The sequence below is a fragment of the Pseudomonas sp. MIL19 genome, from assembly GCF_028680365.1.
Taxonomy (GTDB): domain Bacteria; phylum Pseudomonadota; class Gammaproteobacteria; order Pseudomonadales; family Pseudomonadaceae; genus Aquipseudomonas; species Aquipseudomonas spirodelae.
In genome coordinates this window covers 1-55,370 of record NZ_JAPPVG010000013.1, presented here as the reverse complement: position 1 = coordinate 55,370, position 55,370 = coordinate 1, and the positions used below count along the sequence as shown (strand labels likewise).

58 protein-coding genes, 1 other RNA gene and 1 pseudogene (1 of these 60 running past the window's edge) are annotated in these 55,370 nt (G+C 60.7%); 26 read left to right on the top strand and 34 right to left on the bottom strand.

Annotated elements, in window-relative coordinates; genetic code table 11:
- Together pepP and N1078_RS11155 are read right to left on the bottom strand one after the other, a co-directional pair.
- A protein-coding gene (pepP, locus tag N1078_RS11160) for a Xaa-Pro aminopeptidase (protein WP_274088246.1) crosses the window boundary here: on the bottom strand, window positions 1–1,069 show its 5' portion. It extends 266 nt beyond the left edge of the window; 1,069 of the gene's 1,335 nt are visible here — the first part of the coding sequence; it begins with the start codon at window positions 1,067–1,069; its stop codon lies off the left edge, out of view.
- Between the two features lie 33 nt (window positions 1,070–1,102).
- Entirely contained in the window at window positions 1,103–1,657 is a 555-nt protein-coding gene (locus N1078_RS11155; protein WP_274088245.1) for a YecA/YgfB family protein, read from the bottom strand.
- 294 nt (window positions 1,658–1,951) lie between these two features.
- Between N1078_RS11155 and N1078_RS11150 the strand changes: the two genes are divergently transcribed.
- The 4 genes from N1078_RS11150 (at window position 1,952) to N1078_RS11135 (ending at window position 3,330) form a co-directional block, all read left to right on the top strand.
- Entirely contained in the window at window positions 1,952–2,158 is a 207-nt protein-coding gene (locus tag N1078_RS11150) for a TIGR02449 family protein (protein ID WP_274088244.1), read from the top strand.
- Window positions 2,158–2,472, top strand: a complete 315-nt coding sequence (locus N1078_RS11145) for a cell division protein ZapA (protein ID WP_274088243.1) — start codon at window positions 2,158–2,160, stop codon at window positions 2,470–2,472. The genes N1078_RS11150 and N1078_RS11145 overlap by 1 nt, the downstream gene beginning before the upstream one ends.
- Window positions 2,473–2,505: 33 nt before the next feature.
- A non-coding RNA gene (gene ssrS / locus N1078_RS11140) (6S RNA) lies at window positions 2,506–2,684 on the top strand.
- Between the two features lie 49 nt (window positions 2,685–2,733).
- On the top strand, window positions 2,734–3,330 hold the full coding sequence (locus N1078_RS11135; RefSeq protein ID WP_274088242.1) for a 5-formyltetrahydrofolate cyclo-ligase: 597 nt from the start codon (window positions 2,734–2,736) through the stop codon (window positions 3,328–3,330).
- 41 nt (window positions 3,331–3,371) lie between these two features.
- On the opposite strand, the gene N1078_RS11130 is transcribed toward N1078_RS11135, so the two are convergent.
- The gene (locus tag N1078_RS11130) at window positions 3,372–3,503 is read right to left on the bottom strand and encodes a hypothetical protein (protein ID WP_274088241.1); all 132 of its coding nucleotides are present in this window, start codon (window positions 3,501–3,503) and stop codon (window positions 3,372–3,374) included.
- Window positions 3,504–3,670: 167 nt separating this feature from the next.
- Between N1078_RS11130 and N1078_RS11125 the strand changes: the two genes are divergently transcribed.
- Complete coding sequence (locus N1078_RS11125) at window positions 3,671–4,120, top strand: EVE domain-containing protein (RefSeq protein ID WP_274088240.1); 450 nt, start codon at window positions 3,671–3,673, stop codon at window positions 4,118–4,120.
- A gap of 24 nt (window positions 4,121–4,144) precedes the next feature.
- On the opposite strand, the gene N1078_RS11120 is transcribed toward N1078_RS11125, so the two are convergent.
- The gene (locus tag N1078_RS11120) at window positions 4,145–4,564 is read right to left on the bottom strand and encodes a flagellar basal body-associated FliL family protein (protein WP_274088239.1); all 420 of its coding nucleotides are present in this window, start codon (window positions 4,562–4,564) and stop codon (window positions 4,145–4,147) included.
- Between the two features lie 157 nt (window positions 4,565–4,721).
- Between N1078_RS11120 and N1078_RS11115 the strand changes: the two genes are divergently transcribed.
- Window positions 4,722–5,699: an NADPH:quinone oxidoreductase family protein gene (locus N1078_RS11115; RefSeq protein WP_274088238.1), complete on the top strand. Its 978-nt coding sequence runs from the start codon at window positions 4,722–4,724 to the stop codon at window positions 5,697–5,699.
- A 53-nt stretch (window positions 5,700–5,752) separates the two neighbouring features.
- Here N1078_RS11115 and N1078_RS11110 read toward each other — a convergent pair whose 3' ends face one another.
- The 4 genes from N1078_RS11110 to trxA form a co-directional block, all read right to left on the bottom strand.
- Window positions 5,753–6,721: a CDP-6-deoxy-delta-3,4-glucoseen reductase gene (locus N1078_RS11110; RefSeq protein WP_274088237.1), complete on the bottom strand. Its 969-nt coding sequence runs from the start codon at window positions 6,719–6,721 to the stop codon at window positions 5,753–5,755.
- Window positions 6,721–8,187: a 4-hydroxy-3-polyprenylbenzoate decarboxylase gene (gene ubiD, locus N1078_RS11105; protein ID WP_274088236.1), complete on the bottom strand. Its 1,467-nt coding sequence runs from the start codon at window positions 8,185–8,187 to the stop codon at window positions 6,721–6,723. The genes N1078_RS11110 and ubiD overlap by 1 nt, the downstream gene beginning before the upstream one ends.
- A gap of 135 nt (window positions 8,188–8,322) precedes the next feature.
- The gene (rho, locus tag N1078_RS11100) at window positions 8,323–9,582 is read right to left on the bottom strand and encodes a transcription termination factor Rho (RefSeq protein ID WP_274088235.1); all 1,260 of its coding nucleotides are present in this window, start codon (window positions 9,580–9,582) and stop codon (window positions 8,323–8,325) included.
- Between the two features lie 259 nt (window positions 9,583–9,841).
- Complete coding sequence (gene trxA / locus N1078_RS11095; protein ID WP_090241426.1) at window positions 9,842–10,168, bottom strand: thioredoxin TrxA; 327 nt, start codon at window positions 10,166–10,168, stop codon at window positions 9,842–9,844.
- A 279-nt stretch (window positions 10,169–10,447) separates the two neighbouring features.
- Here trxA and ppx point away from each other — a divergent pair, with 279 nt between their 5' ends.
- Window positions 10,448–11,950, top strand: a complete 1,503-nt coding sequence (ppx, locus tag N1078_RS11090; RefSeq protein WP_274088234.1) for an exopolyphosphatase — start codon at window positions 10,448–10,450, stop codon at window positions 11,948–11,950.
- A gap of 34 nt (window positions 11,951–11,984) precedes the next feature.
- Here ppx and ppk1 read toward each other — a convergent pair whose 3' ends face one another.
- The 3 genes from ppk1 to N1078_RS11075 all read right to left on the bottom strand — a co-directional run bounded on the left by ppk1 (window position 11,985) and on the right by N1078_RS11075 (window position 16,708).
- Window positions 11,985–14,189, bottom strand: coding sequence for a polyphosphate kinase 1 (gene ppk1, locus N1078_RS11085; protein WP_274088233.1), 2,205 nt, complete (start codon window positions 14,187–14,189; stop codon window positions 11,985–11,987).
- A gap of 18 nt (window positions 14,190–14,207) precedes the next feature.
- Complete coding sequence (hemB, locus tag N1078_RS11080) at window positions 14,208–15,221, bottom strand: porphobilinogen synthase (protein WP_274088232.1); 1,014 nt, start codon at window positions 15,219–15,221, stop codon at window positions 14,208–14,210.
- 251 nt (window positions 15,222–15,472) lie between these two features.
- Window positions 15,473–16,708, bottom strand: a complete 1,236-nt coding sequence (locus tag N1078_RS11075) for a sterol desaturase family protein (RefSeq protein WP_274088231.1) — start codon at window positions 16,706–16,708, stop codon at window positions 15,473–15,475.
- A 195-nt stretch (window positions 16,709–16,903) separates the two neighbouring features.
- Here N1078_RS11075 and elbB point away from each other — a divergent pair, with 195 nt between their 5' ends.
- Window positions 16,904–17,566 carry an isoprenoid biosynthesis glyoxalase ElbB gene (gene elbB, locus N1078_RS11070; protein WP_274088230.1) on the top strand — a complete coding sequence of 221 codons (663 nt, stop codon included), beginning with the start codon at window positions 16,904–16,906 and terminating at the stop codon, window positions 17,564–17,566.
- A 108-nt stretch (window positions 17,567–17,674) separates the two neighbouring features.
- Window positions 17,675–18,145: a thioesterase family protein gene (locus N1078_RS11065; protein WP_274088229.1), complete on the top strand. Its 471-nt coding sequence runs from the start codon at window positions 17,675–17,677 to the stop codon at window positions 18,143–18,145.
- A gap of 102 nt (window positions 18,146–18,247) precedes the next feature.
- Here N1078_RS11065 and N1078_RS11060 read toward each other — a convergent pair whose 3' ends face one another.
- Together N1078_RS11060 and N1078_RS11055 are read right to left on the bottom strand one after the other, a co-directional pair.
- Entirely contained in the window at window positions 18,248–18,697 is a 450-nt protein-coding gene (locus N1078_RS11060; protein ID WP_274088228.1) for a YaiI/YqxD family protein, read from the bottom strand.
- 60 nt (window positions 18,698–18,757) lie between these two features.
- Window positions 18,758–20,647 (bottom strand): cytochrome c/FTR1 family iron permease, encoded by a 1,890-nt coding sequence (locus N1078_RS11055; RefSeq protein WP_274088227.1) that lies wholly within the window; start codon window positions 20,645–20,647, stop codon window positions 18,758–18,760.
- Window positions 20,648–20,768: 121 nt separating this feature from the next.
- Between N1078_RS11055 and N1078_RS11050 the strand changes: the two genes are divergently transcribed.
- On the top strand, window positions 20,769–21,542 hold the full coding sequence (locus tag N1078_RS11050) for an SDR family NAD(P)-dependent oxidoreductase (RefSeq protein WP_274088226.1): 774 nt from the start codon (window positions 20,769–20,771) through the stop codon (window positions 21,540–21,542).
- A 15-nt stretch (window positions 21,543–21,557) separates the two neighbouring features.
- On the opposite strand, the gene rhtB is transcribed toward N1078_RS11050, so the two are convergent.
- The 4 genes from rhtB to N1078_RS11030 form a co-directional block, all read right to left on the bottom strand.
- Window positions 21,558–22,187: a homoserine/homoserine lactone efflux protein gene (rhtB, locus tag N1078_RS11045; protein WP_274088279.1), complete on the bottom strand. Its 630-nt coding sequence runs from the start codon at window positions 22,185–22,187 to the stop codon at window positions 21,558–21,560.
- Between the two features lie 82 nt (window positions 22,188–22,269).
- Window positions 22,270–23,037: a TerC family protein gene (locus N1078_RS11040; RefSeq protein ID WP_274088225.1), complete on the bottom strand. Its 768-nt coding sequence runs from the start codon at window positions 23,035–23,037 to the stop codon at window positions 22,270–22,272.
- A gap of 5 nt (window positions 23,038–23,042) precedes the next feature.
- Entirely contained in the window at window positions 23,043–23,597 is a 555-nt protein-coding gene (locus N1078_RS11035; RefSeq protein ID WP_411912016.1) for a mechanosensitive ion channel domain-containing protein, read from the bottom strand.
- A 29-nt stretch (window positions 23,598–23,626) separates the two neighbouring features.
- A complete protein-coding gene (locus N1078_RS11030; RefSeq protein WP_274088224.1) occupies window positions 23,627–25,537 on the bottom strand; it encodes an ATP-binding cassette domain-containing protein in 1,911 nt (636 codons plus the stop codon).
- Window positions 25,538–25,587: 50 nt separating this feature from the next.
- Between N1078_RS11030 and N1078_RS11025 the strand changes: the two genes are divergently transcribed.
- Entirely contained in the window at window positions 25,588–26,052 is a 465-nt protein-coding gene (locus tag N1078_RS11025; protein ID WP_274088223.1) for a TIGR02444 family protein, read from the top strand.
- A 2-nt stretch (window positions 26,053–26,054) separates the two neighbouring features.
- Here the strand turns inward: N1078_RS11025 and N1078_RS11020 are convergent.
- Window positions 26,055–26,942, bottom strand: a pseudogene (locus tag N1078_RS11020) (AlgP family protein); the annotation flags it as partial.
- 124 nt (window positions 26,943–27,066) lie between these two features.
- Between N1078_RS11020 and N1078_RS11015 the strand changes: the two are divergent.
- Window positions 27,067–27,711, top strand: coding sequence for an FKBP-type peptidyl-prolyl cis-trans isomerase (locus N1078_RS11015; protein WP_274088221.1), 645 nt, complete (start codon window positions 27,067–27,069; stop codon window positions 27,709–27,711).
- A gap of 4 nt (window positions 27,712–27,715) precedes the next feature.
- On the opposite strand, the gene rsd is transcribed toward N1078_RS11015, so the two are convergent.
- The 8 genes from rsd to N1078_RS10975 form a co-directional block, all read right to left on the bottom strand.
- Window positions 27,716–28,183, bottom strand: coding sequence for a sigma D regulator (rsd, locus tag N1078_RS11010; RefSeq protein ID WP_274088220.1), 468 nt, complete (start codon window positions 28,181–28,183; stop codon window positions 27,716–27,718).
- Between the two features lie 194 nt (window positions 28,184–28,377).
- Entirely contained in the window at window positions 28,378–28,920 is a 543-nt protein-coding gene (locus N1078_RS11005; protein WP_274088219.1) for a DUF3833 domain-containing protein, read from the bottom strand.
- 23 nt (window positions 28,921–28,943) lie between these two features.
- The gene (locus tag N1078_RS11000) at window positions 28,944–30,194 is read right to left on the bottom strand and encodes a heme biosynthesis HemY N-terminal domain-containing protein (RefSeq protein WP_274088218.1); all 1,251 of its coding nucleotides are present in this window, start codon (window positions 30,192–30,194) and stop codon (window positions 28,944–28,946) included.
- A complete protein-coding gene (locus N1078_RS10995) occupies window positions 30,191–31,396 on the bottom strand; it encodes a uroporphyrinogen-III C-methyltransferase (protein ID WP_443218109.1) in 1,206 nt (401 codons plus the stop codon). Before N1078_RS10995 ends, N1078_RS11000 begins: the two co-directional genes overlap by 4 nt.
- Before the next feature lie 16 nt (window positions 31,397–31,412).
- Window positions 31,413–32,186 (bottom strand): uroporphyrinogen-III synthase, encoded by a 774-nt coding sequence (locus N1078_RS10990; protein ID WP_274088217.1) that lies wholly within the window; start codon window positions 32,184–32,186, stop codon window positions 31,413–31,415.
- Entirely contained in the window at window positions 32,183–33,121 is a 939-nt protein-coding gene (hemC, locus tag N1078_RS10985) for a hydroxymethylbilane synthase (RefSeq protein ID WP_274088216.1), read from the bottom strand. Before hemC ends, N1078_RS10990 begins: the two co-directional genes overlap by 4 nt.
- A gap of 128 nt (window positions 33,122–33,249) precedes the next feature.
- Complete coding sequence (locus tag N1078_RS10980; protein ID WP_274088215.1) at window positions 33,250–33,996, bottom strand: LytR/AlgR family response regulator transcription factor; 747 nt, start codon at window positions 33,994–33,996, stop codon at window positions 33,250–33,252.
- A complete protein-coding gene (locus N1078_RS10975; protein WP_274088214.1) occupies window positions 33,993–35,075 on the bottom strand; it encodes a sensor histidine kinase in 1,083 nt (360 codons plus the stop codon). Before N1078_RS10975 ends, N1078_RS10980 begins: the two co-directional genes overlap by 4 nt.
- 252 nt (window positions 35,076–35,327) lie before the next feature.
- On the opposite strand from N1078_RS10975, the gene argH reads away from it, so the two are divergent.
- The 6 genes from argH (at window position 35,328) to N1078_RS10945 (ending at window position 41,964) form a co-directional block, all read left to right on the top strand.
- Complete coding sequence (argH, locus tag N1078_RS10970) at window positions 35,328–36,722, top strand: argininosuccinate lyase (RefSeq protein ID WP_274088213.1); 1,395 nt, start codon at window positions 35,328–35,330, stop codon at window positions 36,720–36,722.
- Between the two features lie 163 nt (window positions 36,723–36,885).
- A complete protein-coding gene (locus tag N1078_RS10965) occupies window positions 36,886–37,365 on the top strand; it encodes a GNAT family N-acetyltransferase (protein WP_274088276.1) in 480 nt (159 codons plus the stop codon).
- A gap of 22 nt (window positions 37,366–37,387) precedes the next feature.
- Complete coding sequence (locus N1078_RS10960) at window positions 37,388–37,654, top strand: hypothetical protein (RefSeq protein ID WP_274088212.1); 267 nt, start codon at window positions 37,388–37,390, stop codon at window positions 37,652–37,654.
- An 83-nt stretch (window positions 37,655–37,737) separates the two neighbouring features.
- On the top strand, window positions 37,738–38,556 hold the full coding sequence (locus tag N1078_RS10955; protein WP_274088211.1) for a substrate-binding periplasmic protein: 819 nt from the start codon (window positions 37,738–37,740) through the stop codon (window positions 38,554–38,556).
- Window positions 38,553–38,807, top strand: a complete 255-nt coding sequence (locus tag N1078_RS10950) for a TIGR02647 family protein (protein ID WP_274088210.1) — start codon at window positions 38,553–38,555, stop codon at window positions 38,805–38,807. Before N1078_RS10955 ends, N1078_RS10950 begins: the two co-directional genes overlap by 4 nt.
- 226 nt (window positions 38,808–39,033) lie before the next feature.
- A complete protein-coding gene (locus N1078_RS10945) occupies window positions 39,034–41,964 on the top strand; it encodes a class I adenylate cyclase (protein ID WP_274088209.1) in 2,931 nt (976 codons plus the stop codon).
- Between the two features lie 9 nt (window positions 41,965–41,973).
- Here the strand turns inward: N1078_RS10945 and rnk are convergent, their stop codons facing one another.
- The 3 genes from rnk to cyaY all read right to left on the bottom strand — a co-directional run bounded on the left by rnk (window position 41,974) and on the right by cyaY (window position 43,021).
- Window positions 41,974–42,384, bottom strand: coding sequence for a nucleoside diphosphate kinase regulator (rnk, locus tag N1078_RS10940; protein WP_274088208.1), 411 nt, complete (start codon window positions 42,382–42,384; stop codon window positions 41,974–41,976).
- A gap of 117 nt (window positions 42,385–42,501) precedes the next feature.
- Window positions 42,502–42,684 (bottom strand): DUF1289 domain-containing protein, encoded by a 183-nt coding sequence (locus tag N1078_RS10935; RefSeq protein ID WP_274088275.1) that lies wholly within the window; start codon window positions 42,682–42,684, stop codon window positions 42,502–42,504.
- A 4-nt stretch (window positions 42,685–42,688) separates the two neighbouring features.
- Window positions 42,689–43,021 (bottom strand): iron donor protein CyaY, encoded by a 333-nt coding sequence (gene cyaY / locus N1078_RS10930; RefSeq protein WP_274088207.1) that lies wholly within the window; start codon window positions 43,019–43,021, stop codon window positions 42,689–42,691.
- A gap of 421 nt (window positions 43,022–43,442) precedes the next feature.
- Here cyaY and lptM point away from each other — a divergent pair, with 421 nt between their 5' ends.
- From lptM to N1078_RS10900, 6 genes are read left to right on the top strand one after another with little or no spacing between them, the layout of a single operon-like run.
- On the top strand, window positions 43,443–43,595 hold the full coding sequence (lptM, locus tag N1078_RS10925; RefSeq protein WP_274088206.1) for an LPS translocon maturation chaperone LptM: 153 nt from the start codon (window positions 43,443–43,445) through the stop codon (window positions 43,593–43,595).
- Between the two features lie 9 nt (window positions 43,596–43,604).
- The gene (lysA, locus tag N1078_RS10920) at window positions 43,605–44,858 is read left to right on the top strand and encodes a diaminopimelate decarboxylase (protein WP_274088205.1); all 1,254 of its coding nucleotides are present in this window, start codon (window positions 43,605–43,607) and stop codon (window positions 44,856–44,858) included.
- A 12-nt stretch (window positions 44,859–44,870) separates the two neighbouring features.
- On the top strand, window positions 44,871–45,701 hold the full coding sequence (gene dapF, locus N1078_RS10915) for a diaminopimelate epimerase (RefSeq protein ID WP_274088204.1): 831 nt from the start codon (window positions 44,871–44,873) through the stop codon (window positions 45,699–45,701).
- Window positions 45,698–46,396 (top strand): DUF484 family protein, encoded by a 699-nt coding sequence (locus tag N1078_RS10910; RefSeq protein ID WP_274088203.1) that lies wholly within the window; start codon window positions 45,698–45,700, stop codon window positions 46,394–46,396. Before dapF ends, N1078_RS10910 begins: the two co-directional genes overlap by 4 nt.
- A 32-nt stretch (window positions 46,397–46,428) precedes the next feature.
- Window positions 46,429–47,325, top strand: a complete 897-nt coding sequence (xerC, locus tag N1078_RS10905) for a tyrosine recombinase XerC (RefSeq protein ID WP_274088202.1) — start codon at window positions 46,429–46,431, stop codon at window positions 47,323–47,325.
- Window positions 47,322–48,017 carry an HAD family hydrolase gene (locus N1078_RS10900; protein ID WP_274088201.1) on the top strand — a complete coding sequence of 232 codons (696 nt, stop codon included), beginning with the start codon at window positions 47,322–47,324 and terminating at the stop codon, window positions 48,015–48,017. Before xerC ends, N1078_RS10900 begins: the two co-directional genes overlap by 4 nt.
- A 279-nt stretch (window positions 48,018–48,296) precedes the next feature.
- Here the strand turns inward: N1078_RS10900 and N1078_RS10895 are convergent, their stop codons facing one another.
- The 5 genes from N1078_RS10895 to glnK all read right to left on the bottom strand — a co-directional run bounded on the left by N1078_RS10895 (window position 48,297) and on the right by glnK (window position 53,050).
- On the bottom strand, window positions 48,297–49,322 hold the full coding sequence (locus N1078_RS10895) for an IS110 family transposase (protein WP_274088200.1): 1,026 nt from the start codon (window positions 49,320–49,322) through the stop codon (window positions 48,297–48,299).
- Window positions 49,323–49,444: 122 nt separating this feature from the next.
- Window positions 49,445–49,774 (bottom strand): transcriptional regulator SutA, encoded by a 330-nt coding sequence (gene sutA / locus N1078_RS10890; RefSeq protein WP_274088199.1) that lies wholly within the window; start codon window positions 49,772–49,774, stop codon window positions 49,445–49,447.
- 257 nt (window positions 49,775–50,031) lie between these two features.
- Complete coding sequence (locus tag N1078_RS10885) at window positions 50,032–51,282, bottom strand: ammonium transporter (RefSeq protein WP_274088198.1); 1,251 nt, start codon at window positions 51,280–51,282, stop codon at window positions 50,032–50,034.
- A 78-nt stretch (window positions 51,283–51,360) separates the two neighbouring features.
- On the bottom strand, window positions 51,361–52,674 hold the full coding sequence (locus tag N1078_RS10880) for an ammonium transporter (RefSeq protein ID WP_274088197.1): 1,314 nt from the start codon (window positions 52,672–52,674) through the stop codon (window positions 51,361–51,363).
- 37 nt (window positions 52,675–52,711) lie between these two features.
- The gene (gene glnK / locus N1078_RS10875) at window positions 52,712–53,050 is read right to left on the bottom strand and encodes a P-II family nitrogen regulator (protein WP_021700071.1); all 339 of its coding nucleotides are present in this window, start codon (window positions 53,048–53,050) and stop codon (window positions 52,712–52,714) included.
- Between the two features lie 427 nt (window positions 53,051–53,477).
- On the opposite strand from glnK, the gene N1078_RS10870 reads away from it, so the two are divergent.
- Both N1078_RS10870 and N1078_RS10865 read left to right on the top strand, forming a co-directional pair.
- A complete protein-coding gene (locus N1078_RS10870) occupies window positions 53,478–53,747 on the top strand; it encodes an accessory factor UbiK family protein (RefSeq protein ID WP_274088196.1) in 270 nt (89 codons plus the stop codon).
- Window positions 53,748–53,785: 38 nt separating this feature from the next.
- On the top strand, window positions 53,786–55,285 hold the full coding sequence (locus N1078_RS10865; protein WP_274088195.1) for a YifB family Mg chelatase-like AAA ATPase: 1,500 nt from the start codon (window positions 53,786–53,788) through the stop codon (window positions 55,283–55,285).
- The last annotated feature ends 85 nt before the right edge of the window (window positions 55,286–55,370 follow it).

The following is a 55,370-nucleotide window of genomic DNA, read 5'->3' as shown; positions in this document are numbered from 1 at the left end:
CCAGCCAATGGCCGGCGCGGTGCATATAGAAGGGTTTGTAGGCCTCGGCGGCAATCAGCGCATCAACCTCACCCTGCAGCAGGCCCAACTCGACCAACCCAGCGGTGATTACCTGCACCGTGGCCTCGTGGGCCTGGTTCCAGTGCTTGCCGGGGCCGATTTCCTTGAACGCGGCTTCCTGAGAGGCCAGCACCAGCTCATAAATGGCCTTTTGCTCAGGAGAAAACGTGCCGCTGACCGGGAAGGTCCGGGTGATATCGCTGGCGTAGCAGTCGATCTCGCAGCCGGCGTCGATCAGTACCAGATCGCCATCTTTCAGCGGTGCGTCGTTTTCACGGTAATGCAGGATGCAGGCGTTCTTGCCCGCCGCGACGATGGAGCCATAGGCCGGCATCTTCGCCCCGCCTTTGCGGAATTCGTAATCCAGTTCGGCTTCCAGGTGGTACTCGAACAAGCCAGCACGGCTGGCCTGCATCGCGCGCACATGGGCGCGGCAGGAGATGTCAGCCGCTTCTTTCATGACCTTGATTTCCGCCGCCGACTTGTACAAACGCAGGTCGTGCAGCAGGTGCTCAAGGGTGACGAACTCATTGGGCGGCGTCGCACCCTGGCGCGCCTTGGAGCGGATCATGTTGATCCACTCCATCAACTGGCGGTCGAACTCATGATGGGTGCCCATGGAGGAGTAAACCCGGTCACGCCCCTCAATCAGCCCCGGCAGGATGTCGTCGATATCACCAATCGGGAACGCATCATCGGCGCCGTACTGGCTAATCGCACCGTCCTGGCCGGCACGCAGACCGTCCCACATCTCCCGCAGCGGATCGCGCTCGCGACAGAACAAAACGTACTCGCCATGTTCACGACCCGGAATCAGCGCAATCACCGCCTCCGGCTCGGGAAAGCCGGAGAGGTACTGGAAGTCGCTGTCCTGGCGGAAGATGTGCTCAACATCGCGGTTGCGGATATACACCGGTGCGGCCGGCAGAATCGCGATGCTGTTGGGTTCCATCTGCGCCATCAGCGCCTTGCGCCGACGGGCGTATTCCGACTTGGGGATGCTGATCATGGGCAGATTGAGTCCACTTCTATTGCATGAAAATCAATGCAGCGACGGTTTCGCCGCGGCGACTACAGGTTTGGCGCATTCGCTGAACAGCAGCAGTGGCGCAACACGCAGGTACTCCATCACTTCCATGTAATCCGTTTCACCGTCCTCGGATTCTTCCAGGGCATTCTGCACCTGGGAAATCGCCGCGAGGTCTTGCAGCACTTCCATGGCTTCAGCGCTCAGGGCGCTGTCACGGGCGGTCAAACCAAAGCCGCCGAGGAAGCCTTGGCACCATTGTCCCAGAGCTACCGCGCGCTCGCTAAGCGGCGCATCGTCGCTGGGCAACAGCAGTACCACGGTAACGTCGTCACTGGTCAGTTCGCCCTTGACCATTTCCTGTAGGCCAATCAGCGCCTGGCGCACGGTATCTTCCGGCGCGCCGCCCAGCAGCTCGGCGGCATCCACCAGCCAGGAGTCGATCTCGAACCCTGCACCAGCACAGCTGCGACCCAGCAACAGGCCATGCAATTCAGCAGGGGAAACGGTGTGGCCGCTGCTGGCAAGCAGCGCGGCAAAAGCGGAATACGGCGAATTTGAAGTTGGCATAGATAACTAGGCGCAAAGCTGCGCAATCACTAGAATGGAGGCCCTGTATCCTAGCACCGGCAAGCCTGCCAAGACTAATCAAGTGGCTCGGCGGCCATGTACAAATCGCCCCTTGCCGCAAAAAATTACCGCGCCGTGATCGACGGGTGAAATGCATCAACCTGTAGTGCCAATCTGCCCCACACTGCTAAATACGCAAACTAAAGGCACCGTGCTCCGTCCGATACTGTCGAAGCCACCTTAAAGACGCTATTTTTACTTGTCAGCCCACTCACCCAGTACGAGTAGAGAACCATGGACGACGTCGACCTGCAGGCGCTTACGACCAAGCTGGACCTGCTGATCCAGCATGTCGAGCAGCTCAAGGCGCATAACCGACAGCTTCTGGCGAGCGAAAAAGCCTGGCGTGAAGAGCGATCCCACTTAATTGAAAAGAACGAAATGGCCCGGCATAAGGTCGAATCCATGATTTCGCGCCTTAGAGCCTTGGAGCAGGATTAATGTCCCAGTCGAACACGCTGACCGTCCAGATCATGGACAAAGAATATTGCATCGCTTGCCCGAGCGATGAACGCAGCAATCTGCAGAGTGCTGCGCGCTACCTGGATGGCAAAATGCGCGAGATCCGCTCAAGCGGCAAAGTCATTGGTGCCGACCGCGTCGCCGTGATGGCCGCGCTGAACATCACCCATGAACTGCTACACAAACAGCAACACCTTGATGAACAGGCCGGAGCCAACCGCGAACAGGTGCGTAACCTGCTCAATCGTGTCGACAGCGCCCTGGCCCAGGACAGCAATGAGCAAGGCAGCTAATTGCGCGCCGACGGTTTCGGGTATACTGGCCACCGCTCCCTGGAGTGTGCGCCAGTTGGTCATGTCCCTGAGCCGATTCGCACAACCCCGGGGGTTGCAAGTTGAGACCGGTGTGCATGTCCGCTTGACGGAAAGCCTTAAGGTCTCCTGCAACCTCCACCTTGAACTTTCGGGTTCAAGGGCTAAGCCGACAGCGGCACGCCGGGGAGTCACTTTTTCCAGCCAGTTGCCCTTCCGCGACAACGGCTACTGCAACCCTCCATGCTCGATACAACTGCCCTAAGCCGCGCACAGCTGCGCCGTCATCTGCGTGCACAGCGTCGTGCGCTCAGCCCCCACGCCCAACGGCAGGCCGCCCACTGCTTATACAAGCAACTGGCGCAGCACCCGCTGTTTCGCCGGGCACGGCAGATTGCCCTGTATCTTCCAAACGATGGCGAGATTGATCCACGGCCGCTATTACGCGCGGCGCAAAAACGCGGAAAGGCCACTTACCTGCCAGTGCTCAGCCCCTGGCCGCAAAGCAAGATGGTCTTTCAACGCGTCCGCGCTGGCCAGCCCCTGCGCAAAAACCGCTTTGGCATTTACGAGCCACAACGCAATTGCAAACAGCAACGCAAGGTGTGGGCACTGGATCTGGTGCTACTGCCGCTGGTTGGCTTCGACCGCGATGGCGCTCGCTTGGGGATGGGTGGCGGATTTTATGACCGCAGCTTGGCCTACCTCAGCCTGCGCAAAAATTGGCACAAACCGACATTGCTAGGTCTAGCGCATGAGTGTCAGCTGGTTGAGCGCCTGGCCATGGCCAGCTGGGACGTACCGCTACAAGGCACCGTGACGGACAAGGCGTGGTATTGAATCAACAAGGCAGTACCGCATCCTTGCGGCACCCAGCCGGCTCAGCGCACTACGCTGGATTGCGTCACCGGCGCAGGCTGGTGCTCCCATAGGCTCTGGGTGTAACCCGTGGTCACCACGCCCAAGCTGAACAAAATCACCAACACCCACAACACATCTGGTTTACGTTTCATTCGCTGCCTCCCCCTTAAGGCATAGCCTGCGGTGTATCCGCGACAATTATTGTTATAGACCCAGTAACGGCGGCCACCCACGCAGCCAGTTGGCGACACGACAGCTCGACAACCACTCAGCAGACAGCCGGTGCCCGTTAAAGGACCGAAACACAGGAGCAAAGTTCATGCCTTATTGGCTGATGAAATCAGAACCCGACGAACTCTCCATCCACGACCTGCAGCGCCTTGAGCAAACGCGCTGGGATGGCGTGCGCAATTACCAGGCGCGCAACTTCTTGCGCAGCATGCAGCAAGGCGACTTATTCTTTTTTTATCACTCCAGCTGCCCGGAGCCTGGGATTGCCGGCATCGCCCGCATTGTGTCCGCCGCCTACCCCGACCCCACCGCGCTAGAGCCGGACAGCCACTATTTCGACGCTAAAGCCAGCGCGGCTAAGAACCCCTGGAGTGCAGTCGATGTGGCCTTTGTCGAGGCATTCAAACGCGTCATCCCTCTGGCACAGCTGAAAACCCAGAGCGCGCTACTGGAGTTACCGTTGGTACAGAAGGGCAGCCGCCTCTCCGTCATGCCGGTCAGTGCTGAGGAATGGGCAGCCATCCTGGCGCTGCGCTGAAATAGTGCAACGCCAGGCAAACCGTTACTGAATGATTAAGTTGTTGAACAGCAGGTCATCAACCAGCGGCTTACCTTCTTCCTGATTAAGCACATCTTGCACCTGCTTGAGCGCCTCGGTACGCAGCGTTTCCCGAGCACCAGGCGCGGCCATGGCCTCTTCCGTTTGCTGGGAAAACAGCATGACCAGCTGATTGCGGATCAGCGGCTCATGGTGTTTGACCTTCTCTTCAACATCCTTGCCAGTAACCCGCAGCGACAGGTCGGCCTTAAAAAACTTGAGCTTGGGGCCGTCACCAAAATTCCCCACCAGGGCCGGCACCAGGGTGACGTAGGCAACCGCCGGAGCAGCGCCTTCTTCCCCCTCGGGCTCTTCCTTGCTTTCCGAAGCCTGCGCCATCAAGGGCAAGGACAGAGCCAACAGCAATGCGATCCAGACTTTCACAGGCGATATTCCTCAAGGGTTCAGCGCCTAGCATAGCCACACTCAGGCGGTGGCCCAAGCCCCAGCCTTATGCATAACCATCATGCACAAGCATGCTCGTTGACCGGGCAGCACTCACACCTACACTGCATGGCCAACAACCGCAGAGGAAAGCCCGATGAAAGCCGTGCTGTGTAAAGCCTTCGGCCCCGCCGAAACCCTGGTACTGGAAGAAATCGCCAGCCCCGAAGCGAAGAAGAATGAAGTGTTGCTGGAAGTGCATGTAGCCGGGGTCAACTTTCCTGACACGCTGATCATCGAAGGCAAATACCAGTTCAAACCGCCTTTCCCCTTTTCCCCAGGTGGCGAAGCATCTGGCGTAGTCACAGCCGTCGGTGAAAAAGTCAGCCACCTGAAAGTCGGCGACCGGGTGATGGCCCTCACCGGCTGGGGCAGCTTCGCCGAAGAAGTGGCGGTGCCCGGCTATAACGTCATGCCAATCCCCGCGAGCATGGACTTTGCCAGCGCCGCTGCTTTCGGCATGACGTACGGCACCTCTATGCACGCCCTCAAGCAGCGCGCCAACCTGCAGCCTGGGGAAACCCTGCTGGTACTCGGGGCCTCTGGCGGTGTCGGCTTGGCAGCCGTGGAAATTGGCAAAGCCATGGGCGCCAAGGTCATCGCCGCCGCGAGCAGCGCGGAGAAGCTCGACGTAGCCAAGGCTGCTGGGGCCGATGAGCTGATCAACTACAGCGAAAGCAACCTGAAAGACGAAGTGAAGCGCCTGACCGGCGGCCAAGGCGCCGACGTGATCTACGATCCGGTCGGCGGCGATCTATTCGACGCGGCGATTCGTAGCATTGCCTGGAACGGCCGCTTGCTGGTGGTGGGTTTTGCCAGCGGGCGCATTCCCGAGCTGCCAGTGAACCTGGCGCTGCTCAAGGGCGCCGCCGTGGCCGGGGTGTTCTGGGGCGCGTTTGCCCAGCGCCAGCCACAAGACAATGCGGCCAACTTCCAGCAGCTATTTGCCTGGCACGCCGAAGGCAAACTCAAGCCACTGGTCTCGCAAACGTACCCACTGGCGCAGGCAGCCGAGGCGATCAACATGCTGGGCCAACGTAAGGCCGTGGGTAAAGTGGTGGTGCAGGTACGCTGATCGCACGCGACAGCAAAAGGCCGCCCATCAGGCGGCCTTTTTTATTGACGCGGTTAACCGCGGGGCGCGTAGGCGAAGACGTCTGCGCGCATTCGATGCGCATCCATACCCGCGTCTACCAATGCATCGAGGGTGGCATAGACCATGGCCGGCGAGCCGCTGGCGTAGACGTGTAATGCGTTAAGGTCGGCAAAGTCTTCACGCACGGCCTCATGCAGCAAACCGCAACGCCCCTGCCAGCCGCATTGATCGCTGACCACCTGGTGCAGAAACAGGTTGGGCACTTGCTGCCACTGCGCCCAATGCTCCAGCTCATAGAAGTCTTCCGGGCGACGCGCGCCCCAGTACAGATGCACCGGGTGGGCAAAACCGATAGCCCGACAATGCTCGATCAAACTGTGCATTTGCGCCATGCCGGTACCGGCGGCAATCAACACCAGCGGTCCATCCGGCAGTTCGGCCAAATGAGTATCACCGAACGGCAGTTTCACCCGCACCAGGCCCGTGGTGCGCAATTGGTCCACGAGGGCGACAGTCGCCTCGTCGCGGGCCAGTACATGCAACTCCAGCTCGCGGCCGCAGTGCGGAGCCGATGCCAGGGAAAAGGCCGCGTAATCATCAGCGTCGCGCTGCAGCAGCAGGTATTGCCCGGCGTGGTAACGCGGTGCCTTGCCGGCAGGCGCTTGCAGGCGCAGACGAAACACATCGCCGCCCAGGTCATCGCAGGCGGCAACCTGGCAGGCCAACTCGCGCACCGGCAGCTCGCCAGGGGCGAGCACGCCATCCCAGTGCAGCACACAGTCTTCCAGCGGTTCTGCCAGACAGGTGAACAGCTCCCCTTGGGCCAGTTCAACCCCGCCTTGCTGCACGCGGCCTTCAACCAATAACGCCGCGCAGATATGGCAGTTACCATTACGGCAGCTTTGCGGACAGTCGTAGCCCAGGCGCCGCGCGGCATCGAGAATACGCTCGCGGGGCTGGACGTCCAGTACTGCGCCTGAAGGATTCAGGGTGACTTTCATCAATCAATTCCCAACTCAGACCACAGCGCATCGACGCGCTGCTTGACCGCTTCATCCTGAACGATAGCCCGGCCCCACTCACGAGTCGTCTCGCCCGGCCACTTGTGGGTGGCGTCCAGGCCCATCTTCGACCCCAAGCCCGAGATAGGCGAGGCAAAGTCCAGGTAGTCGATCGGGGTGTTATCGATCATCACCGTGTCGCGCTTGGGGTCCATGCGCGTGGTGATGGCCCAAATCACATCGTTCCAGTCCCGCGCATTGATGTCGTCATCAGTGACGATGACAAACTTGGTGTACATAAACTGGCGCAGGAAGCTCCACACACCGAGCATCACGCGCTTGGCGTGGCCGGGGTACTGCTTTTTGATGGTGACCACCGCCAGGCGGTAGGAACAGCCTTCCGGCGGCAGGTAGAAGTCTACGATCTCGGGGTACTGCTTCTGCAGAATCGGCACGAAGACTTCGTTCAACGCCACACCGAGAATCGCCGGCTCATCCGGTGGCCGGCCTGTGTAGGTGCTGTGATAGATCGGCTTTTGCCTACGCGTGATGCGCTCGACGGTGAACACCGGGAAGCTGTCGACTTCGTTGTAATAGCCGGTGTGGTCGCCGTAAGGGCCTTCCGGGGCCATCTCACCAGGGTGAATCACCCCCTCGAGGACGATTTCGGCACTGGCCGGAACCTGCAGATCACTGCCGCGACACTTCACCAGCTCGGTTCTGTTGCCGCGCAACAGGCCAGCAAAGGCATATTCAGACAAGGTATCCGGCACCGGTGTGACCGCGCCGAGAATGGTCGCCGGATCGGCACCGAGGGCCACCGCAACCGGGTAGGGACGATCCGGGTATTTCTGGCACCAGTCGCGAAAATCCAGTGCGCCGCCGCGGTGGCTGAGCCAGCGCATAATCACTTTGTTGCGGCCAATCACCTGCTGACGGTAAATGCCGAGGTTCTGTCGTTCCTTGTTAGGCCCTTTGGTGATGGTCAGGCCCCAGGTGATCAGCGGCCCCACATCGCCCGGCCAGCAGGTCTGCACAGGCAGCTTGCCGAGGTCGACGTCATCACCCTCTTCGATCACTTCCTGGCACGGCGCGTCTTTAACGACTTTTGGCGCCATGGCCAGTACCTTGCGGAAAATCGGCAGCTTGCTCCAGGCATCCTTCAGGCCCTTCGGCGGCTCAGGCTCCTTCAAAAACGCCAGCAGCTTGCCGATTTCACGCAGCTCGCTGACCTCTTCCGCGCCCATGCCCAACGCCACGCGCTTGGGCGTGCCGAACAGGTTGCCGAGTACCGGTACATCGAAGCCTGTGGGGTTTTCGAACAGCAGCGCCGGCCCGCCTTTACGCAACGTGCGGTCGCAAATTTCCGTCATCTCCAGCACGGGAGAGACGGGTGTCTGGATACGCTTGAGTTCACCGCGCTGTTCCAGGCCGCGAATAAAGTCGCGCAGGTCACGATACTGCATGCAAATGCCTCGTTTCGAGCCGAGCAATAGGGCCGCAAAGTTTAGCGCCGAACTCGGTCTTTCAGAAGGGAAAGCCAATATGCAGAGACACAAAAGCCGGGCTTACCCGGCTTTTGTTGTAGGGCGAAGGACGCCTTACTTACGCTTCATCGACTGGAAGAACTCTTCGTTGGTCTTAGTCGCTTTCAACTTGTCGGTGAGGAACTCGATGGCGGCAATTTCATCCATCGGGTGCAGCAGCTTGCGCAGAATCCACATGCGCTGCAGTTCGTCCTCGGCGGTCAACAGCTCTTCGCGACGGGTACCGGCGCGGTTGATGTTGATCGCAGGGAACACACGCTTCTCGGCGATACGACGGTCCAGCGGCAGCTCCATGTTGCCGGTGCCTTTGAATTCTTCGTAGATCACTTCATCCATCTTCGAGCCAGTTTCCACCAGCGCGGTGGCGATGATGGTCAGCGAACCGCCTTCTTCGATGTTACGCGCGGCGCCAAAGAAGCGTTTCGGCTTCTCCAAGGCGTGAGCATCGACACCACCGGTGAGCACCTTGCCGGAGCTTGGGATCACGGTGTTGTAAGCACGCGCCAGACGGGTGATGGAGTCGAGCAGGATGACTACATCCTTCTTGTGCTCAACCAGGCGCTTGGCCTTTTCGATGACCATTTCGGCCACCTGCACGTGGCGGGTTGGTGGCTCATCGAAGGTCGAGGCCACCACTTCGCCGCGCACGGTGCGCTGCATTTCGGTCACTTCTTCCGGGCGCTCGTCGATCAGCAGAACGATCAGGTGGCACTCGGGGTTGTTGCGCGCAATGTTCGCCGCGATGTTCTGCAGCATGATGGTCTTACCGGCTTTCGGCGGTGCGACGATCAGGCCACGCTGGCCTTTACCGATCGGGGCGCAGAGGTCGATCACCCGGCCGGTGATGTCTTCGGTAGAGCCGTTACCGGCTTCCATGACCAAACGCTTGGTCGGGAACAGCGGCGTCAGGTTCTCGAAGAGAATCTTGTTCTTGGCGTTTTCCGGGCGGTCGTAGTTGATCGTGTCAACCTTGAGCAGCGCGAAGTAACGCTCGCCTTCTTTCGGCGGGCGTATCTTGCCGACGATGGTATCGCCGGTACGCAAGTTGAAGCGGCGGATCTGGCTCGGCGAGACGTAGATGTCATCGGGGCCAGCGAGGTACGAGGCATCCGCAGAGCGGAGAAAGCCGAAACCGTCCTGGAGAATCTCCAGCACGCCATCACCGGAGATTTCCTCACCGCTTTTAGCGTGTTTCTTCAACAGGGAGAAAATCACGTCCTGCTTGCGTGAACGAGCCATGTTATCCAGGCCCTGTTGTTCAGCGAGTTCCAGCAGTTCGGTAATCGGCTTTTGCTTGAGTTCGGTCAGATTCATAGGAATGACGTAATTCATGAAGGAGGGGAAATAAGCTATTTAGCTTGGGAGCCAGCGCCGCAGAGAAGGCGAGTTGATCGCCTGCTTATGTATCGAAGGATTCGGATAGGAATGCGTCGGCGACGGCTTGCAGGGGGCTGCATAGGAAATACAGCGAAGCCGAATGTAACACCGGTTTTATTCGTACGTCCAGCGCCCAGGCAGAAAAAAGCCCCGCAATGTGCGGGGCTTCTAGCGCTTGTTGGCGTCTCAGTACAACTTAGATGTTGCTATCGAGGAACGCCGCCAGCTGCGACTTGGACAGTGCGCCCACTTTGGTGGCTTCAACATTGCCGTTCTTGAACAGCATCAGCGTTGGGATGCCACGCACGCCAAACTTCGGCGGGGTGTCCTGGTTTTCATCGATGTTCAGCTTGCAGACTTTCAGCTTGCCCTGATAGGTCTGGGCGATCTCATCGAGCACCGGCGCTATCATTTTGCACGGGCCGCACCACTCAGCCCAGTAGTCGACCAGCACCGGCCCTTCGGCCTGCAGGACATCTTGGTCGAAGCTGGCATCGCTGACATTGGTGATGAATTCGCTCATGGAAAGTCTCCGTGTTCGGAAGCAAAAGATGGGCGACATCATAGCCCGGCTTTCTCCACACAGGAAGGCGGCGGCAATTGAGCTTCTCTATGGTGCAGCCCCAAAACGACCACGCAGGCCTTTACCACGCAATTTATTCAGACCACCGGTCAGCCCAGCGCCAGCGCTGCATGCATCGCCGTACAGCGGCATTGGCGGGCGCCTGCGACATCAGTATGCGTTGGCGAGGCCAGGCTATCGTGGCACGATGACACGGTTCCGCTCTGAGATGGTTCTGCCATGCCGCATACCCCTGCCGAGTCTTTCCCTTTGATTGCAGCTATCGACCTAGGCTCCAACAGCTTCCATATGGTGCTGGCCAAAGCCGATCACGGCGAGATCCGCATCCTCGAACGCCTCGGCGATAAGGTCCAACTGGCCGCCGGCATTGACGAGCAGCGCCTGCTCAGCGAAGAGGCTATGCAGCGTGGGCTCGACTGCCTGCGCCGCTTCGCCCAGCTGACCGCCAGCCTGCCAGAAGGTGCGGTGCGTGTAGTGGGCACCAACGCCCTGCGCGAGGCGCGCAACCGTGGCGAGTTTATCCGCCGCGCCGAAGAAATTCTCGGGCACCCGGTGGAAGTCATATCCGGCCGTGAAGAAGCCCGCCTAATCTACCTCGGCGTGTCGCACAGCATTGCCGACACCCCCGGTAAACGCCTGGTCGCCGATATTGGCGGCGGCAGTACCGAATTCATCATCGGCCAACGCTTCGAACCCATGCTGCGCGAAAGCCTGCAGATGGGCTGCGTCAGCTTTACCCAGCGTTTCTTCAAGGACGGCAAGATTACTCCCGCTCGCTATGCCCAGGCTTACACCGCGGCTCGGCTGGAGATCATGGGCATCGAGCACGCCCTGCGTCGCCTCGGTTGGGAAGACGCAGTGGGTGCTTCCGGCACCATCAAGGCCATCGGCCTGACTATTCAAGCGGCCGGGCTTGGCTCGGGCGAGGTCAATGCCGAAGGGCTGGCCTGGCTGAAACGCAAAGTGTTCAAGATTGGCGATGCGGAAAAACTCGATCTCGACGGCATCAAGGTTGATCGCCGCGGGATTTTCCCGGCCGGCCTGGCGATTCTCGAGGCAATCTTCGATGCCTGTGATATCCAACGCATGAGCCACTCGGAAGGCGCGCTGCGTGAAGGCGTGCTGTATGACCTGCTGGGCCGGCATCAGCATGAAGACGTGCGTGAACGCACGCTCAGCTCGCTGATGGAGCGTTACCACGTCGACCTGGAGCAGGCGGCGCGGGTTGAAAGCAAGGCGCTGTCTGCGCTGGGCAAGGTCGCCAAGGACTGGCAACTGCAAGACGACTGCCACCGCGAGCTGCTCAGCTGGGCCGCCAAAGTGCATGAGGTGGGCCTGGATATTGCCCACTACCAGTACCACAAGCACGGCGCTTACCTGGTGGAGCACTCAGACCTTTCAGGTTTTTCCCGCCAGGATCAACAGATGCTTGCCCTGCTGGTACGCGGTCATCGGCGCAATATCCCCAAGGATAAGTTCGCCGACTTCGGTGCCGAGGGCATCAAGCTGATGCGTCTGTGTGTGCTGCTGCGCTTTGCCATCCTGTTTCACCACATTCGCGGCAGCCAAGAAATGCCCGAGGTGCAGCTCAAGGCTCGTGAACAGAGCCTGGAAATTCAATTCCCGGATGGTTGGCTGGCAAACAATCCGCTGACCCAGGCCGATTTCACCCAGGAAGCGGAGTGGCTGAAGCGTATTGGCGTCGAACTGAGCGTACGCTGAGGCGGCGCCAGCACGGCGCCACCTGCGCACAGGTTTAACGGGCGCTGATCAGCGGCGCCGTCAACTTCTCCAGCAAACCAGCCTGCGCGCTGCGCGGGTTCTGGTTGCCACTCGGGCTGCAGCGCAGGTAGCGCCCATCCGATTGCAGCACCCAGGCCTGGGTGTTGTCGCTCAGGTAGCTTTCCAGCTCCTTCTTGACCCGCAGAATCAACTTCTTGCCTTCTACTGGGAAGCAGGTCTCGACGCGCTTATCGAGGTTGCGCTCCATCCAGTCGGCGCTGGACAGGTAGATCTGCTCTTCGCCGCCATTGAGGAAGTAGAACACCCGCGTGTGCTCGAGGAAGCGGCCAATAATCGAGCGCACCTGAATATTGTGCGAGACCCCGGCAATGCCCGGGCGCAGGCAGCACATGCCGCGCACCACCAGCTCAATCTTCACCCCGGCCTGGCTGGCCTTGTACAGCGCGCGGATTATCTTGGCATCGGTCAGCGAGTTGAACTTGGCCATGATGTGCGCCGGCTTGCCTTCGGCAGCCTGGGCGGTTTCGCGGGCGATCATGTCGAGCAGGGTCTTTTTCAAGGTAAACGGCGCATGCAGCAGCTTCTTCATGCGCAGCGTCTTACCCATGCCGATTAGCTGGCTGAACAACTTGGAGACGTCCTCACACAGCGCCACATCAGCGGTCAGCAGGCTGTAGTCGGTGTACAACTTGGCGTTGCCGGCGTGGTAGTTACCGGTGCCCAAGTGCGCGTAGCGGACGATATCGCCGCTCTCACGACGCAGAATCAGCATCATCTTGGCGTGGGTCTTGAAGCCCACCACACCGTAGATCACCACCGCACCGGCCGCCTGCAAGCGGCTGGCCAGCGCCAGGTTGGACTCCTCGTCAAAGCGTGCACGCAACTCGATCACCGCGGTGACTTCCTTGCCGTTACGCGCGGCATCGACCAGCGCATCGACGATTTCCGAGTTGGCCCCCGAGCGGTACAGGGTCTGCTTGATGGCCAGCACATGCGGGTCTTTCGCCGCCTGACGCAGCAGGTCGACCACGGGGGTAAAGGACTCAAACGGATGCAGCAGGAGAATGTCCTGCTTGCTGACCACACTGAAAATGTTCTCAGCGTTCTGCAGTAATTTTGGGATCACCGGAGTGAATGGCGTGTATTGCAGCTCTGGATGGCTCTCCAGACCGGTGATACTGAACAGCCGCGTCAGGTTGACCGGACCATTGACCCGGTACAACTCGGCCTCCGTCAGGTTGAACTGCTTGAGCAGGTAGTTGAGCAATGGCTGTGGGCAGGTGTCGACCACCTCCAGGCGCACCGCATCGCCATAACGCCGGCTGAACAGCTCACCACGTAGGGCGCGGGCCAGGTCTTCGACGTCTTCGGTGTCCACCGACAGGTCGGCGTTACGGGTCAGGCGGAACTGGTAGCAGCCCTTGACCTTCATGCCCTGGAACAGGTCATCGGCGTGGGCGTGGATCATCGAGGAGAGGAACACGAAGTTGTCGCCCGGACCGCCGACATCCTCCGGCACCTTGATGATGCGCGGCAGCAGACGCGGCGCGGGAATGATCGCCAGACCGGAGTCGCGGCCGAAGGCGTCGATGCCTTCCAGCTCGACAATAAAGTTCAGGCTCTTGTTCACCAGCAGCGGGAACGGGTGCGTCGGGTCGAGACCGATCGGGGTGATGATCGGCGCGATCTCGTCGCGGAAATAGCGGCGAACCCAGGCTTTGAGCTTGGCATTCCAGAAACGTCGACGGATAAAGTTGACGTTGTGCTTGGCCAGTGCCGGGAACAGGTTGTCGTTGAGAATGGCGTATTGGCGCTCAACCTGCTCGTGTACCAACTCGGCAATCCGCGCCAGCGCCTGATGCGGTTGCAAGCCATCGGCGCCAGCCTGTTCGCGGGCGAAGTTGATCTGCTTCTTCAGGCCGGCCACACGAATCTCAAAGAACTCGTCGAGGTTGCTGGAGAAGATAAGCAGGAACTTCAGCCGCTCCAGCAACGGGTAGGACTCATCCAGCGCCTGTTCCAGCACGCGGATATTGAATTGCAGTTGTGAAAGCTCGCGGTGGATATACAGGCTGCTGTCATCCAGGTTGTGGATCACCACGGGCGCAGGTGCGACGGGCGCGGGGGCTTCGATCACAGGGGGTTCCACGGCTACAACCTCGTCGACGACCGGCTGGGCGTCTTGCAATTCAGGGGTACTGAGTCCTTCGGTGTTCATTGAAAAGTCCTGGAGGGGCTAGTGCCCCTGTTTCAGTAGTTCTGCCGCGCGCACGGCGAAATAAGTCAGGATGCCATCAGCACCCGCACGCTTGAAGGCGGTCAGTGACTCGAGAATCACCGCCTCGCTCAACCAGCCATTCTGGATAGCCGCCATATGCATGGCGTACTCACCGCTGACCTGATAGACAAAGGTCGGCACTTTGAATTCCGCTTTGACCCGGCAAAGAATGTCCAGGTAGGGCATGCCCGGCTTGACCATGACCATGTCCGCGCCTTCGGCCAGATCTGCTGCCACTTCGTGCAGCGCTTCATCGCTATTGGCGGGGTCCATCTGGTAGCTGGCCTTATTGGCCTTACCCAGGTTAGCCGCCGAACCCACCGCATCGCGGAACGGGCCGTAGTAGGCGCTGGCGTACTTGGCCGAGTAGGCCATGATCCGCACATTGCTGTGGTCAGCCAACTCCAGCGCCTCGCGGATCGCCTGCACACGGCCGTCCATCATGTCCGAAGGGGCCACCACCTGGGCACCGGCGTCAGCATGCGACAGCGCCTGTTTGACCAGTGCATCGACGGTAATGTCGTTCTGCACATAGCCATCGGCATCGAGAATGCCGTCCTGACCATGGGTGGTGAATGGGTCCAGGGCCACATCGCTGATCACCCCTAACTCGGGGAATTTGGCGCGCAGGGCACGGATCGCGCGCTGGGCAATGCCGTCCGGGTTCCAGGCCTCTTCGGCGAGCAGGGATTTCTTCTCCAACGGCGTCACCGGAAACAGCGCCAAGGCCGGAATCCCCAGCGCCACCCAGTGCTCGGCTTCTGTGAGCAGCAGGTCGATAGACAGACGCTCGACACCCGGCATCGAGGCAATCGCTTCGCGGCGGTTTTCGCCGTCGAGGACGAACACCGGCAGAATCAGGTCATCGACACTCAGGCGGTTTTCCCGCACCAGGCGCCGGGAAAAATCATCACGGCGATTGCGACGCAGGCGAGTGGCGGGGAATAGGCGATTGGCGGGGGTAAAGCTCACGACAGACTCCAAAGCCCGTAGCAACGGGCAAGTGTGACAGTTATAAGCGGCCATTATGACCAAAGTATGACAACGCACGACAGCGCTGCGACCGCTTGCCGCAAGCCCAGCCAGCATACCCCGTGGAGCATGACGAGAATATGCCGAACTGGACAGTTCCAGCCGCCGCTCACACACCTGAAACGACAACGGTGGAGCAAGCCTGCGCCTGTCCACCGGTCGAACCTGCCCGTTGTGGCCGGGCGAGCACCTCAGGCAGGCACGGCCTTTTCCCCGCGTGGCGTCCAGAACAGCGCACCCAGGCTAAGCAGGCTGTAGCCCACCAGCAGCGTCCAGAGCAGCGGCTGACTGGCCAGCAACCCCAGCTGCACAGCCAGCCAAGCCGCTGGCAGGTTTAGCAGCAGGCGCAGTACTTCCAGCTGCTTGGCATTTGGGCGGTTCTCCAACCAGACGCCAAGCACATACAAGCCGACAGCCATCCAGGCGACGCCCAAGAGCATCTGCGCCAGGCTTAGATCATTGCCCAGGCCCAGTAACAGCGTGCCGCCGAGCACATAGAGGCTGAACTGCACACCGGCATAGCACTTCTGCGCCAAGCTCAGCGGCACATCGAACTTAACGAACTGGCTCAAATCCGCCTTGTGCTGCGGGTATTTTGCCGCAACATCAGCCGGCCGCCAGCCGGTGCGCATAAACCAAATGCGCAACCTGTCCCACCAGGACTCGGCGCGCACAGCGTCACGCCACAGCGCCACATAGAACTGCACATTAGCCCACAGCGGATTCCAGCTAGCCAGCGGCGTGGTTACGCCGAATACCACCGGCTGGTCATCCAACTCCTCCTGAAAGGTGCCGAACAGGCGATCCCAGACAATGAACACACCGCCGTAGTTGCGATCCATATACACAGCATTCTGCGCATGGTGCACACGGTGGTTGGACGGCGTGATAAACAGCCACTCGTACCAGCCCAGCTTAGGGATATGCCGGGTATGCACCCAGAACTGATAAAGCAGGTTCAGCGCCGCCACCGTCAAAAATACCAGCGGCGGCACACCGGCCACGGCCATCGGCAGGTAGAAGATCCAGCCGAAGAGAAACCCGCTGCTGGTCTGCCGTAGCGCAGTGGAGAGGTTGTATTCCTCACTCTGGTGATGTACCGAATGCGCCGCCCACAGCACGTTGCGCTCATGGCCCAAGCGGTGGTTCCAGTAATAACAGAAGTCGTAGAAAACGAAGGCAAACAGCCAGACCCACAGGCTACTGGCTGATAACTCAAACAGCGCCACGTGCTGCCAGGCCACTGTGTAGGCGAATACACCAACGACCTTGGTCAACAGGCCCACAGTGGTCGACAGCACGCCAGCGCTGAGGCTGTTGATGGCATCAGAAAACCGGTAAGTGCTGAGGCCGCGCCAACGGTCGAGCAGCAACTCCAGGGCGATCAACCCAAAGAAAAACGGTACGGCGTAGAGGATGTAATTCATGGCGTCACCATTTGCAAAGAAGCGCCATATCGCTGCATGGGGCTAACAGCTAGGATGGCTGCATAAATCTTAGCCCAGCGGCGCACGCCACTTGCGGCACACCATGCCAAACTGGGTAGCAGATGGCGACAAGCGTGTTCAGGCGCCGACAAATCACAACTCAGCCCAGTGCAGCTATCAACTCAGGAGAATTTGATGAACAAGAACGTCGCGGTAATTCTTTCCGGCTGTGGTGTCTACGATGGCGCGGAAATCCATGAAAGCGTGATCACCCTGCTACGCCTCGATCAGCGCGGCGCCAAGGTGCAATGCTTTGCCCCCAACGTGGCGCAACTGCATGTGGTCGACCACTACAGCGGCGATGAAATGGACGAGACGCGCAACGTGCTGGTGGAGTCGGCGCGCATCGCCCGCGGCAAGATCAAGGACGTCAGGGAGCTGCATGTCGCTGACTTCGACGCGCTGATCATGCCGGGCGGCTTTGGCGTGGCGAAAAACCTCTCTGACTTTGCCATCAGCGGCGCCAACTGCACGGTGCAGCCGGATGTACTGAGCGCCACTCAGGCCTTCGTCAAAGCCGGCAAGCCGGTCGGGCTGATGTGCATTGCCCCGGCGCTGGCGACCAACATCTTCGGCAGCGGCGTGATCTGCACCATCGGCAACGACCACGACACGGCAGCCGCCTTGGTACAGATGGGCGCACAACACCATGAGTGTGAAGTCAGCGAGATTGTTGAAGATGCCGAGCGCAAGCTGGTGACGACGCCGGCTTATATGGTTGCCCAGTCAATCAGCGAAGCCGCCTCGGGCATCAACAAGCTGGTGGATCGGGTGCTGGAGCTCAGCCACCCGGCTTAAGTAATCCAAGGCCAATCCCGCCAATGCGCGCGGCACACCCGCCGCGCCACTGGCCAGATCAGCCACAGTGCGGCAGGTTGATTGTCCCTTCGTCCAGGCACGATCTCCATGAGCAACCCACCTTTCGAGCTGAACACCGAGCTGCAACAAGCGGTCAGTCAGTTCTTCCAGCGTATTCCCTTCAACCAGATGCTCGGCATCGAGCTGGATGAACTAAGCAGCCAGCGCGTTACCATGCACCTGCCGATGAAGCCCGAGCTGATCGGCAACTTCGTCCACGGCATTCTGCATGGTGGGGTGATTTCTTCTTTGCTGGATGTCGCGGGCGGCGCCATGGCGCTGATCGGCGCCTTCGACAAACACCAGCACCTGTCCAGCGCCGAGCGCATGGCGCGGCTGTCGAAACTCGGCACCATCGACCTGCGTATCGATTACCTGCGCCCCGGGCGCGGCCAGCGCTTTACCGCCACCGCCGTGCTGCTACGCAGCGGCAACAAGGTCGCGGTGGTGCGCAGCGAATTGCACAGCGATGACGGCACCCTGGTGGCAGTCGGCACCGGCACGTATCTGTGCGGATAGTCCAGGTCGGCTCAGAAAGCAGCGATGTGGGAGAGGCTTTAGCCGCGATGAGACGCCAAGGCTCGCCGCTAAAGCGCCTCCCACAGCAGCACGCAGGATGCGCTAACGGCTCAAGCGGGTGAGGATACGATCCAGTGAGTTGGCAAAGGCCTGCTTGTCGCGCTCGCCATAAGGCGGCTGCCCGCCACTGACCTGGCCCGCCTCACGCAGCTCGGTGAACAGGTTACGCACCGCCAGCTTGTCGCCCATGTTGCGCTCATCAAACTCACGGCCGCGTGGGTCCAGCACCGCCACGCCCTTTTTCACCAGGCGATCGGCCAACGGCACATCGCTGCAAATCACCAACTCACCGGGCACGGCATGTTCCACCAGGTAATCATCGGCGGCATCCGGGCCACTGGGTACCACGATCAGCCGCACGCAGCTGTAGGCCGGCTTAACCTGAGCCTGACCGGCTACCAATAACACCTCGAAGCGGCGCTTCAGGGCGAACTTCACCACCTGATCCTTGGCCGCTTTGGGGCAGGCATCGGCATCAATCCACACGCGCATGGCACATTACTCTTTGCAGGCAAGCCGACATGGTAAGCCATGCCGGCAACAGCCTGGCGCTTAGACTGCTAGCCGACGCTGCTCGCCCAACCAGCTACGCCCATAAAACAGCGCAATGGCCGCCAATGCGACAGCCTGGGCGGCAAGACCGTAAGCATCCGCATGAATACCCAACCAGTCGAACTCGAAGAAGGCCACGGGGTGCGTGTTCAGCACGCCGGCCTCTTGCAAAGCCGCCACACCATGGCCGGCAAACACCACCGAGAGCACGCACAACAGCACCGCGTTAGCGCCGAAGAAGGTCGCCAGCGGCAACTTGCGTGAACCGCGCAGGATCACCCAAGCCAGGCCAAGCAGCAGCGCCAGAGCGGCAGCAGCACCGGCCAGGACCATGCCATGGCCTTGCGGGCCTGCCTGTAGCCAGAGGGTTTCGTAGAACAAGATGACCTCAAACAGCTCGCGGTACACCGAGAAGAACGCCAGTACGGCAAAGCCGAAACGGCCACCACCGCCGACCAGGCTGCTCTTGATGTAATCCTGCCACGCCGCGGCATGCCGGCGATCATGCATCCACACGCCCAGCCAGAGCACCATGACACTGGCAAACAGTGCGGTAACGCCCTCAAGCACCTCGCGCTGAGCGCCACTGACATCTATCAGGTACGCCGCCAGCGCCCAAGTGGCCACCCCGGCCAACAGAGCCAGGCCCCAACCGACGTGCACACTGCGCACCGCCTGCTGCTGCCCGGTGTTGCGCAGGAAGGCGAGAATCGCCGCCAACACCAGAATCGCCTCCAACCCCTCGCGCAGCAGGATCAGCAAGCTGGAGAAGAAACTCAGCGAACCCGACAAACCATCGCTGTTGAGCAACGCCGCGGAGGTCGCCAGCTCGGCTTTGGCCTGCTCCAGACGTTGCGCGGCCTGAGGCACCGACAAACCGTCTTGCAGCGCCTGCCGATAGGCCATCAGGGCGCGCTCGGTGGTTTTGCGCTGCGCCGGATCGAGGTTGTTCAACGCCCCCTCGACCAGCTCGAAGCCTTCCAGATAAGCGGCGACAGAAAGGTCATAGGCCTGCTCGTGATCGCCGTCGCGGTAGGCGTTCAGGCTGCGTTCGAGCATCGCCTGGGTATGCCCAATCAACTGCTGCGGGCCGCGTTGTTGCGCCGGCGGCTGCGCACGTTGAGCGCGGAACCGTGCAGCAGCTGCCTCACCTTGCTCAGCGCCGACTTCGGCAGGGGTCATACCCGACAACGCAGTCAGGCTGAACGGCTCGCCCTGATCAGCTGACGTGGCGCTGAACCCGGCGATGTAACTGGCCAGGTCCCAACGCTGGCGTTCATCCAGCTGATCAGCAAAGGCCGCCATATCGGTGCCGTCGATACCCAGACCGACGGTGTTGTACAGGTCATACAGGCTTAACCGGTCCAGCCGCGTCAGGTCGCGCAGGTTAGACGGTGGCGGCTCCAAACCAAGGCCGGCCGGCCCATCGCCGGCACCGCTAGCACCATGGCAAACGCTACAGTGCTGGGCGAACAACGGCGCGCCACGGCTGGGGTCGGGCGTGATGGCCGGAGCCTGGCTGACGCCATAGGCCGTAGCCAGCGTCGCGGCTAGCTCACGGGCCTTCAGGGCGACCAGGTTGCCCTCGACACGCTGTTCGATACCCGTACGCAGGCTAGCCACGCCCTGCTGCAGCTCGGCCTGCTCGTCACGCGCCGGCAGCGCAACGATCAAGCCTTGCAGTACAGTAAGAAACTCAAGCTGCTCGCGGTATTCGCCGGAGTCGACAACTTGCCCATTGGCCACGGTGGCTGGGTAGTCAGCCCCTAGGTAACCCAACAAATGCAAAGCTTGCGCCGCGCCCTCAATAGGCTCGGCCATAACAGCCAGGCTACACAGTGCCAACACGGGCATCAGCAACCAGCTGCAGAAACGCAATACGGAAGTCATAGAGGATAGGATCCAAATACGAATGAATGACAATACCATTGTCATCCTCGCACTGGCTTTCCTCAACCTCTGATCGACCTAGATCCGCGACGGATTGTCGCAATCACGCAGGAGTGCTCCGATGAGTTTTTCGCAACGCCTCGACGAACCGGCCTATGCACTGGTCTGTGGTGCCAGCCGTGGTATCGGCTTGGCACTGACCACGCAGCTACTGGCCCGCGCAGAGATAGCCGGTGTTTGGGCGGTTGCCCGCCAGGCCAGCCAAGCTGCCGAACTGCAGGCACTGGCCCTAGAACATGGCACGCGCCTGCACTGCCTGGATGTCGATGTATGCGATGAACAGGCTCTAAGTGAATTGGCCACACAGCTGCGCGCAGCAATACCGCGCCTGCACCTGCTGCTGTGCACGGTCGGAGTGCTACAGGACGGCGCCGCCAAAGCCGAAAAGGGCCTGGCCCAACTCAACCTTGAGGGGCTGCTAACCACCTTTGCGCGCAACAGCTTCGCGCCGATCTTGCTGCTCAAGCACCTGCTGCCGTTGTTACGCGGCAAGCACCCGTGCACGGTCGCGGCGCTGTCGGCACGGGTTGGCTCAATTGGCGACAACCGCCTAGGCGGCTGGTACAGCTACCGCGCCAGCAAAGCGGCACTCAACCAGTTGCTACACACTGCGAGCATTGAGCTCAGCCGCCTCAATCCCAACAGCTGCGTACTCAGCCTGCACCCCGGCACCACCGACACTGAGCTGTCGAAACCCTTTCAGGCCAATGTGCCGGCCGACCAACTGTTCACCCCAAGCTATGCCGCCGAATGCCTGCTGGCGCAGGTTGAACGGCACGGCCCCGAGCAAACCGGCACGTTCTGGGGCTGGGACGGCCAGCCGATTCCTTGGTAACTCAACCCGCTTAGATCAGATCGGCGCGCGGCGCACACTGGCCAGCAAGGCCGCCGCACCAATAAACAGCGCGCCGAAGGTGCGGTTCATCAGTTGCTGTTGGCGTGGCGAACGCAGCGCACGCAACACCCGTGCCGCCAGGCCGGTGTAGCCGGCCATAACGATCAGATCAACGCAGATCATGGTCACGCCTATCAGCAGGTACTGGATCAACAACGGCGCCTGTGGATTGATGAACTGCGGCAACACCGCGAGTATGAAAACGATCGCCTTGGGGTTGCCGAAATTGACCAGAAAACCGCGCAACACCAAGCTCAGCGGCCGCCCGATGGGACGCTCGGTTTGCGCCATCATATCACTGGGCAAGGCCTGCCACTGGCGATAGCCGAGGTACACCAGGTACGCCACGCCAAACCACTTGATCAGGCTGAAGGCTAACTCCGACGCTGCCAAGACCGCCCCGACCCCAGCCGCCACAATGGCAATCTGCAACGCCAAGCCCAGCTGCAAACCTAGAGCATTCCAGTAGCCCCGCCAGAAGCCATACTGCAAACCGGCCGACATCGAAGCAATCGCCCCGGCGCCTGGCGACAGGCTGATGATCCAACAGGCAACAAAGAACGCAAGCCAGGTTTCCAATACCATCGCACACACCTCAAACAGAACAATAAAAAAGGGGTAAGCCATGCAGCCTACCCCTTGTTGTGTAACTCGCCCAGCCAGTGAATCAGTCCGGCGAACCTTTACGCAGCTGCACTGGATCCAACCCTTCTTCCTTGCGCGCGCGGGCACGGGCCACACGCATGCGGATATTGACGGCTTCCACCGCCAGCGAGAAGGCCATGGCGAAGTACACATAACCCTTAGGCACATGCACGCCGAAGGCTTCGGCAACCAGCACAGTACCGACCACGATGAGGAACGACAGGGCGAGTATTTTCAGGCTCGGGTGCTTGTCGATAAAGTCGCTGATGGTGCCTGCCGAGAGCATCATCACGATCACCGAGATGATGATGGCCGCGACCATGACGGGCACGTTGTCGACCAGGCCGACTGCAGTAATCACCGAATCCAGAGAGAACACGATGTCGATGATAGCGATCTGCACGATGATGCCCATAAAGCCATAGGTCTTGCCGCCGACGGCCTGAGCTTCTTCTTCGCCTTCCAGGCTGTGGAAGATCTCGGCAGTGCTCTTCCACAACAGGAACAGGCCACCAAAGAGCAGGATCAGATCACGCCCGGAGAAGCCTTGATCGAACACATGGAACAGGTCGGCCGTCAGGCGCATCACCCAGCTGATCGACAACAGCAGCAGAATTCGCGTGCCCATGGCTAACGCCAGGCCGAAGAAGCGCGCCTTGGGTTGCTGATGCTTGGGCAGGCGGCTGACCAGAATCGAGATAAAGATGATGTTGTCGATGCCCAGGACAATTTCCAGGGCAGTCAGGGTCAGAAACGCGACCCAGATTTCAGGGTTGCTCAGCCATTCCATAGGAATCAGATCTCGGAGGTACGCTCAGGGGGGAGTTGACCATTACGCCAGCGGCGCACGGCTTTTTGGAAAAACAGGCTATTGGGAATCTGCACCCAGGCGCCGGGCGCATCACCGCTGAGGTCTTCCAGGGTGGTATAGAACAGGTTGATCGCTACCACGCGCCCACGCACGCCGGGCTTGTCGGCACTTTCCAGCACCTCGACACAATCGCCCAGACGGAACGGCCCCATGGCGAAAATCAGCAGCGCGCAGAACATGTTGGACAACACGCTCCAGATGGCGAAAAAGGCAATCGCCGCCACGGCGGCAAACCCGGTGAGGGCCGTCCACAGCACCTGAGCGGAAACGCCCAAACGCTCCAGCACCAACATAAAGGCACTGCCGAGAATCAACCAGCGCAGCAAACCGCGCAACGGCATCAGTAGCTCGGCCGGTAGCTGCGGATAACGGTTGCCGAGACGGGTGATGCCGCGAGTGAAGATGCGCTGAAACACCCAGGCCAGCAGCAGGATCAAGATCACCTGGCCGGTTCTGACCAGCGGTTCGCGCCAGGTCATCAGCCATTCAAGGGTAGGCAGGGTGATGTTCAACTGGCCGCTTCCAGCTCAGCCTGCAAGGCTTCGAGGGTTTCCAGTGCAGACATCCAACGCTCCTCCAGATCGGCTTCGCGGCTTTTCAGCTTAGCCTGCTCAGCCAGGGCATCACGCAATGCGTCCTTCTGCGCAGCTTCGTAGATCTCGCTATCAGCCAAACGGGCTTCCACGGCAGCCAGCTTTTCATGCAGCTGGCCCAGCTCTTTCTCCAGCTTGTCGGCTTCACGTTTGTGCGGCGCCAGTTGCTGACGCAGCGCGGCCGCTGCCTGACGCTGCACGCGCTTGTCGGCTTTATCCGGGTTGCTCTCGCCGCTGCTGCTCGGTGCCTGCCGCGTGCGGTAATCCACCAGCCAACGCGCGTAGTCTTCCAGGTCACCGTCAAACGGCTGCACCTGACCATCGGCGACCAACAGGAACTCATCGGTGGTGCTTTTCAGCAAGTGCCGGTCGTGGGACACCACCACTACGGCGCCACTGAATTCCTGCAGCGCCATGGTCAGCGCCAGGCGCATTTCCAGGTCGAGGTGGTTGGTCGGTTCATCGAGCAGCAGCAGGTTGGGCTTGCCCCAGGCAATCAGCGCCAAGGCCAGACGGGCTTTCTCGCCGCCGGAGAAATTCAGCACCGGCTCGTCGCAACGTGGGCCACGGAAGTCGAAACCACCGAGGAAGTCGCGCAGGGTCTGTTCACGCTCGGTCGGTGCCAGGCGCTGAAAATGCAGCAGCGGGCTGGCCTTGTCATCCAGGGCATCGAGCTGGTGCTGGGCAAAATAGCCGACGACCAAGTTCTCGCCGCGTTGCAGGTGACCGCTGATCGGCTGCAGCTCATTCGACAGGTTTTTGATCAGGGTCGACTTACCCGCGCCGTTCGGCCCGAGCAGGCCCAAGCGCGCGCCGGGAACCAAGCTCAGTTTGACCTTTTCCAGTACCACCTTGTCGCCATAACCGAGGCGGCCTTCGCTAAGGCTCAGCAGCGGGCTGGAAATCTTGTCCGCCTCGCGGAAGCTGAAATCAAAGGGCGAGTCGACATGCGCGGCCGACAACTCCTCCATACGTTCCAGCGCCTTGATTCGGCTCTGCGCCTGGCGCGCCTTGGTGGCCTGGGCCTTGAAGCGCGCAATATACTTTTCCATGTGCGCGCGCTGTGCCTGCTGCTTCTCGTAGGCCTGCTGCTGCTGCGCCAGACGCTCGGCACGGGTGCGCTCGAAGGCCGAATAGCCACCGCGATACAGGGTCAGCTTCTGCTGATCGAGGTGAGCGACGTGATCGACCACGGCATCGAGGAAATCACGGTCGTGAGAAATCAACAGCAAGGTGCCGGGATAGCCCTTCAGCCAGCTTTCCAGCCAGAGAATCGCATCCAGATCGAGGTGGTTGGTCGGCTCGTCGAGCAGCAGCAGGTCGGACGGGCACATCAGCGCCTGCGCAAGATTCAGGCGCATACGCCAACCGCCGGAGAAATCGCCGACGCGGCGGTCCATCTGCGCGCTGTCGAAACCCAGGCCGGCGAGCAGTTTGCGCGCACGGGCATCGGCGGTGTAACCGTCGAGGGTGTCCAGCTCGATGTGCAAGCGCGCCACCGCAGCGCCGTCATGCGCGGCTTCGGCGACGGCCAATTCGGCCTGCACCCGCCGCAACTGCACGTCACCATCGAGCACGTAGTCCACCGCCTGGCGCTCGACCGCGTCGATCTCCTGGCGCATGTGGGCCACTCGCCAATCGGCGGGAATCAGGCAGTCGCCCGCGTCCGCACTCAGCTCGCCACGAAACAGGGCAAACAGGCTGGATTTGCCGGCACCGTTGGCGCCGATCAGGCCGGCTTTGTGGCCGGGGTGCAGGGTCATCTCGGCGTCTTCTAGCAAACGCTGAGGGCCACGCTGTAAAGTCAGGTTCTGGAGTCGGATCATAATGGCGGCGGAGTCTACCAGAGTCCCCCTTGAGAAATCCGGAAAGCACCATGTCCACTGATCTGTGGCGATTCGCCGAAGCACTCTATCAACGCCCCGGCGTCGAAGCCGCCTGCCTGCAATTACAAGCGCAAGGGGCTGACGTTTGCCTGCTGCTGTGCGCCGCCTGGCTGGAACGCCATCAGGTGACCTGCAACCAAGCACGCATCGATGCCCTGCATGGCCTTGCGCAGCCTTGGCAGCAGCAGGTAATCGAACCCCTGCGACAGGTACGGCAAGCCTGGCGCGAACAAGCCCAACGCGATAAGCCCCTGGCGCACCTGCGCGAACAGGTGAAACGGCTTGAGTTAGAGGCTGAGCAAGAGTTGCTGGAACGTCTGTCAGCGCAGATTCAGAACTGGCTAAACGACGCCGCAATAGCGCCCGCAGAATGGCTGGAACGCCTGGCGGGTGATGCGGCCGACCACGATGCGCTGCACAGGCTACGCACCGCGGCGGCTCAACTCACGGACTAAACGGCGCCAGACGCGGAGCTGTCAGCGGCTGTAACAGGCGCTTCGACCTTGGCAGCCACTGGCTTGGCGGCCGGCTTACTGGCGGGCTTAGCGGCTGGAGCTTTTTTAACGGCAGGTTTAGCGGCCGTTGTTCTGCTAGCGGCTGGCTTGGCACGGCTAGTAGCTGCCGGCGTCTTGACTGGCGGCTTTGCCGCTGGCTTGGCTGCGGCGGGTGCTTTGGCCGGTGCCTTGGCGGCTGGTTGAGCGGCTGGTTGAGCGGCTGGTTTAGCGGGCGCCTTAGCGGCCACTGGCTTGGCCGGCGCTTTCGCCACAGGCTTTGCTGCCACAGGGGCTTTAGCCGCTGGCTTCGCCGGGGCCTTGGCCGTGCTTGCCGCAGGCTTGCGGGCGGGTTTGGCGGATGCTGTGCTGGCGGGCGCTTTTGCCGGGGCTTTGCGGGCTACGGGCTTGGCTGCAGGCTCGACCATCGCGGCCTTGGCAGTGCGACTATCCAGCGCCTTGTTCGCGGCTTCTTTGACCTTACCGACGCCCTGAGCCAGTTTCAGGCTTTCCTGAGCGTCACGCTTAAGCCCTGCGATATAGCTGCGGGTTTCGCTTTGACGGTCTTTCAAGGTATCGAGCAGTTGCTCCAACTCAGACACCGCGTCTTTTGCTTTGGCCTGGGCCTTGGCTTTACCGGCAACGGCCGCGTCCTGCATTTTGCTGCGCGCTTTATGCAGTTTTTCCTGAGCTTTGCCGCGCTGCTTTTCCAGCTTGGCGAGCAACTTCTCAGCATCAACCAAGGCACGCGTACAAGCGTCCTCAAGATGCTCAAGCAGGCTACTGGAAAGCTGCTGCAACAAGTGCAGGGGGGTACTCACTGAATTCTTCTTTGCGTTCTTTTTAGCCGACATGACGCGCCTCCTGGCGGATGAGATGACGTCATACTAGACCTCCTCTCACCTGCCTTGCCACCTCGTGCATTGAGGTGGCGCACTTGGCAGGCATAATCGGCGCACCTTCGGCCGGAGAACCGCCATGTCACGCTTTACCCTGCTTCTGATCTGCCTGCTCGCACCCTGGGCTCAAGCAGATAATCATAACCATGATCTCGCCTACAGCCTGGGAGTCAGGCTCGGCGAGCGGCTGCGCGATGAAGTGCCTGATTTACAGCTGCAGGCCCTGCTCGATGGGCTGCGCCAGGCCTACCACTACGAGCCGCTGGCACTGGACGCCAAGCGCATCGAAAGCCTGTTGGCTGAACATGAAGCGCACCTGAGCGAAGCGCCGGAACGCATCGAAAAAGCTAAAGCCGCCGAGCAGCGTTTTCTCGCCAAGGAGAAAGCCAAAGCGGGCGTGCGCGTACTGCAGGATGGTGTGCTGATGCAGGAACTGCGCGCCGGCAGCGGTCGCAAACCTGGCCCGAAAGACCGTATTCACGTGCGCTATATCGGTTTTCTGGCCGATGGCAGCCAATTTGACGAAAGCCAGACTGCGCAGTGGTTTCGCTTGGATAGCGTAATCGCCGGATGGCGCAGCGCCGTGCAGGAGATGCCGGTAGGTGCGCAGTGGCGTTTGGTGATTCCCTCGGCCCAGGCGTATGGCGAAGAGGGTGCAGGGGATCTGATCCCTCCCTACGCACCCCTGGTGTTCGAACTGGAATTGCTCGACACCAAGGAGTAGCGAATCAGAGCGCTGGCGCGGCCTGTTCCTGATGGGCGTTGTGCAGGACTTCAATCAGGCAGTCCTCCAACTCGAAACGCTCATGCAGAAGCTGACCCAGGCGTTTCAGCTCATCAAGCAGCGATGCCGAGTCAGCACAGTCGCCCGTGTCGCAGCGATCATTGAACGCCAGCGCCACTTCGGTAATCACCTCAATACGCGGGTAGATTTGCTTGGCTAACTCAAGCCCGCGCTGATCACCAAATGCTTTGGCTTCGCTGGTCAGTTGCTCATAGACCTCGAAGTGACCCGCCGACACATAGTCGACCAGGATTTCGCAGAAACTCAGCAGCGTCTTAGCGGCTGACGCTTGCGCTGAACCGTCGATGGCGGCGTATGCCTCCACCAGTTCCTTGCGCTCTTGCAGCCAGCGGTCAATCAGCAGGTGAACTCCACCCCAGCGTTCTTGGGCGTTCTGACAACTCTCGAGCATGATGACCTCTACTTCCCTATTGCTATTAGTGTTGTTCGCCTGCGCCGAGACAGTTTTTTGTCAGTTCGAGCAGGGTCGGGGAAGACAGCCGTGAAGCGGCAACTTTCCGGCAGTGCTGCAGCCAGACTATTCCCGCAGGCCTAAGCCTTCAAGGCAGCTCCGGAGATAATTTCATACAAGCGTTTAACCGGTAATTACTGAGTGCCCTCAACCAGCGCAGGCTTATAAAAGCTCAGGGTAACCTGGCCAAGATCAATGCCCCACTTGGACATACGCGCCCGGTTAAGCATGACTTGACCGTCCATCAGGTACATCCAATCATCAAAATCAACGACATAGGTCGAGTCATCGACCTTCAGGCGTAGCTGGTAACGCCAATTTAGGGCATTGCCTGCAACGTGACCGATAGCCTCGCCCACCACATCATCGGCCGTGCCACGCCAACTGCCGTCAGCCTGTTTTTTTAGGGTCCAGACGCGCCGTTCGGTGCTGCCATCGCTGTAGGTGAAGCGCTCGTCGAGCACACCCACATCGCCGTTCCAGGTGCCAGTCATGGCCACATGGAAGCGTTTGACCACCTCGCCGGAACGGTTCTGAAACATGCCCCAGGCCTGCAACTCACCGTTGAAGTAATCACTCAGCTCCAGGCTGGGCTGCTCACGGGCATAGTCGCTGACCTGGGGCCCCGCGCAACCGAGCAGCAACAACGCCAGGCATCCCATCAACAAGGCTCGCATAAGCACCTCACAAAACGCTTAGTTCAGGTGGTTACCGGTAAAGCCGGCGTGCACAACCGTGAATCGAGCAAACTCAAACCTTCCTGATACAGGCTGTTACTGCGCGCCAGGTCACCCAACTGCGCTTGCAGACGGGCCAGTTCGGTGCAGGTTTCCGGATGACGCTGGAAGGTCAGGCTGCTTTCCAGGTAATCCTGGGCCTTACCCCACAGTTGGCTGTGCAGGCATAGTCGCCCCAACGTCAACAGCAAGCCAGCATCGTCTGGGTGCTGCTTCAACCAGCCTTCGGCCGCCTGCAACTGGCGCCCAAGATCCGATCCACGCAACAAGCCGTAAAGGCGCACCAGGGCCGTGTCGTAATGCTGTTTGAGGAAATGCCGCAGCAGCTCTTCCGCCTCAGCTTCGGCGCCCAATTGGCGCAGTTGCTCGGCATACACTGCCACCAGCTCGGGTTGCTTATGCTGTGCTGCCGGCATGGCTTGCCAGGCCTGTTGCAACACCGCTAGAGCCGCTTGCGCGTCACCTTCTTCCTGCTGCCCCGCCTGCAACAAGCGCCCGCGCCAAGCCTGGCGTTCCAGCTCACTCAGTTCGGCATTGCCGAGTATTTTTTCTTTACGCAGATCCGGCAACAGGCCAAGCAGGGCCGACCAATCTTCAGACTGCAGATAAAGCTGCTGCAGCTGACGCAGCACGAGGTGGTGGTGCGGGTGGCGCGAGCGCATGACCTGCAAGGTCTCCAGCGCCTCAGCAGTCTGGCCGCGCGCCAGTTGCAGCTCAGCATGCTGCAAGGCAATCGCCAGCTCCGCTTGCGGCTGACGGTTGAGGGCCTGTTCCAGCAGGTCGTCACTGTCTGCGTATTGACCCAGCTGGTGCGCGGCACGCGCCGCCCCCAGGTAATAACTCAATGGCTGCGGCGAATGGTCTGCCGCCTGTTTCAGGTGACGTAGCGCGCGAGCCCAACGGCCTTCAGCCAGGTCAAGAAAGCCCTGCTGCGATGCCACACGCGCGCGGCGACGATTGTGCAAAGAGGACCAGGGGTTGAGCAAACCGCCAGACGTGACCAGCAATCTCAGGCTCAGGCGTACCAGGTAAACCAATAGCCAAACCACCAACACCAACGCTACAAATGCCCACAGACTGGACTCATAGCGGAAGCCCTGAAAGGCAATCAGCACATAGCCCTTGTGCTCGGCCAACGGCAGACCGAACAACACCAGACTGGCGACGGCGGCGACAACCGCCAAGATCAACAGCAACCAGTAGATACGCTTCATTGCAGCGCCTCCTGCGATGAAGCCTCGGCAGCCTCTGCGGCACTGGCCGCTGGCTTAGTCTCGCTGGGCTGCTGCAGACGTGCGGCCTGCTTGGCCTGAATGTATGCCTGCACGGCATTCAGCGTTGGCGCCAAGTCCGGTGGTGTTACCGCAATCGGCTGCTCAGCCAATTCATCGATGCGCGCGCGTAAGGCACGACGGTTCGGGTTATCCAGATCAAAGTGCGCATCCAACACCTCGCGCGCCTGCTGCAACGCCTGTCGATAGACGTCGCTCTGGCCATGCAACGCGCCCCATTGCGCCTGCTCCAGCGCCAGGCTGAGTGCCAGGCGCACCTGAGTCAGGCTCTGGCCGGCCAACATCGGGCGAATATTGCGATCGGCATTGAAGTCGATGCGGAAATATTCCGCCAAGGTCTGCAAGGCGCGCTGCCACCATTGCGGCTCAGCAGCACCCTCGCTCGCCAATTCACTGAGCACACCACCTTCGCCACTAAACACCGGAGCCTGGGCATTGAGTTGTGCTACCTGCTCACGCAACGCGCCGAGCTGGAGGAACAACCCGGTACGGTCAGGGTTGAGGGTCGAACGTAGCGCTTGCAGGCTCTTGGCCAACTGCTCACGAGCAGCAAACGCAGCAGGATCATTTTGTTCACGGAGGATTTCATCGGCGGCCTGCACCAGCGCGGTGGCACTGCTTATGTCCTGCAACGCAGACAGTCGCAGGCTGGCCAGGCGCAGCAGGTGCTCGGCTTCAGCCAAGCGCCAGTCTTGCCGGCTGGCTCCCAGCACTGTCTCCAGACGCTGGTTAAGTAACTGCTGCTCCCCTTGCAGCTGCGTCAGCAGGCGACGACGCGACTCCAACTCATCAACGCTGGGCAGCTGGTCGATACGCGCCTCCAGCGTCCGGCCAACCTGCGTCAGGCTCTGCGCCGCGCTCAGCGCTTCATTACGCCCATCCTGCAACTGGCTCAGCTGTTGCTGCTCGCGTGCCTCCATCCCGTGTAGCTGCCACAGCCCCCAGCCCCCAGCGCCGGCACCTGCCGCCGCAATCAGTAATGCCAGCAGCGCCAGGCCATTACCACGTGCGGCCGATTTATTCGCGCCGGGTGCAGGCGTGAGCGGTATGTCCGTGGCGGCATCCACCGGCGTCTGCGCTTGCTCGTTCGGGGCTTGATCTTTCGGAGTAGTTGCTTCGCTCACGTATCCATCCTTTGCGTCAGAGATCAGGGGTAGGTTGCGCTTGCAACGCCGCCAGCAACGCCGCGGCACTCGCGCCACGGCAATCCACAACAAATTGCGCACCTGCCGCACGGGCCATTTCGGCGACGCGCGGGCTGGGTACAAATAAGGGTAGCAGGGCCAGCTCAGCCCACGCCTCGGCAGCCAACTCGCGCAAATGCACAAAGCCCTGCCCACTGCTGACCATCAGGGCGTTCAAGTGTTCGGTTTCAACCTGCTTGGCCAGCGCCGCCGGCGGGTATTCCGGCAGCACCCGCCGATACAGGGCGAGACAGTCCACCTGCACGCCTTGGCCGCGCAACCGCTCGGCCATGTACTCTCGACCACCTTCACCACGCAGGATCAGCACCCGTGGATCAGTGGCCGCCGCCAGAGCATGCTGAAATGCCGGCAACGCCAGCAGCGCCTCACTGTCATCGCCCTGATCGGGATAATGCACCTGCAGGCCATGCTCCTGAAGGAGCTGCGACGTAGCAGCACCAACACTGAACCAAGGCTGGGTGACAGGTGTTGCCACTTGGTAGCGCTGCAATAGTTCGAGCCCCAAACGCGCTGCGGGCTTACTCACTACGATCACCGCGCAGTAGCGGCTCAGCCCCATAAGGGTGGCGCGTAGTTCGGCACACTCGCCCAGCGCCTCGATCGCCAGCAACGGCAAACTGCTGCTGTAAATACCCTGCTGGGCCAAGGTTGCAGCGAGTGCGGCCGACTCCTGAGTCGGCCGCGTTAGCAGCAAACGCCACCCTTTCACTCGGCTGCGGCCTCACCGTACACAGCTTGCAGGATGGCCGCTGCACCCTGCGCCAACAGGGCTTCAGCCACCGCAACGCCGAGTTTTTCGGCATCGGCACTACTGGCGCGCTGCTCGGCGCGCAGCAGTTGCGAACCATCCGGCTGGCCGACCAAACCGCGCAACCACAGCTGCTCACCTTCAAGCAGCGCATAACAGGCGATCGGCACCTGGCAGCCACCATTCAGGTGTTTGTTTAGCGCGCGCTCGGCCGTTACCCGCACCGCGGTGTCGCGGTGATGCAGGGGCGCCAGCAGGGCATGGATTTCGCTGTCGGCGCTGCGGCACTCAATCCCCACAGCCCCCTGGCCGCCAGCCGGCAGGCTGTCTTCGGCGCTGATCGAGGCGCGAATGCGGCTTTCGAAGCCCAGACGGATCAGACCCGCTGCGGCGAGGATGATCGCGTCGTAGTCGCCGGCATCCAGCTTGGCCAGGCGGGTGTTGACGTTGCCACGCAGGAACTGGATTTTCAGATCCGGCCGGCGCGCCAGCAGCTGGGCCTGACGGCGAAGACTGGAAGTGCCGACCACGCTACCGGAAGGCAAGGCATCGAGGCTTGCGTAGGTGTTTGAAACGAAGGCGTCACGCGGATCTTCGCGCTCGCAGATGCAGTACAAGCCCAGGCCTTCAGGGAAATCCATCGGTACATCCTTCATCGAATGCACAGCGATGTCAGCCTGATTCTCCAGCAACGCGGTTTCTAGCTCTTTGACAAACAGACCCTTGCCGCCAATCTTCGCCAGCGGCGCATCGAGCAGTTTGTCGCCACGGCTGACCATTGGTACCAGGCTGACCTTGAGGCCAGGATGCGCCTGTTCGAGACGCGCTTTGACGTGTTCAGCCTGCCACAGGGCCAGGGCACTTTTACGGGTGGCGATGCGAATTTCGCGAGACATGAGCAATTCCAGAAAACGAACTGCCGGGGATAATAACAGGCTGGCCCACATCAGGCCTGCAACCGGACAGTCAATGCCCCTTCGCCTCTACGGTCGGATCGCCGGGGTGCCGCAGATCCAACCAAACGCTAAAGGTTGTGCATCAACTTGCGTACCCCAGCCACATGCCGGCGGCTGACAATCAGTGCTTCTTCGTCCATGCCTTTGAGAAACAGCTGGAAATGCCCGAGTGGCGTGCGCTGTAGCCGCTCGATGCGCTCGCGGGCCACCAACGCATTGCGGTGAATACGCACGAAGCGATCACCAAATTCATCTTCCAGCGCCTTTAGGGGCTCATCCAGCAGCACTTCACCGCCGACGTGGCGCAGGGTCACGTATTTGTGATCAGCAATAAAATAGATCACCTGATCCAGCGGGATCAGCTCAATTCCTTTGCGCGTACGCGCACTGATGTGGCTGCGCGGGCCACCGCCACTGTCCCCCGCTGGACGAGTCAACGCGGCCAGTTGCACGCGGTTCGGGCGTTCGGCTTTCTTCAGCGCTTCACTGAGGCTTTCCGCCCGCACCGGTTTGACCAGATAGCCCACCGCACTGACCTGGAAAGCTTCCAAGGCAAACTCGTCATGAGCCGTACAAAAAATCACCGCCGGCGGCGCCTCGCGCTCACACAGTTTGGCGGCCACCTGCAGCCCATCCATGCCAGGCATGCGGATATCCAAAAGCACCACATCCGGTTTCAGGCTGTCGATCAGGCTCAGGGCCTCCTCACCGTTGCTGGCTGAGGGTTCAAGCACACGATAGCCATCGAGCTCGCCCACCATACGGCTTAGGCGCTCACGGGCCAGGGGTTCATCATCGACAATCAGGACATTCATAATGCACGGGCTTCCTGCTTGGGTCTCACACAAGGATAGCGTAGACAGGTGAAATGGCGGCCGTCACGGCGCTCTACGCTAAGACTGGCCCGCGGGCCGAAAAGTGCCACCAGGCGCGCATCAATATTGCTCAGCGCCTGATGCGTGCCGTTCGATGGCGGTTGCTCGCCGAGTTGTTCGTATGGATTGCTCACGCACAGTTGGAATACCCCCTCGTGATAACTCGCCTCAACCCGCACCAAGCCGCCTTCGATACGCGGCGCAATGCCGTAGATCAAGGCGTTTTCCAATAAGGGTTGCAACGTCAATTGTGGAATCGGCAAATCGTCCGGCACGCCGGCCACCTCCCATTGCAACTGTAGACGCTCGCCGAGCCGATAGCGCTCAATCGACAAATATCGTTGCGCCAGCTCCAGTTCTTCGCGCCAGGGCACCAAGTTGCCGGGCTTGGCCAAACTGGCGCGGAACAGATCGGAGAGATCCAGCACGGCCTGCTCAGCCTTGTATGGGTCAACAACCACCAAACTGGCAATGCTGTTTAGGCTGTTGAACAAAAAGTGTGGACGGATGCGCGCCTGCAGTGACTCGATGCGCGCACGCAGCTCGGCCTGTTCCTGCTTACGCCATTGGCTTTGCAGATAGAAGTAACGCAGCAGCAGCGCCGACATGATCAAGCTGATCAATGCATGCCGCAGGTACAGGTTGACCTCGCCAATCCGCGGCAACGGCCCGCCCAGTTCGTAATAATCGGCGACGGCGGTACAGCCTAATGTCAGCGCGACCACAATGGCGCAGCACAAGGCGCCGGCCGTGGCCGCGGGCATACGCGCCATTAACGGGCGCAGGCGGCACAACACGGCGGCCGAGAGCAGCACGATCCACTGCACAAAGAGCGAAGTCAGGGCCAGACGCACCCAGTCAAAACCCGGCAACATCGGTTCAGCGAGCACCAGCACCAGCACCAGCAACTCCGCCAACAACACCATGCTCAGCAACGCTTCCGGCTCGCACAGTTCAGGAACGAAGAAGTCATCGACCAGGGGAGGCTGCTTTTTTGATAACGGTTTTTTTATTTTCATCGCCGCAGTTTCCGCGTGAGCCGCCCCAGCAGCAAGATAGACCGCTACGGCCGGGCGAAATAAAGCACCGAAATGCGCCCACCACAATAAAACTGTGAACGGCGCAACATTACCCGTCCCGCGCCCCGCTGCAGCAGCGGATAACGCGACGCGGCGAATTTGCCGGCCAGCCTGTTATTATCGGCACACTTTTCCGTCTTGCCGGCCGCCACGTGCGGCCAGCCCGTTTTAGCGCACCAGCGAGCGAAGCCCATGAGCACTGAAAAAACCAACCAATCCTGGGGCGGCCGCTTCAGCGAGCCCGTCGACGCCTTTGTTGCCCGTTTTACCGCATCCGTCGAATTCGACAAGCGCCTCTATCGCCACGACATTATGGGCTCCATCGCCCACGCCACCATGCTGGCCAAGGTCGGCGTTCTGACAGACGCTGAGCGCGACAGCATCATCGAAGGCCTGACGCAGATCCAGGGCGAAATCGAGGCCGGTCAGTTCGACTGGCGCGTCGACCTGGAAGACGTGCACATGAACATCGAAGCGCGCCTGACCGATCGCATTGGCGTCACCGGCAAGAAGCTGCACACCGGGCGTAGCCGCAACGACCAGGTCGCTACCGATATTCGCCTGTGGCTGCGCGACGAAATCGACCTGATCCTCGGCGAAATCACCCGCCTGCAGCAGGGTCTGCTGGAACAGGCCGAGCGTGAGGCGGAAACCATCATGCCGGGCTTCACCCACTTGCAAACTGCGCAGCCAGTAACCTTCGGCCATCACCTGCTGGCCTGGTTTGAGATGCTCAGCCGCGACTACGAGCGCCTGGTCGATTGCCGCAAGCGCACCAACCGTATGCCGCTTGGCTCGGCCGCGCTGGCTGGCACCACCTACCCGATTCAGCGCGAAGTCACCGCGCAACTGCTGGGGTTCGATGCAGTCGGCGGCAACTCGCTGGATGGTGTGTCGGATCGCGACTTCGCCATCGAATTCTGCGCCGCCGCCTCGATTGCCATGATGCACCTGTCGCGCTTCTCCGAAGAGCTGGTGCTGTGGACCAGCGCGCAGTTCCAATTTATCGACCTGCCGGATCGCTTCTGCACCGGCAGCTCGATCATGCCGCAAAAGAAAAACCCCGACGTCCCCGAACTGGTACGCGGTAAAACCGGCCGGGTATTCGGCGCACTGACCGGCCTGCTGACCCTGATGAAAGGCCAGCCGCTGGCCTACAACAAGGACAACCAGGAAGACAAAGAGCCGCTGTTCGACGCCGCCGACACCCTGCGCGACTCGCTGCGCGCCTTCGCCGACATGATCCCGGCGATCAAGCCCAAGCACGCGATCATGCGTGAAGCGGCCCTGCGCGGCTTCTCCACCGCCACGGACCTCGCCGACTACCTGGTACGCCGTGGCCTGCCGTTCCGCGACTGCCACGAAATCGTCGGCCATGCGGTGAAATACGGTGTCGACAGCGGTAAAGACCTAGCGGAAATGAGCCTGGAAGAGCTGCGCCAGTTCAGCGACCAGATCGAGCAGGATGTGTTCGCCGTGCTGACCCTGGAAGGCTCGGTGAATGCCCGTGACCATATCGGCGGCACCGCACCGAATCAGGTGCGCGCAGCCGTGGTGCGTGGCAAAGCCCTGCTGGCTGAGCGCTAAGCCCACCATGACCGATATAAAGCGCCCACGATTTCGCTTCTCCGCTGATCGAAACTCAGCCAGCCGTCGTGTGCGCTATATCGAAGGCACCCAGGAGGCAGAAGGGCTCTGCACCATTTGTCTCCTGGACGAGCACAACCCGCTGCCCGTTGAGAACACCACCATGGCCCTGCACATCCGCCCTGCCACCGTCGAAGACGCGGCCCTGATCCTGGACTTTATTACTGACCTGGCGATCTATGAGAAAGCCGAACACGAGGTGAAAACCGATGTGGCCGGCATCCAGGCCAGTTTGTTTGGCCCTGACAGCACGTCGCACGCGCTGATTTGTGAGCAGAACGGCGTGCCGGTTGGCTATGCCGTGTATTTCTTCAGCTATTCGACCTGGCTAGGCAAGCACGGCATCTACCTCGAAGACCTGTACGTCAGCCCCGACCACCGCAAAATCGGCGCAGGCAAGGCATTGCTCCGGCACCTCGCACAACTGGCCGTGAGCAAAGGTTGTGGCCGCTTGGAGTGGGCCGTACTGGACTGGAACACCCCCGCTATTGAGTTTTATGAGTCCTTCGGCGCCAAGCCCCAAGACGAATGGACCACCTACCGCCTGACGGGCCAAGCCTTGTTGGACTTTGCCCAGAGTTAGCCCCCCCCTTTCGGAGCAGAAAATGAGCGAGCAAGACGACGAAGCGTTTGCCGAGGACACCCTGACCCAGGCCATTGAGAACCAACTCGAAGCCGGCGAGCCAGCCTTCGTCCAAGCCGTGCTGAACAAGTTGACCCTGGTCGGCTATGAGCGTGAGGCAATCATCGAGTTGATGGCGCTGGTGTTGGCCGATGAAATCGAGGTGATGTTGCGTGATGACCGCGCCTTTGACCTTGCCCGTTACGAGCAAGGCCTGCGTGCCCTGCCCGAGTTACCAGCACAAAACTGAAGCGCACTTGACCCAGGGCACTGTTCAAAAGGGCTAGCAGGTTGTTACTGTCGGACAATCTGACCCCACAAGGCGCAGCACCGATGATGCATTGGCTTGAGCGAAGCGGCATATTGCTCATCTTGCTCTGCTCACTGACTCCACCCGCGATCGCGGCGGCCGAGCTCCCGCGCATTGGTGCAGAGGACGACTGGTACCCCTACACCGCTTGGCGTGATGGGCAGATCGTGGGTATGTCAGCAGACATTGTGCGCGCAGCCTTCGCCAGCAGCGACACGCCGATCGAACTCGCCGCTTACCCTTATCCGCGCTGCATGGAACTGGCCCGCACCGGCAGCCTGGTGGCGTGTTTCAACACCACCCCAAATCCTCGCATCGAAGCGCAATTCCTCTTGCCACAGGAAATGCTCTTCAGTGATGACATCCTGCTCTGGGCGCGCAACGGCGCTCCACCGCTGGATAACCTCGATGACCTCGCCGGCAAGCGAGTGGCGGTAACCATCGGCTACACCTACGGCGCGCATTTTGACGCCCGCCAGGACATCCAGCGCGTACCGGTGCGCCGTGACCTCAATGGTTTTCTCATGCTGCAGCGTGACCGTGTCGATTACGTGGTCGCGTTTCGCGGCACTACCCAGGCACTGATCCAGCAACATCCGCAGCTGGCCAATCACTTCGTCGCCCTGGCCACCGTCCACCAGCCGCAGCTCTACCTGACCTTCTCCCGCCACCACCCAGAGGCCCCAGCACTGCTGCAGCGCTTTGAGCTGGGTATGCGGCAGATAAAAAGCGACGGCACCTATCAGAAAATTCTTGAGCGCTGGCAGTTACCGGCTCGGCAAGCTGCAGCGCACACCACTACACTGCTGGACAGCCACGACAACAAGACGGAGTCACCATGAACGCATTTACTTCTGACCTGATCGACGAACTGGAAATACTCGCCTTGTATAACCTGAGCAACCACCTGGAAGGGCTCAAAGTACACAACAATGCTTCGATCAAAGCCCAGAAGGCGATTACTCGCCTGCATGAGAAAGGCCTGATCAGCGAGGCAGACGGTGGCTACCTGACCAGCCTGGGCATTGATGCGGCCGAACATACCCAGGGCCTGCTGACCATCCTGTCACCCAAAGCCGCCTTACTGACATAAGCCACTTCAGCCACGTACGCGCCGGGCGATATGGCAGCAGACCCTCTGCTTTGTGCTGCACATCGCGCCCCACGGCCCAATACTGATAAGCAGTTGCTCTCAGGCGTACCACCAGCCCACGTGCTGCGCCTGAGCGCCCCAACCTGACGGCACACACCTTGTTTCAACAGGTTCCAAGTACGGGAGCAGCTGATAGGCTTGCCCCTGATTCCCAGTGAGCATGAGCATGAGTCGCACCCAGGAAATTCGCCCGGACATTGAAGAGGGTATCGATCGTAAGGTCCTGACGCAGCTACGCGCACGCTTCCTCCACGTGAATCAAGGCCGCCTGCAGCGCGCCATGCAGGCGTTATCAACGCGCCAACAACTGGTGCTGAAACTGCTGCCGCTGCTGCTCCACGTCAACCATCCATTGCTGCCTGGCTATGTGTCCGCGCTAACCCCGGCCGGTCTTAGCGGCTTCGAGCCGGATGACGAGCTACTGTCTGAAGTGCAGCGCCTGACCCGCTCATTTGCCTACAAGCCGTATCGCGGCAAGCAGGCCCTGCCGATCCATGGCCTGTTTCTGATGGGCAGCCTGGGTACCGTGGCCCAGGCTGAGCAAAGCGACATGGACCTGTGGGTGTGCCACGCCAGTGACCTTAGCGCGCAACAAGTGCTTGAGCTGGGGAAGAAATGCGCACTACTGGAAAGCTGGGCCGCCACCTTCGGTGCCGAGGCGCACTTCTTTTTAATCGACCCCGCGCGCTTCACTCAGGGCGAGCGCGAAGCGCAACTGACCTCGGATGACTGCGGCACGACCCAGCACTACCTGCTGCTCGACGAGTTCTACCGAACTGCGATCTGGCTCGGTGGACGCACGCCACTGTGGTGGCTGGTGCCGGTGTATGAAGAACAGCGTTACCAGCACTACACCGACACCTTGCTGGCCAAGCGTTTTGTCCGCGCCGAAGACGTCATCGACCTCGGCCACCTGGCGCGCATTCCGCCTGAAGAGTTTATCGGCGCGGGCATGTGGCAACTGTTCAAGGGCATCGAGTCACCCTATAAGTCGGTGCTTAAGCTGCTGCTGACCGAGGTCTACGCCAGCGAGCACCCCAAGGTTGAATGCCTGGCGCTGCGCTTCAAGCAGGCGGTATTCGCCAACCGCCTGGATGTCGACGAGCTCGACCCCTATATCGTCGTCTACCGTCGCCTGGAGGAGTACCTCAAGGTCCGTGGCGAGCATGAACGCCTAGAGCTGATCCGCCGCTGCCTGTACCTCAAGGTCGATAAAAAGCTCAGCCGCCCGCCACGCCACAACCGCAAGAGCTGGCAACGCCTGCTGCTCGAACGCCTGACCGGCGACTGGAACTGGGACAGCCGCCAACTGGCCATGCTCGACAGCCGCAGCCAATGGAAGGTGCGCCAGGTCAGCGCCGAGCGGCGCATGTTGGTCAATGAGCTGACCTACAGCTACCGCTTTCTCTCGCAATTCGCCCGTAACGCAGACGTGGGTAGCTCACTCAACAGCCGCGATCTGGGCATTCTCGGTCGCCGCCTGTATGCCGCCTTCGAGCGCAAGGCCGGCAAGATCGAATTTATCAACCCCGGCATCGCCCCAGACCTCGGCGAAGACACCCTGACCCTGGCGCAGAGCCCAAGCCCGGATGAGCCCAATGAAACCCTTTGGGCGCTCTACAGCGGCAGCGTTAACGCACAAGACCTGGCAGATTTCTCGCCGCTGAAACGCTCGCGTGAGCTGATCGAACTGCTCGCCTGGTGCCAGCGCAACGGCGTGATCGACAGTAGCACGCGGCTGTCACTGCACCCTGGTAGCAGCGACCTGACCGAGTATGAGCTGTCCAACCTGCTCAGCAGCCTGCAACAGGTGATACCGCTGCCGCTGCCCGCGGTCGACGAAGCCGCTCTGCTCAGTGCCAGCGTGCCCAAAGAGGTGCTGCTGCTGATCAACGTCGGTATCGACCCGCTGAAACAGTTCAGCCAGATGAACATGCACATGACCAGCGAGCGCACCGACGCACTGGGCTATTCCGGGGTACGTGAGAACCTGATTCTGACCCTCGACCAAATCACCCTGAACAGCTGGAATGAGTTACTGGCCACCCGCTATGACGGCCCGACTGCACTGCTCGATTGCCTGCGCGACTTCCTCAATGCCCTGCCCGCCAGCGGCCAAAAACCTAATTTGCAGGTGCGCTGCTTCTGCCGCAACCGCGCCACAGCGATTGCCGAACGGGTCGAGGAGCTGTTCCGCGAAACCCTTGCCAGCTTCAGCAGCCAACAGGCCAACCGCTACCTGCTGCAAATCAAACAGCAGTATCACTTACTCGAACTGAAGCCCGGCCACGTCAGCCACAGCAGCCTGAAAGACCTGCCCACATTGATCGAACATTTGGGCGAAGAGCTGCCCGGCTACAGCGACTTGCACCTGGATCGCAGCGCCCTGGAGGGTGAAGACCTGGCGCTGATCCTACCGCTTGGCAGGCCGCAGTGCATCCAAGTGTTCTACCGGCTGAACGAAGCCAGCGCCACGGCCGAGCTGAGCGTGCTCGATGAGCACAACGCGCTATGGCGCCAGCAGATGCCGTACCGTGACGAACAAAGCCTACTGACCCCACTGCAACGCTTTCTGCAATCCGTGCTGTACCGACGCAACGCCCTGCTGCCGCTGGATAACCTGCCAGCACATCAGCCGCTGGAGATTCTCTATTACCAAGTGCTGCCCGATGCGCCGTTACGCGCGCAGCGTTTGGAGCGGCGAGCGCCGCCACTGTCACCGATCAGTCATCCGTTTTATGACGTGCAAGCTATTGTCGAGCCAGGCGATGGCAAAAAATCTCCGGGAGAGATTTTTGACGTCGCGAAGCGACGGCCCGCAGAGTGGTCGCCAGGGATGGCAGGCCACAAGCGCACGCACGTCACGCTGTACTGTAACCACCGGGAGTTTTCTGAATTGGAATACGCCGGTGACCTGTTCGCCGCCGTCGCCCAGCACATCCTCGCGCAACGCCGTGATAGCGCGCGCTACCCCTGCTACATCACCGACTTGGATCTATCAGCCGTGCTCGGCGAGGGGCATATGCAGAGCGTGCATTACCTGCGCTACAAGAGCCGCCTGGAAGCGGCACTCAATCAGGCCCTGCAGAAAGCCTGAGTTCGTCGGTTAGGCGCGGTTATATTCGCCCGCCGCTTCCGGCTGGTATTCCACCGCCAGCAGGGTCAGCTTGAGCACTTTGCCGCTGGGCGTGACCCAGTCGATATGCTGACCCACGGACAAGCCGAGCAGGGCGGTGCCAACCGGCGCCAGCACCGACACACAGCCTTCGCCACCAGCGTCCTGCGGGTAGACCAGGGTCAGGTGGTAATCCTTGCCGCTGCTTTCTTCACGGCAATGCACCCGCGAATTCATGGTAACCACCCCGGCCGGCACTTCGTCATGCCCCACCACATCGGCACGATCAAGTTCGGCCTGCAACGCGACGGCATTGGGGCCGAAATCGTCGAGACTGTCGAGCAGATGCTCCAAGCGCTGCAGGTCAAGACGGGTGATGGTGAGCGAAGATGGGCTGGTCATGGTGCGGGTATATCCCCTTTACGGATGGTGAAAAAAGCAAAACCCCATCACGAAGACGGGGTTTTGCAAGATTTTGCTGACCGTACCACAGCCACTCAAATAAACAAGACCGCCCGGTCAAGGGTTATCGCTGCGCTGCTGCAGGCGCACCTCAGCCGCCGCACAGATCGCGCACTGGCGCAGCCGGTCGGCCTTGCTCCAGTCGAGAATGTCCTGCAGCGTACGGCCACAACCCAGGCAGATATCGTGATCATCCAGGCAGCACTGGCGGCGGCAGGGCGAAGCGACCTGCTCGCCCATCGCCTCAGAGTTCTTCGAACTCAAGGTCGGCACCCGATTGCTCAAGCGTGATACGTGCAAGCATTTCGCCCAGCTGCTCGTCGCTGCTGTCACAGATCCAGCGCTCGCTGGCCGGGTCGTAATCGAAATGGAAACCACCGGAACGGGCTGCCAGCCAGAGCTGACGCAGGGGCTCCTGGCGACTGAAGATCAACTGCGTGCCGTTCTCGAAACGTACGGTCAGCACCCCGGCCGAGTTTTCCAGATCAAGGTCCAGGTCGCAGTCATCGAAAATATCTTCCACCGCCTGTTGGGTGGCATCGACCAGATCGTGAAAGCGGGCTTCGGTCAAACTCATTACGACATACCTCAAAAAATTCAGCGACTACAAAAAGCCTTGGGTAGCGGGCGCTATAACAGCGTGACGGTTAGGCAAGGCGCCAGTAGGTGAGAAACGCAGCGCAGCATAGTAACAGCCAACGCTTGCACCACAGAGGTGAACGGATTGAAGGATAACCCGGCCTCGCGCAAATGCCGCTGCAGGGTACGCTGACTCAGTGGCAACGCCTCAGGTAACCGAGCACACCTTAGCGGTAGACGACTAATACTGAACTACTCACGACGAGGGGGCTGACTATTCAGGCGCCCGATCACGGGTGCCGAGTACGCGCTCCCACGCGACAAGCAAGGCCGCGCCAGACGGGACCCCTGGCGCATAGGCAAGGCGTCGGGGGCTCGGTATACTCCGGCGCAATCATGCTTTTTACAGGGATTTCATCATGAAGCGGTTGTTTACTGCCCTCTTCACCGTGGTTGCTATCAGCTCACTGCTCGCTGGCTGCGGCCAAAAAGGCCCGCTGTTCCTGCCGGAAGAAAGCGCGTCCGTGGCCGCACAGGCGGAACCCGCAACTGAACCTGCACAGACCGAATAAGGACAGCGCATGAACGCCTTCAACTACCGCGACGGTACGCTGTTCGCGGAAGGGGTGGCGTTGTCCGCCATCGCCCAACGCTTCGGCACGCCGACTTACGTCTATTCGCGTGCACACATCGAAGCGCAGTACCGTGCCTATGCGGATGCCCTGCAGGGCATGCCGCATCTGGTCTGCTTCGCCGTCAAAGCCAACTCCAATATCGGTGTTTTGAATGTCCTGGCGCGTCTTGGCGCCGGTTTTGACATCGTCTCCCGTGGTGAGCTGGAGCGTGTACTGGCCGCCGGTGGTGAGGCGAACAAGATCGTCTTCTCCGGTGTCGGCAAGAGCCGCGACGACATGCGCCGCGCCCTTGAAGTGGGCGTGCACTGCTTCAACGTCGAGTCCACTGACGAGCTGGAGCGCCTGCAAGTAGTGGCCGCTGAACTGGGCCAGACAGCGGCGATTTCGCTGCGGGTCAACCCGGATGTGGACGCGGGCACGCACCCGTACATTTCCACCGGGCTGAAAGAAAACAAATTTGGTATCGCCATCAGCGATGCGCCGGCCGTATACGCCCGCGCAGCAGCCCTGCCGAACCTGCAGGTGGTGGGCGTCGATTGCCATATCGGCTCACAGCTAACCACGCTGCCACCGTTCCTCGATGCCCTCGACCGCCTGCTCGCACTGATCGACAACCTGGCCGGCCAAGGCATCCAGATCAAGCACCTGGACTTGGGCGGCGGCCTCGGCGTGCAGTACCGCGACGAACAGCCACCACTGGCTGGCGACTACATAAAAGCAGTGCGCGAGCGCATTGCCGGGCGTGAGTTGAAGCTGGTATTCGAGCCAGGCCGTTCGATTGTCGCCAACGCCGGTGTGTTGCTGACCCAGGTCGAATACCTCAAGCACACCGAACACAAAGACTTTGCCATCGTCGACGCTGCGATGAACGACTTGATCCGCCCGGCGCTCTACCAAGCCTGGATGGATGTGATCGCCGTGCAGCCGCGTACCGGTGCGACGCGCAATTACGACATCGTCGGGCCGATTTGCGAAACCGGCGACTTCCTCGCCAAGGACCGCGAGCTGGCCCTGACCGAGGGCGATCTACTGGCCGTGTGCTCAGCCGGTGCCTATGGCTTTGTCATGAGTTCCAACTACAACACCCGCGGCCGCGCCGCCGAGGTGATGGTGGATGGCGACCAGGTCTTCGAAGTGCGTCGTCGCGAGACGCTCAGCGAGCTTTTTGCAGGCGAACACTGCCTGCCGCCCGCGAGCTAAAAGGACGAGTTCATGTTATTGCGTTTTACCAAGATGCACGGCCTCGGCAATGATTTCATGGTCCTCGACCTGATCAGCCAGCACGCGCACATACAGCCGAAAAACGCCAAGCAATGGGGCGATCGCCACACCGGCGTGGGCTTCGATCAGCTGCTGCTGGTCGAGCCGCCGAGTAATCCAGACGTGGACTTCCGCTACCGCATCTTCAATGCCGACGGTTCGGAAGTGGAACAGTGCGGCAACGGCGCGCGCTGCTTCGCGCGCTTCGTGCTGGACAAGCGCCTGACTGTGAAAAAGCAGATCCGCGTGGAAACCAAGGGCGGCATTATCGAGCTGGACGTGCGCAACGACGGGCAGATCAGCGTCAACATGGGCGCACCGCGCCTGGTCCCAGCCGAGATCCCGTTTCAGGCCGAGCAGCAGGCGCTGAGCTACAGCGTGGCCGTCGACGGACAGACCGTTGAGTTGGCCGCGGTGTCCATGGGTAACCCGCATGCCGTGCTGCGCGTCGACAGCGTCGATAACGCGCCGGTGCACAGCCTGGGGCCGAAGCTCGAACACCACCCGCGCTTCCCGCAACGGGTTAATGTCGGCTTCCTGCAAGTGCTTGACCGCCATCGCGCCAAGCTGCGCGTGTGGGAGCGTGGCGCCGGGGAAACCCAGGCCTGTGGCACCGGCGCCTGCGCCGCGGCGGTCGCGGCAATCAGCCAGGGCTGGATGGACTCGCCGGTGCAGATTGAGTTGCCTGGCGGCAAACTGAGCATTGAATGGGCAGGCCCGGGCCAGCCCGTTATGATGACCGGCCCCGCTGTACGCGTGTACGAAGGACAGGTTCGTCTATGACCGACAAGCAGGATTCACCCAAGCCACTGGATTCGGAGACAGTTGCCGCTTACCTGCGCCTGCATCCGGAGTTCTTTATCGATCACGACGAGTTGATCCCCGAGCTGCGCATCCCGCACCAGCGCGGCGATACCGTGTCGCTGGTTGAGCGGCAGGTGAAGCTGCTGCGCGAGCGCAATATCGAAATGCGTCAGCGCCTCTCACAATTGATGGATGTGGCCCGCGACAACGACCGCCTGTTCGACAAGACCCGCCGCCTGGTGCTCGACCTGCTCGACGCCAACAGCCTGGAAGAAGTGGTCAGCTGCGTCGAAGACAGCCTGCGCAGTGAGTTTCAGGTGCCCTTCGTTAGCCTGATCCTGTTCAGTGAAGCACCGTTGCCCGTTGGCCGCTCAGTCAGCAGCGCCGAAGCGCACCAGGCTGTCGGCAGCCTGCTGGCGGGAGGCAAGACCATCTGCGGGGTACTGCGCGAGCATGAGTTGAATTTCCTGTTCGGCAGCAAGGACGGCAAACAGGTCGGTTCGGCAGCGGTGGTCAGCATCACCCATCAAGGCCTGCATGGTGTGCTGGCGATTGGCAGCAGCGATCCGCAGCATTACAAAAGCTCGCTGGGCACCCTGTTTCTCGGCTATATCGCCGAAGTCCTGGCCCGTGTCGTGCCCGGTTTTGCCACACCCTTGCGTTCGGTGCGTTAACCGGCGCAGCGACCGCACCGTAGGGAGCTGCCATGCAAGACCTCCTGGACGCCTACCTCGAACACCTGCGCAGTGAGCGCCAGCTGTCCTCGCACACCTTGATCGGCTATCGGCACGACCTGAGCACGCTATTGGCGCTGTGTCCGCCCGAGCACATTGACCGCTGGTCGGCGCTCGACAGCGCGCGGCTGCGGCGCATGGTCGGACGCCTGCACATGCAAGGGCAATCTAGCCGCAGCCTGGCGCGCCTGCTTTCCGCGACCCGTGGCCTGTACCGTTACCTGATTCGCGAAGGCCACTGCGAAAGCGACCCCGCCAGCGGCCTGATGCCGCCCAAAGGCGAACGCCGCCTGCCAAAAACCCTAGACGCCGATCGCATGGCACAACTGCTCGACGGTGCTCTGGAAGACGACTTTATCGCCCTGCGTGATCAGGCGATGTTGGAACTGTTCTACTCCTCCGGGTTGCGCCTGTCGGAGCTGGTCAGCCTCAACCTGGACGGCCTCGACCTGCCCGCCGGCCTGGTACGCGTCACCGGTAAAGGCAACAAAACCCGCGAGCTGCCCATCGGCCGCATGGCACGTCAGGCCATGGAGCACTGGTTGCCGTTACGCGCCCTGGCCAAGCCTGCCGATGGCGCTGTGTTTATCAGCCAGCAAGGCCGGCGTATCGGCCCGCGAGCCGTGCAGCTGCGGGTGCGCCAAGCCGGCGTACGCGAACTGGGTCAGCACCTGCATCCGCATATGCTGCGTCACAGCTTCGCCAGCCATATGCTGGAGTCGTCCCAAGACTTGCGCGCGGTGCAGGAACTGCTCGGCCATGCTGACATCGCCACCACGCAGATATACACCCACCTGGATTTCCAGCACCTGGCCACGGTCTATGACCAGGCTCACCCACGGGCCAAACGCAAAGGCAGCACAGAATGAGTATTCAGCTGATCACCTTCGACCTTGACGACACTCTGTGGGATGTCACCCCGGTGATGCAGGACGCCGAAGCGGCGCTGCGTAACTGGCTGGCTCTGCACGCGCCGCGCCTCGGCGCTGTGCCGGTGGAGCATCTGTGGTCAATTCGTGCCAGCCTGCTGCTGGCCGAACCCATGCTCAAGCACCGCCTCAGTGAGCTGCGCCGGCGCATCCTCCTGCATGCCCTGACAGACGCGGGTTACCCGCACAGCGAGGCGCAGGCGCTGGCCGAGGCCGGCTTTCAGATCTTCCTTGCGGCGCGCCATCAGGTCGAACTGTTTGCTGAGGTGCACCCCACACTTGAAGCCCTGGCTAATCGCTTTCAGCTTGGGGTTATCACCAACGGCAATGCCGATGTGCGCCGTCTCGGCCTGGCGGACTACTTCCAATTCGCCCTCTGCGCCGAAGAATTGGGCGTCGGCAAACCTGACCCGAAACCGTTCACCGAAGCCCTGAAGCGCGCCGGCATTGCCGCCGAACACGCGGTGCATATTGGCGACCACCCCAGCGATGATATTGCCGGGGCTCAGGCGGCGGGTCTGCGCGCCATCTGGTTCAACCCCCTGGGCAAAGCTTGGGAGGCCGACAACCACCCGGATGGAGAGATCCGCAGCTTGGCAGAGTTGCCGACCTTGCTGCACAGCTGGGCGTAAGCAACCCTTAACGCCACAAAAAATCTATGGTCACCCCCATTTTTGCAATACTGATCAGCGATGGGTGTTTGGCTTGCTTAAATCTATCCGGCGTCTGTATGAGGCATGCCCCGCGCCACGATGAGAGTCGCACCTGGTGATCCTGAAAAGCCCGGCGGCTTCTTTAAGCCGATTTTTGTGTCAGGTTCTTCACCAGGCCGGTAGGCCGTTCACGTCATCTGTTGTTCAGCTATCGCAAAACCTGAAAAGGTGCTTCTTAGCACTGCAACACCAACAGGGTCAGGCGGCGTAGCCGTCTGGCCCTGTTTCATAACTACTGTGTTGTGTGGCGATGGCCCAGGCGATACGCGCCAGCTTATTCGCCAGTGCGCAGGCCACCACATTCGAGTGGCGCCGGCAAAGCAGGCTGCGCACCCAATCGGCCAGCGCGCCGCGCTGATGCTCTAACCGCAGCAGGTAGACCCGCGCACATTGCACCAGCAAGCGGCGCAAGTTCTTGTCGCCGCGTTTGCTGATACCCAACAGGTTGGCTCGACCGCCCGTGCTGTATTGCCTCGGCACCAAGCCGACGGAAGCCGCAAAGTCTCGACTGCTGGTGTACTGTTTTCCATCACCCATTTCCGCGGCCAGCACACTGGCCGTGATCGGCCCCACGCAGGGAATAGTCAGCAATCGGCTGCCCAAGTCATCCTCACCCAACTGGCTGGCGACTTCCTTGTCCAACGCCTTGATCTGTTCATCTAAATAAGTGAAATGCTCATGCAGACGCTGCAGTAAGGCAACCAGGCGCACGGGCAACTCATGCTCAGCTAGCACGCTGGATAAGCGTCGAATGACTGCCGTACCCACCGGCAGGCTGATACCGAACTCCAATAGAAAACCATGCAGCTGATTAATGACTTTGGTGCGATCACGAATCAGCGATTCGCGCAGGCGATGCAGCACCGAGAGCGTTTGCTGGGCTTCGTTCTTCGGGGTTACGAAACGCATCGACGGCCTGGAAGCCGCTTCGCAGATGGCTTGCGCATCGATAAAATCATTCTTGTTGCCCTGCACAAAAGGCCGCACGAATTGCGGAGAAATCAGCCGGGCCTCATGCCCTAGTGCTGTAATCTCACGTGCCAGGCAGTGCGCGCCGGCACAGGCCTCCATCACCACCGTGCACGCGGGCTGATTAGCAAGTAGGCGCAGTAACTGCTGGCGAGTAGTCTTCTTACGAAATACTTCGCTGCCGCTGTTGTCCTGAGCATGCAGGTGGAAACTATGCTTGCCCAGATCGATACCGATCAATGCTACTGACTTCATGGCGATGGCCTCCGGAATAAAAACACCCTACGAAAGACTAGTCTGCGCAGGGTGTCGGGGGTGACCATCTCATTAGCCCACAGGCTTATGGCCTGTGGGCTTTTTTGTGTTACCGCAGGCGCTTAGATAGGGCGGCTGCCGTATTTGCCTTCGGGCTTCTTGGGCGGGTCGGAGACCACATTCGGCTCGACCTCCTGCACCTTGCCGCCACGCGAGAGAAACTCCTCCATGGCGCGGGCCAGGGCATCACGGTCTTTCTGCTTGGCTTCAACGCTCGGCAAGTCTTCTACCGAGACAGCAGCCTTGGCTTTTTTAGGCTTGCTGGTGACTACAACTTCATCGTCGCTGTCGTCGTCATCGCTAGTGTCGCCATCATCAGCGGCAGCCAGCTCCTCACCTTCGTCTTCGTCAGCGCTTTCTAATTCGTCGTTTTCCAGATCATCGTCGCTCATGTTCCAACCTCATGACTTGCGAAAAGCAGAGTAGTTATAGCCCAGCGGCGTCAGCTTTCTAACGCCGCTGATAAAAAATCCAATGGTCTTGCCTGGGCTGAGCGCTACGCATCGGCGAGCGGCACTCAACGGCGCGCATTTTAGGGTCTGTTGCTGCTGGATCACAACCGCGCGCGTGCCTAAAAACAGCAGACTTTTCCGACCCACAGAAAAAACAAATGGCGCCATTAGGCGCCCTTGTTCAAACCCAGCAGGAATTAACGCTTGGTGAATTCCGGGTAGGCTTCCATACCGCACTCGGCGATATCCACACCCTCGTATTCCTCTTCTTCACTGACGCGCAGCCCCATCACCAGCTTGATGATGGACCAGACGATCAGGCTGCAAACGAAGACCCAGGCGAAGATCGAACCGATACCGAGCAGCTGTGCGCCCAGCGTCGCGTCGCTATTGGTCAGGCAAACCGCCAGCAGGCCCCAGATACCGACCACACCGTGCACCGAGATGGCGCCGACAGGATCGTCGAGTTTGAGCTTGTCCAGCGCGAGGATCGAGAACACCACCAGCACGCCGCCCACACCACCGATCAGAGTGGCCTGCATGGCTGTTGGGGTCAGCGGTTCGGCAGTAATAGCCACCAGGCCAGCCAGGGCACCGTTAAGGGCCATGGTCAGGTCAGCCTTGCCGAACAGGATGCGTGCCACGATCAGCGCCGCGATCAAGCCACCGGCAGCGGACATGTTGGTGTTCACAAACACGTTGGCCACGGCGTTGGCGTCTTCGATGGTGCTCATCTTCAGCTGCGAGCCACCGTTGAAGCCGAACCAGCCCATCCACAGGATGAAGGTACCCAACGCAGCCATTGGCAGGTTGGCACCCGGAATGGCGTTGACCTGGCCATTCGGGCCGTACTTGCCTTTACGTGCGCCGAGCAGCAGTACGCCAGCCAGAGCAGCAGTTGCGCCCGCCATGTGCACCACACCGGAGCCGGCGAAGTCGAGGAAGCCGGCTTCGTTGAGGAAGCCCGAACCCCATTTCCAGAAGCCCTGTACCGGATAGATGAAACCGGTCATGACCACCGCGAATGCCAGGAAGGCAAACAGCTTCATGCGCTCAGCCACAGCACCGGACACGATCGACATGCAGGTCGCAGCGAACACCACCTGGAAGAAGAAGTCCGAACGCGCCGAGTAGTAAGGCGCGTCGTCACCGCCGGCCAAGACCGACTCAACGCTGTGCTCGTCACCCAACAGGAAACCCAGGCTTGGCAGGATGCCGCCTTCCGGGCTGGAGTACATGATGTGGTAGCCGATCACCAGGTACATGATGCTCGCCACTGCGTACAGGGCGATGTTCTTGGTGAGAATTTCAGTAGTGTTTTTGGCCCGCACCAGACCGGATTCGAGCATGGCAAAACCTGCTGCCATCCACATCACCAGAGCGCCGCAAATCAAAAAGTAGAAGGTATCAAAACCGTACTGCAGTGCAGTCAATGCTGTGTTGTCCATGGTTCACCTCTTGCCGTTACGCTTTTTAGCGCTATTCGGTTAAGGCGTCCGGGTTGGCGCCGGACGCACTCCGTGTGCTTACAGGTTGTAGCCGCGCTCGTTATGCAGGGCGAGATCGAGACCGATGGTCTCTTCCTCTTCACTGACACGCAGGCCCATTACTAGGTCGATCACTTTCAGGATTACGAAGGTCACCACAGCGGTGTACACCACCGTGAAGGCCACCCCTTTGAACTGAATCCACAACTGCCCCGCAATGTCTTCCACCGCGCCGAAGCCGCCCAAGGCGGGCGCAGCGAACGCCCCAGTGAGAATAGCGCCGACAATCCCGCCCACGGCATGCACGCCGAATACATCGAGGGAATCGTCATAACCCAGCTTGCGTTTCAGGCTGGTGGCGCAGAAGAAGCAGATCACCCCACTGGCCAGACCAATCGCCAGAGCGCCCATCGGCCCCGCGGTACCGGAGGCCGGCGTGATCGCCACCAGACCCGCCACAGCACCCGAGGCAATGCCCAGAACGCTGGGTTTGCGATGGGTGATCCACTCAGCGAACATCCAGCTCAGCGCCGCTGTAGCGGTGGCAATCTGAGTCACCAGCATGGCCATACCGGCGCTGCCGTTGGCGGCCAGCGCAGAGCCTGCATTGAAGCCGAACCAGCCGACCCAAAGCATGCTTGCACCGATCAGGGTGTAGCCGAGGTTGTGCGGCGGCATCGCCGTAGTAGGAAAGCCCTTACGCTTGCCCAGCACCAGACAGGCCACCAGACCGGCAATACCCGCGTTGATGTGCACCACGGTGCCGCCCGCGAAGTCGAGCACGCCCCAGTCCCACATCAAAGCACCGTCGCCACTCCAGACCATGTGCGCGATAGGCGCATAGACCAGGGTGAACCACACCACCATGAAGATCAGCATGGCCGAGAACTTCATGCGCTCGGCAAAGGCACCGACAATCAGCGCAGGGGTGATGATGGCAAAGGTCATCTGGAAGGTGATGAAGACACTCTCCGGAATCCCAGCCACCAGGCTGTCTAGAGTCAAACCAGAAAGGAAGGCTTTGGAGAAACCACCGACGAAGGAGTTGAGGTTAAGTACCCCCTGCTCCATGCCAGTCGTGTCGAAGGCCATGCTGTAGCCATAGACGACCCAAAGAATGCTGATCAACCCGGTAATCGCAAAACACTGCATCAGCACTGACAGCACGTTCTTCGAACGCACCATGCCAGCGTAGAAAAGCGCCAGACCGGGAATGGTCATAAACAGCACCAGTACAGTGGCGACCAACATCCAAGCGGTGTCGCCGCTGTTCAGGCTTGCCTCTTCGGCCATGGCATAGCCAGGAACGAGAGACAAAAGGGCTCCTAGCCCTGCGATTTTTCGCAGAGTCATGGTTTAACTCCTGGGGCGTGGGGGTTCGTGCGGAGGCTTAAACTGCGTCGGTGCCGGTTTCGCCGGTACGGATGCGGATGGCCTGTTCCAGGTTTACAACGAAAATCTTGCCGTCACCGATCTTGCCGGTGTTGGCAGCTTTGGTGATGGCCTCGATCACACGATCGAGTTGATCGTCAGCGATGGCCACGTCGATTTTCACTTTTGGCAAGAAATCGACCACGTATTCAGCACCGCGGTACAGCTCGGTATGGCCCTTCTGACGACCAAAACCTTTGACTTCAGTGACCGTGATGCCCTGCACGCCGATCTCCGACAGTGACTCACGAACGTCGTCCAGCTTGAACGGCTTGATGATGGCAGTGACTAGCTTCATGAAACTCTCTCCCGTGTATGGTGGACTTGCCCCAGGAATTACGAACCCGGTCCAAGTCTAAGCGCAGTGCCTGGCTTTTGTAATGCATCGCAGCCCTGATCCAACGGCACCGATACTCAGCAACCGCTCCCAACGAAACACTTCCCCGCTTCGCCTGACGCACCGGAACTGCATCAGTGCTTGCGTCGCAGGAGACAAAGCAGAAAGCTTGCCAGGTCAGGTAAAACCGATTTATTTCATGCAGTTACCCAGTAAACGGGCGTTTTAGCCCAGTAATAGCCAACAGCCAGCGCACAACAACGGTGCAACAGCCCGCTGAGCCGCGCGCGAAAACCGTGCAAGCAGCCTCCATCCCACACCAAGCGCACCCGGCAAGCCGCTTAAAACTGCGTGCTACACTGCCGCCATCTGTAAACGGAACCTCATTATGCTGCCACCTAAAGCCCTGCTAGACGCCCTGACCACCCACGCCTCGCGCCTGTTCAACGGCGATGCGCCCTTGCCGCGCAGTGAATTCGAAGCCCAGTTCAAGGTGCTGTTGCAAAGCGCCTTCAGCAAACTCGACCTGGTCAGCCGCGACGAATTCGACAGCCAGATGGTCGTATTAGCCCGCACCCGCGCTCGCCTGGAAGCCCTCGAAGCCAAGGTCAGCGAGATGGAAGCCCGCAACGCAGCCACCACCGTGCACAACGAGTAATACCCAAGCGGATGCATCTGCCGATCAAGGAGTGATCGATGTCCCTGGCCATAGTCCACAGCCGCGCCCAAGTTGGCGTTGAAGCGCCCGCCGTCACCGTCGAGGCCCACTTGGCCAATGGCCTGCCCTCACTGGCGCTGGTCGGCTTGCCAGAAACCGCGGTCAAGGAAAGCAAGGACCGCGTGCGCAGTGCCATCCTCAACTGCGCCTTTGATTTCCCGCCCCGACGCATCACTTTGAACCTGGCGCCAGCAGACTTGCCCAAGGATGGCGGCCGTTTCGACCTGGCAATTGCCCTTGGCATTCTTGCCGCCAGCGGCCAGGTTCCCGCGACGGCGCTGGAACACCTGGAGTGCCTGGGTGAGCTGGCGCTGTCCGGGGCGATTCGCCCGGTGCAAGGCGTATTGCCTGCGGCACTGGCGGCCCGAGCCGCCGGACGCACCCTGGTGGTGCCCAAGGCCAATGCCGAGGAAGCCAGCCTGGCGTCTGGGCTGACGGTGATTGCCGTCGAGCACTTGTTAGAAGTTGCCGCGCACCTCAACGGCCAAACACCGATTGCGCCGTTTCAAGCGCAAGGGCTGCTCCGCCAAGTATTGCCCTACCCTGACCTGGCCGAAGTACAGGGCCAGATTGCCGCCAAACGCGCACTGCTGGTGGCCGCCGCAGGTTCGCATAATTTGTTGTTTACCGGCCCGCCCGGCACCGGTAAAACCCTGCTGGCCAGCCGCCTGCCCGGCTTACTGCCACCCCTCAACGAGGCGGAAGCACTGGAAGTCGCCGCCATCCATTCCGTGGCCAGCCACACACCACTCAACGCATGGCCACAAAGACCGTTTCGTACACCGCATCACAGCGCATCGGGCCCGGCGCTGGTCGGCGGTGGCAGTCGTCCGCAACCTGGCGAAATTACCTTGGCCCATCAGGGCGTGCTGTTTTTGGATGAGCTACCCGAGTTTGATCGCAAGGTGCTAGAGGTCCTGCGCGAGCCACTGGAAAGCGGGCATATCGTGATTGCCCGTGCCCGCGACAAGGTACGTTTCCCCGCGCGCTTCCAGTTGGTGGCGGCGATGAACCCCTGCCCCTGCGGCCACTTGGGCGACCCTTCCGGGCGCTGCCGTTGCAGCAGCGAGCAAATCCAACGCTACCGCAACAAACTCTCCGGGCCTTTTCTAGACCGCATCGACCTGCACCTGACGGTGCCGCGCGAAACCACCCGCCTCAACCCCAGCACTGAGCCCGGCCCAGGCAGCGCCGAGCTGGCCGCTCAGGTAGTTAGAGCACGCCAGCAGCAACTGGAACGCCAAGGCTGCAGCAACGCGCACCTCGACCTTAACGGCGTGCAACAGCATTGCAGCTTGCCCGACGCCGACCGCCAGTGGCTGGAAAACGCCTGCGAGCGCCTGGGCCTGAGCCTGCGCGCCGCTCACCGCGTATTGAAAGTGGCACGCACCCTGGCCGACCTGGACGGCGCCGCAGACATCAGCCGCAGCCATTTGGGCGAAGCCTTGCAGTACCGCCCCAGCGGCAGCGCGACCTGAATCACCGGATCGGGTAGGAGGCGGCCTCACGGCCGCCGTCCTCCCACACCACCGTGCGTACGGTTCCGTACACGGCGGTTCAGGC

Bases quoted from the DNA above. Each gene is read 5' to 3' on its own strand.
- N1078_RS11135 (WP_274088242.1), top strand. From the start codon at position 2,734: ATGCTCGATACAACTGCCCTAAGCCGCGCACAGCTGCGCCGTCATCTG.
- rhtB (WP_274088279.1), bottom strand. From the start codon at position 22,187: ATGGTATTGGAAACCTGGCTTGCGTTCTTTGTTGCCTGTTGGATCATC.
- ppk1 (WP_274088233.1), bottom strand. From the start codon at position 14,189: ATGAACACCGAAGGACTCAGTACCCCTGAATTGCAAGACGCCCAGCCG.
- N1078_RS10960 (WP_274088212.1), top strand. From the start codon at position 37,388: ATGAGCGAGCAAGACGACGAAGCGTTTGCCGAGGACACCCTGACCCAG.
- N1078_RS11150 (WP_274088244.1), top strand. From the start codon at position 1,952: ATGGACGACGTCGACCTGCAGGCGCTTACGACCAAGCTGGACCTGCTG.
- N1078_RS10955 (WP_274088211.1), top strand. From the start codon at position 37,738: ATGATGCATTGGCTTGAGCGAAGCGGCATATTGCTCATCTTGCTCTGC.
- N1078_RS11005 (WP_274088219.1), bottom strand. From the start codon at position 28,920: ATGCGAGCCTTGTTGATGGGATGCCTGGCGTTGTTGCTGCTCGGTTGC.
- N1078_RS11030 (WP_274088224.1), bottom strand. From the start codon at position 25,537: ATGATCCGACTCCAGAACCTGACTTTACAGCGTGGCCCTCAGCGTTTG.
- N1078_RS10865 (WP_274088195.1), top strand. From the start codon at position 53,786: ATGTCCCTGGCCATAGTCCACAGCCGCGCCCAAGTTGGCGTTGAAGCG.
- N1078_RS11075 (WP_274088231.1), bottom strand. From the start codon at position 16,708: ATGAATTACATCCTCTACGCCGTACCGTTTTTCTTTGGGTTGATCGCC.
- cyaY (WP_274088207.1), bottom strand. From the start codon at position 43,021: ATGAGTTTGACCGAAGCCCGCTTTCACGATCTGGTCGATGCCACCCAA.
- N1078_RS10935 (WP_274088275.1), bottom strand. From the start codon at position 42,684: ATGGGCGAGCAGGTCGCTTCGCCCTGCCGCCGCCAGTGCTGCCTGGAT.
- N1078_RS10900 (WP_274088201.1), top strand. From the start codon at position 47,322: ATGAGTATTCAGCTGATCACCTTCGACCTTGACGACACTCTGTGGGAT.
- glnK (WP_021700071.1), bottom strand. From the start codon at position 53,050: ATGAAGCTAGTCACTGCCATCATCAAGCCGTTCAAGCTGGACGACGTT.
- elbB (WP_274088230.1), top strand. From the start codon at position 16,904: ATGAACAAGAACGTCGCGGTAATTCTTTCCGGCTGTGGTGTCTACGAT.
- argH (WP_274088213.1), top strand. From the start codon at position 35,328: ATGAGCACTGAAAAAACCAACCAATCCTGGGGCGGCCGCTTCAGCGAG.
- N1078_RS10885 (WP_274088198.1), bottom strand. From the start codon at position 51,282: ATGGACAACACAGCATTGACTGCACTGCAGTACGGTTTTGATACCTTC.
- xerC (WP_274088202.1), top strand. From the start codon at position 46,429: ATGCAAGACCTCCTGGACGCCTACCTCGAACACCTGCGCAGTGAGCGC.
- sutA (WP_274088199.1), bottom strand. From the start codon at position 49,774: ATGAGCGACGATGATCTGGAAAACGACGAATTAGAAAGCGCTGACGAA.
- N1078_RS11040 (WP_274088225.1), bottom strand. From the start codon at position 23,037: ATGGAATGGCTGAGCAACCCTGAAATCTGGGTCGCGTTTCTGACCCTG.
- lysA (WP_274088205.1), top strand. From the start codon at position 43,605: ATGAACGCCTTCAACTACCGCGACGGTACGCTGTTCGCGGAAGGGGTG.
- N1078_RS11035 (WP_411912016.1), bottom strand. From the start codon at position 23,597: ATGACCTGGCGCGAACCGCTGGTCAGAACCGGCCAGGTGATCTTGATC.
- hemC (WP_274088216.1), bottom strand. From the start codon at position 33,121: ATGTCTCGCGAAATTCGCATCGCCACCCGTAAAAGTGCCCTGGCCCTG.
- N1078_RS11055 (WP_274088227.1), bottom strand. From the start codon at position 20,647: ATGACTTCCGTATTGCGTTTCTGCAGCTGGTTGCTGATGCCCGTGTTG.
- trxA (WP_090241426.1), bottom strand. From the start codon at position 10,168: ATGAGCGAATTCATCACCAATGTCAGCGATGCCAGCTTCGACCAAGAT.
- N1078_RS10975 (WP_274088214.1), bottom strand. From the start codon at position 35,075: ATGAAAATAAAAAAACCGTTATCAAAAAAGCAGCCTCCCCTGGTCGAT.
- N1078_RS11115 (WP_274088238.1), top strand. From the start codon at position 4,722: ATGAAAGCCGTGCTGTGTAAAGCCTTCGGCCCCGCCGAAACCCTGGTA.
- N1078_RS10870 (WP_274088196.1), top strand. From the start codon at position 53,478: ATGCTGCCACCTAAAGCCCTGCTAGACGCCCTGACCACCCACGCCTCG.
- rnk (WP_274088208.1), bottom strand. From the start codon at position 42,384: ATGACCAGCCCATCTTCGCTCACCATCACCCGTCTTGACCTGCAGCGC.
- N1078_RS11155 (WP_274088245.1), bottom strand. From the start codon at position 1,657: ATGCCAACTTCAAATTCGCCGTATTCCGCTTTTGCCGCGCTGCTTGCC.
- N1078_RS11015 (WP_274088221.1), top strand. From the start codon at position 27,067: ATGTCACGCTTTACCCTGCTTCTGATCTGCCTGCTCGCACCCTGGGCT.
- N1078_RS10965 (WP_274088276.1), top strand. From the start codon at position 36,886: ATGGCCCTGCACATCCGCCCTGCCACCGTCGAAGACGCGGCCCTGATC.
- ubiD (WP_274088236.1), bottom strand. From the start codon at position 8,187: ATGCAGTATCGTGACCTGCGCGACTTTATTCGCGGCCTGGAACAGCGC.
- N1078_RS10950 (WP_274088210.1), top strand. From the start codon at position 38,553: ATGAACGCATTTACTTCTGACCTGATCGACGAACTGGAAATACTCGCC.
- N1078_RS10945 (WP_274088209.1), top strand. From the start codon at position 39,034: ATGAGTCGCACCCAGGAAATTCGCCCGGACATTGAAGAGGGTATCGAT.
- N1078_RS11060 (WP_274088228.1), bottom strand. From the start codon at position 18,697: ATGCGCGTGTGGATTGATGCCGATGCCTGCCCCAAAGCGGCCAAGGAT.
- N1078_RS11145 (WP_274088243.1), top strand. From the start codon at position 2,158: ATGTCCCAGTCGAACACGCTGACCGTCCAGATCATGGACAAAGAATAT.
- N1078_RS10895 (WP_274088200.1), bottom strand. From the start codon at position 49,322: ATGAAGTCAGTAGCATTGATCGGTATCGATCTGGGCAAGCATAGTTTC.
- ppx (WP_274088234.1), top strand. From the start codon at position 10,448: ATGCCGCATACCCCTGCCGAGTCTTTCCCTTTGATTGCAGCTATCGAC.
- lptM (WP_274088206.1), top strand. From the start codon at position 43,443: ATGAAGCGGTTGTTTACTGCCCTCTTCACCGTGGTTGCTATCAGCTCA.
- N1078_RS10910 (WP_274088203.1), top strand. From the start codon at position 45,698: ATGACCGACAAGCAGGATTCACCCAAGCCACTGGATTCGGAGACAGTT.
- N1078_RS11130 (WP_274088241.1), bottom strand. From the start codon at position 3,503: ATGAAACGTAAACCAGATGTGTTGTGGGTGTTGGTGATTTTGTTCAGC.
- N1078_RS10880 (WP_274088197.1), bottom strand. From the start codon at position 52,674: ATGACTCTGCGAAAAATCGCAGGGCTAGGAGCCCTTTTGTCTCTCGTT.
- rho (WP_274088235.1), bottom strand. From the start codon at position 9,582: ATGAATCTGACCGAACTCAAGCAAAAGCCGATTACCGAACTGCTGGAA.
- rsd (WP_274088220.1), bottom strand. From the start codon at position 28,183: ATGCTCGAGAGTTGTCAGAACGCCCAAGAACGCTGGGGTGGAGTTCAC.
- N1078_RS11050 (WP_274088226.1), top strand. From the start codon at position 20,769: ATGAGTTTTTCGCAACGCCTCGACGAACCGGCCTATGCACTGGTCTGT.
- N1078_RS11065 (WP_274088229.1), top strand. From the start codon at position 17,675: ATGAGCAACCCACCTTTCGAGCTGAACACCGAGCTGCAACAAGCGGTC.
- dapF (WP_274088204.1), top strand. From the start codon at position 44,871: ATGTTATTGCGTTTTACCAAGATGCACGGCCTCGGCAATGATTTCATG.
- N1078_RS11000 (WP_274088218.1), bottom strand. From the start codon at position 30,194: ATGAAGCGTATCTACTGGTTGCTGTTGATCTTGGCGGTTGTCGCCGCC.
- N1078_RS11025 (WP_274088223.1), top strand. From the start codon at position 25,588: ATGTCCACTGATCTGTGGCGATTCGCCGAAGCACTCTATCAACGCCCC.
- N1078_RS11110 (WP_274088237.1), bottom strand. From the start codon at position 6,721: ATGAAAGTCACCCTGAATCCTTCAGGCGCAGTACTGGACGTCCAGCCC.
- N1078_RS11125 (WP_274088240.1), top strand. From the start codon at position 3,671: ATGCCTTATTGGCTGATGAAATCAGAACCCGACGAACTCTCCATCCAC.
- N1078_RS10980 (WP_274088215.1), bottom strand. From the start codon at position 33,996: ATGAATGTCCTGATTGTCGATGATGAACCCCTGGCCCGTGAGCGCCTA.